Genomic DNA, 56330 nt, shown 5'->3' on the forward strand with positions numbered 1-56330 from the left:
TGCTGATCGTGCAGTCCACGCGTGACGCCGCCACCCCGTACGAAGGCGCCGTCCAGCTGCACAAGCGCTTCAAGGGCTCGCGTCTCATCACCGAGAAGGACGCCGGCTCACACGGTGTGACCGGCCTGGTGAACCCCTGCATCAACGAGCGGGTGGAGACCTACCTGCTCACGGGTGAGACCGACCGGCACGATGTGACGTGCACCCCGCACGCCACGCCCAAGCCGTAACACCCCCGAGGACGTGAGCGGGCGGCCGATGATTCCCGGCGGCCGTCCGCTCACCCCGGGGCCGCACCCGTGAAGCCCCGCCGTCCGCGGGGCGTACGTCATCCGGGTGGAGCCGGACGGCGGGCTCACTGCTTCGGGCCGTACCGCTCCAGCCAGGCGTCCTCCGCCGCGTAGTCGAACAGCGCCTCGCCGTAGGTCCGTGCCATCTTCGGGAAGACCTGCTGCCACTCCCGCCCCCGCAGCCGGGCCGCCAGCCATTCGACCGTCTCCGGCAGCGACCGGACGTAGTCCGTCACGGGGCGGTAGCCCAGCTCCCTCTCGGCCGCTGCCATGTCGTAGACGACGGGATGCGCACCGCTCCACGGGGTCTCACCGATCCCGCCCTCGGGCGGAGGGCCCGGCACCAGCACCGTCTCGGTCGTCAGCCCCAGCACCTCGTCCACGGCCGCGCCGATCTCGGCCACGGTGGGCGCGTCCGGATCGGCGGCGTTGAGCACCCGCGAGCCCGGTCGCGCGGCCGCGAGCCGGACGAGCTCGGCGACGTTGGACACATGGACCGGATGGAAGCGGCTCAGCCCGTCGTGGGCGAGAACCCGCCGTCGGCGGCCGTCCAGCAGACGCTTCACGAAGTAGAGCTCGCGCGGTGCACGGGAGTGCCTGCCGTGGACAGCGCCCGCCCGCAGGAGCGTCACCTGCAACGCATCGCCCAGCGCCAGCAGTTCACGCTCCAGGAGGACCTTCCGCGTCCCATAGGTCGCGTCCCCGGCTGCGACGGTGCGCTGCGTCTCGGGGATCGGCACCGGACAGCGCGGGAAGCCGTCGGGCTCGCCCTGCGTGTCGAAACTGCGGCCGCGGTCGTCCTCGTACACGGCGCCGCTGGACATGACGACGGCGGACCCGGTCCTGTCCGCGAGTGCCGCCACCTGCGCCGCGTGGCGGCGGTCGAAGGCGACCATGTCGACGAGTACGTCGCAGCCGTCGCCCAGCGCGGCCTCCAGCGCTCCCTCCTCGTCACGGTCGACGGCCACGGGGCGGACCCCTTCGGCCCAGTCGCCGTCGCGACCGCCCCCGCGCGAGGCCGCCGTCACGTCCCAGCCCTCCTCGGCGAGGACCCGCACAGCGACCCGCCCGATCTGTCCCGTGGCGCCCAGCACGAACGCTCGTCCTCTGCTCATACGGAAGACGCTATGACGCTGACGACCGCCGGACCAGGCACATCGGCTGTCAGCAGATTTCCCGCTCAGCGTGACCGGCGCGGGAACTTCCTGGGCTGTTCGGTGGCCTGGGCGGCCTTCGCCTTGACCGCGTACTCGTCGACGTACTCCTGCCCGGAGAGACCCAGGATGGCGTACATGATCTCGTCGGTGACCGCACGGATCGCCGCCTTCTGGTCCTCCAGTCCCGCGTAGCGGGAGAAGTCGAGCGGTTCGCCGAAGCGGATCGCGACGCGCCTGACCTTCGGCATCTTCTGTCCGGGCGGCTGGATCTCGAAGGTCCCGACCATCGCGCAGGGGATGACCGGGACCCCGGCCTTGATCGCCATCACCGCGACGCCGACCTTGCCCTTGTAGAGGCGTCCGTCGTGGGACCGGGTGCCCTCCGGATAGATGCCGAGCAACTCGCCCCTGCTCAGCACTCCCAGGCCCTCGCGGATGGCGGCCTGCCCCGCTTCCTTGCCCGAACGGTCCACGGGGATCTGGCCGATGCTGTGGAAGAAGGCCGCCGTCAGCTTCCCCTTGACCCCGGGGCCGGTGAAGTACTCGGCCTTCGCGAGGAACGTGATGCGGCGCTTGAGGATCGCGGGCATCAGGAAGTGGTCGGAGAAGGACAGGTGGTTGCCCGCGACGATGGCCGCACCGTCATCGGGAATGTGTTCCAGTCCCTCGATGCGCGGCCGGAAGGTCAGCCGGAGCAACGGACCCAGCACGACGTACTTCAGGACGTAATAGAACACAGCTTCTCTCCTAGCCTTCTGGTGATCGATCGTAGCCGTGTTCCAGGTGCCTCCAAAGGTCCTGGGAAGCACATCGTGCCCTGTCATGGGCGACCGGCGGGGCGGGGGCGCCCGACCGCACACGCCGCCGCGGCCGTACGCCCGCTATGTCCCACCGCTCGGCCTGATGGAGCGTCATCATGCTGTGCCGTGTGCCCGCCGCGCCCGAGAAGCAGACCTGCCCGGGGCGCGGCGACGGGTCCGCGCGTGGTACGACAGCGGGAGAACGGGGTGCTCCGAGTCCGCAGCGGCGTGGGCCGACAGGCCTAGGCGCGGCGGTGGGGGCGGCCCGCGGTACTCCTGGCGGCCTTGCCGCCCGACCGTCCTGCCGTGCTCTTGGTCTTCTTCGCCGCGGGCTTCGCGGCGGCCCGCTTCCTCGCCGTCGCCTTCTCGGTAGGGGCCGGCCTTCTCGCCGCCGCCGTGGTCCCGGCCTTGGTCCTCGCGCCCGACCGGGACTTCTCGGCCGTGTCGGCGTGTCCGGCACCGCTGGACTTCGCGCGGCGCCCCGGCACCCGGTGGGGACGCCTCTCGGGCGGGCGTCCGTCCTCCTCGTCCTCCTGCTCCGGCTCGTCCGGGGCGCTCCGGACGGCCTCTCCGGAAACCGTGTCCACGGCGGCGTCGCCGACGGATTCCACGCCCCCGCGGCTCACCTCTCCGGCGGCGGCACCCACGCTGCCCACGGCCGCGCCCGTCTCCTCACCGACGGCCTCGGCCGCCGCCCCCGCCCCGCGTCCGACATCGCTCACCGCCGCGCCGGCCCCCTGGCCCAGCTCTCCCACGGCCCGCCCCGTGCCGGACGCGATGTCCTCCAGCGCCGTCCCCATGCCACGCGTCAACTGCTCCAGCACCTGGGGATTGCGGTCCACCGTGGTGAGGAGCCGGGTGACGACCACGGCGATGTTGTGGAGCCGCACCCTGAGCTGTGCCTGCACGTCCACGCCCTCGACGTCCAGCTTCACGTGACCCAGCCGCACGTCGGCGCCGACGTTCAATTTGAGCAGGTCCAGCACCTCCGCCTGCAGGGAGACATGGGCCTCCAGGTCGTCGACCTCCAGATCTATCTCGTCCACGTGGAGAGCGGGAACATCGAGAAAGACGTCCGACGGGCCCCTGTCGGGACCGTGGTCGTGCGAGCGTTCGACCTCGTTGCTGTTCGAGTCGTTGGGGTTCGAGCCGTGGTCCTCGTGACCGGTGCTTTCGGGGCTGGGCATGGTGCGCGCACATCCTCGGTCGGTAAGCCTGGTGATCTCCCCGTTCAAGTGTCGACCGGGCGAATCCGCGACGCAATATCCGAGTGGATATGCCGGGACGGAGCGCCGCAGGGTGGGGGAGTGCGAATCCGGGCGTGCGTCTGTGCGGGTTATCGCTCGACGGGGAATCGCATGCCCTCCGGGAATACAGGAGGTGCTGCTCCGTGCGGCGCGCACCGTCGGTGGCGAAAGGGAGGGGAGTTTCCATCCGACTTCACCGGGTACGAGGCCGAAGAACCTGATCGCGGCGCCATCGGAGGTGCTGCGGCAACGAAAAGAAGGAGACCCTCACATGCTCAAGGCAATCGCGGATGTCCTTCGCTCCATCGGTGGAGCCATCGCCACCGTGGTCACTCTGCCCTTCCGTGCTGTCGCCCGGCTCTTCGGCGGCGCTTCCGACACGGCGCACGGCCACCACTGAGCCTCCGCGCCGAGCGGGAATCACGCGCCCCGAAAATGACTCGGCCTCCCGGTCCCGACCGGTCATGAAAACCGCGGAACCGGATCGGTGAAGAATTCACGTACCAAACAGAGGAAATCGCAGACGCCGCAGGCCGGTGATTCGCAGACGCCGCATGCCGGTCATTCGGAGATCTGTCGTCTCAGCGGCTGCCGATCCGCTTGATCCTGTTTCCGCCCCGCAGCCCCGCAGCCGGTGCCGGGGTCCGGGGCGGGCGCCGCATGGCCGTCCGGTCCACCGGGGTGCGTCAGCCCCGCACCAGCCGGGCCAGTGCCCATCGCGCCGGAGCGGCGTACGCCGCGAGGGCGATCGCCGGACCCTCGACGACGAGGCCGGTGGACGAACCTCCCGGCCGACGGCACACCTGATGGCGCAGGCGGAGGCGGACGGGGCCGATCCGTACCCGCCACGCCCACTCCCACCGCTCCTCGTCGACGGACTCGACGACGAACGCCGCCGTCACGCCGAACAACGAGACGACCTCACCCCGCATGCCCGCCGTCAGGCGTTCCCCGTCCACGCGGACCGCTCTGATCTGCGGCGACCAGCTCGGCCAGCGGGCCGGCGTGACATAGCGCAGCCATACGTCCTCCGCCTCGGCGCGCCCCGTGGCGCGCAGGGTCATGACGGCCATCGGGCCGCCGCCCCGGCTCTCAGACCTCGCCGTCGACGAACTCGTTGAGCGCCTTGCCCGGCCGCAGGCTCGCCCCGCCGTCGGCGTGGTGGAAGCTGCCGAACCCCACCAGGGTGACCACCGCGCCCGTCCTGATCGCCTCGGCGATCGCACCTGCCTCGGCGACCGTGCCGAACAGGGCATCGACGACTCGGCCGATCCGTTCGGGCGAGAGCTCGCCGTCGTCCGCCGTCCTGTGCGCGACCGCTTCGATCAGCCCGGACCTGTCCATCAGGAGCACCCACTTCGCGACGTCGGGACCCGCGACCGGCAGGTGCGTACACCGGCATCGGTCGCGCGTAACTACACAACGTCACCATGATGGCACTGCAGGTGCGCACCCGCACGCGGCGGTGGACCGCGCCCGGTCTCGCCGCTGCCTAGTCTGGCCGCGTGCACACTCTGGAACTCCTGCCCGACGAGCCGACCGAGAACGCCGTCCGGGACGTGTGGGCGGCGCTGTCGCGTGCGGGCCTGCCCAGCCTCGCCGCCCACCGGCATCCGACGAACCGCCCGCACCTCACGCTCGCCACCGCGGACGTTCTTCCGCCGGACGTGCGCGAACGGCTTGCGGAGGCGCTGGCCGTCCTGCCGGTGCCGCTGCGTCTCGACGGACTCGTACGGTTCACGGGCGGGCGGACGCGGGTGCTCGCCTGGGCGGTCAGCCCGGACGAGGCCCTGCTGCGCCTGCACGCGACGGTGTGGCGCATCCTGCGGGAAGCGCCGGGCGACGAGCGGTCCCGTCCGCTCCACGACCCGGCGCGCTGGGTTCCGCACGTCAGCCTCGGCCGCGGCACGGGCTGCCCCGCGGCCTCCGCAGCCGAACCGATCCTGATGGCCGCGGGGACGGCGACCGGTGTCCTGGAGGGCCGGTGGACCGGGGCACGGACCTACGACTCGGAATCCCGCACCACCGCCCCGCTCTGCCGCTGAGACACCGCCTGCGCCCCCACGGTCCCGTCCCCGTCAGGTGTCGCGCGTGGCCGCCATCCCCAGGGTGGCGAGTCCCAGCACCACCCAGCCGAACCAGAGCCAGCCGTTGCTCCCCAGCGCCACCGTGTACGCGGTCACCGCGACCAGCGTGCCGACAGTGAGCACTCCCATGGTCTTCGTGGATCCAGGCATGAGCGCACGCTCCTCACCGGCCGCACGGCCGTTGAAGCCATGGTCACCCCTCGGGCGCCCCCGCCGCTACTGTCCGCGTGCCTGCAATGAGGCGAGATAGGCGTTGTACGCCTTCAGCTCCTGGTCGCCGTCACGGTCGGCGGCGCGGTCCGAGCGCTTGGCGGTCCGTTGTTCGGAGCGGTACCACTGGAAGACCAGCGCGATCAGCACGAGCACCGACGGGATCTCGCTGAACGCCCACGCGATGCCGCCGGCGACCGACTGGTCGCTCAGGCCGTCGATGCCGAGGGAGGCCGGAGGGTTCTCGTAGACCTTCACCATCGGCTGGCTCGCCATCATGAGGGCGATACCGAAGAACGCGTGGAACGGCATGCCCGCGAAGAGCTCCAGCATCCGCATGACGTATCCGGGCCGGTGCGGGCCCGGGTCGACCCCCATGATCGGCCAGAAGAACACCAGGCCGACCGCGAGGAAGTGCACCATCATCGTGAGATGGCCGGCCTTCGATCCCATCAGGAAGTCGAACAGCGGGGTGAAGTAGAGCCCGTACAGACTCGCGATGAAGAGCGGGATCGTGAACGCCGGGTGCGTGATGATCTTCATGTAGCGGCTGTGCAGCAGCTTCAGGAGCAGCTCACGCGGACCCGTCCGCCCCCGCCCGGCGACCGGCAGGGCCCGCAGGGCCAGCGTCACGGGCGCGCCGAGCAGCAGCAGGATCGGCGAGACCATGCTGATGACCATGTGCTGCACCATGTGCACGCTGAACATGACCATGCCGTAGTCGTTGAGCCCGGTGCACATCACCAGCGCGATGGACAGCACGCCGATGACGAAGAAGACGATCCGGTTCACCGGCCACTTGTCGCCCCGCACGCGCAGCCGCACGACCCCGTACCCGTACAGGGCGAGTGCGAGGACGCAGCCGATCAGGAAGACCGGGTCCGCGGAGAACTCGAGCCCCCGCCCCAGCGTGAACGGCGGCAGATCCATGTTCATGCCGTGCCCGCTGTGATCCATCTGTTCACTCCCGCTGGGGACGTCCCCGTTTCGTGCCGGTTGTCCGGACCAGACTAGAACCGCCCCCGGCCGCTGATGCGGCCGGGGGCGGTTCACGGGGCGTCGTGGCGTTAGAGAACGACCTGTGCCTCGGCGTAGCGCTCGGCCGGGACCGTCTTGAGGGTCTCCACGGCCGCCGCCAGCGGGACCATCGTGATGTCGGTGCCGTGCAGGGCCGTCATCATGCCGAACTCACCGCGGTGGGCCGCCTCCACCGCGTGCCACCCGAAGCGGGTGGCGAGGACGCGGTCGTACGCGGTCGGGGTGCCGCCGCGCTGGACGTGGCCCAGTATGACGGGGCGGGCCTCCTTGCCGAGGCGGTGCTCCAGCTCGCCGGAGAGCTGCGTGGCGACTCCCGCGAACCGCTCGTGGCCGTAGATGTCCTTGGTGCCCTGGTTGAAGTCCATGGAGCCCTCGCGCGGCTTGGCGCCCTCGGCCACCACGACGATGGCGAACTTCTTGCCGTCCGAGAAGCGCCGGCCGACGAGCTCGGTCAGCTCCTCGATGTCGAAGGGCCGCTCGGGGACGACGATGGCGTGCGCGCCGGCCGCCATGCCCGAGTGCAGGGCGATCCAGCCTGTGTGGCGGCCCATGACCTCGACGATCAGCACCCGCTGGTGCGACTCAGCCGTCGTCTTCAGGCGGTCCAGGGCGTCGGTCGCGACTCCGACCGCCGTGTCGAACCCGAAGGTGACGTCGGTGGAGGCGATGTCGTTGTCGATGGTCTTCGGCACACCGACGATGGGCAGCCCGGCCTCGGACAACAGGTTGGCGGCCTTCAGCGTGCCCTCGCCGCCGATCGGGATGATCGCGTCCAGGCCGAGGTCGGCCACGTGGCCCCTGGCCCGCTCCACACCGTCACGCAGGTGCGCGGGCTGCACGCGGGAGGAGCCGAGGATCGTGCCGCCGCGGGCGAGGATGCCGCCCACCGCGTCGAGGTCGAGCTTGCGGTAGTCGCACTCGAGGAGGCCCTTCCACCCGTCGTGGAAGCCGATGACCTCGTCGCCGTGGTCGACCACCGCGCGGTGCACGACGGAACGGATGACGGCGTTGAGGCCGGGGCAGTCGCCGCCGGAGGTGAGCACACCAATTCGCATTGCCCGGGAAACCTTTGCAACGTGGGCCGACGCCGGACCACGTCGTCCGGTTGGATCCCCGCCACCCTACCGGCGCCGGGTGGCCGTACCGAACCCACTGTCCGACTGCTGGACGGCCCTCGGATGTACGAGGGCCGCGGACGTGCCGGACCGGCCCGCGGGGGGCCGGTCCGGCACGGTGTGTCAGGCGGGCTGCGTCGCCGCCGAGATGCGTTCGGCGCGCAGCGCCTCGTACCACCGGTCGTCGCTCGGCGGCAGGGCGTTCACGTCCAGGGCCAGCTTCAGCAGGTGGTCCGCGATCAGCGGATTCCGCGCCAGCACCGGACCGTGCATGTAGGTGCCGAACACGGTGTCGTTGTACGCGCCCTCCGTGCCGTCACCCGTGCCGTTGCCCCGGCCGAGCCGGACCCGCGCGAACGGGCGGGCCGACGGCCCGAGGTGGGTGACGCCCTGGTGGTTCTCGAAACCGGTCAGGGGCGGCAGTCCCAGATTCGGGTCGATGTCACCGAGGACGTCGCCGACGCAGCGTGCGCCCTCGCCCCGGGTGGAGACGACGTCGAGCAGCCCGAGGCCGGGCTCGCGCTCGCCGAGGTCGTTGATGAACTCGTGGCCGAGGATCTGGTACCCCGCGCAGACGGAGAAGATGATCGCGCCGTTCGACGCGGCCCTGCTCAGTCCGCCGTCGCGGCGCAGCCGCTCCGCGGCGAGCCGCTGAGGCCGGTCCTCACCGCCCCCGATGAGGTAGATGTCGCCCGATGTCGGGATGGGCTGGTCGCTGCGCACGTCCACGCGCGACACGTCGAGGCCGCGCTGCCGTGCCCGGCGCTCCACGACCAGGGCGTTGCCCTGGTCGCCGTAGGTGCTGAGGAGGTCCGGGTAGACCCACACCAGCCGCAGGCTGTTGTTGCTCATGCTTCGTCCTCTCCGGGGGGAGCCCGCGCGGGGGTCAGTTGCCGACACGACGGCGCAGATCCTGGAAGGCGGTGTAGTTGGCGATGACCTCGATGCGGCCGGGCGGAGCCATCTGGACGGCCTCGTCCAGGTTCTCGCACACGCGGAAGTCGAGTCCGGCCACTTCGAGCCGGACCGCCAGGTCCAGCTTGCGGTCGCCGAGCACGAAGATCGGGTGGCCGTAGAGCTGGGTGTAGTCGACGTCCCACAGCCAGGAGGTGTCCGTGCCGTCGGCGCCGCGCGCGTTCACCGAGAGGATGACCGGGGTGGGCGGCGGGTCGATCAGGGAGAACGTCTCGAGCCAGCCCGCCGGGTTCTTCGCCAGCAGGAGCCGGAGCTCGCGGCCGAGGAAGGACACGACGTCGTAGCGGCCCGCCACCGCCTGCACCTGGTACATGCGCTCCAGCGCGACCTGCGGCGGGACGCCGAAGACGGCGGCCACGGCGGCGGAGCTCGTGGCGTTGGCCTTGTTGGCCCGGCCGGGGAGCTGCAGGTGGATCGGCCATGCGGAACCGTGCGGGTCCAGGACGTAGTCACCGTTGAGCGCCCAGCTCGGCGCGGGGCGCCGGAAGCCGCACTCGCCGCAGAACCAGTCGTCGCCCGGGCGCTGCATCACACCGCCGCAGGACGGGCAGGACCAGGCGTCGTCCTTCCACGCCTGTCCCGCCGCGACCCACACCACGTTGGGGGAGGAGGAAGCGGCCCAGACGATCAGCGGGTCGTCGGCGTTGGCCACGATCACGGCCTTGGAGCCCGACAGGCCCTCCCGCCACTTCTCGGCCAGCATCCGGGTCTCCGCCGCGCGGTCCAGCTGGTCGCGGGAGAGGTTGAGCAGCGCGATCACCTTCGGGGTCGTGTCGCGCGCCACGCCGGCGAGGTACTTCTCGTCGACCTCGATCACGCCGTACCTGGCGTCCGAGCCGCCCGCCAGCGCGGAGGTGATCCCCGCGGGCATGTTCGCCCCGAGCGCGTTCGACACGACGGGTCCCGCGGCCCTCAGCGCCTCCGCGATCAGCCGGGTCGTGGTCGTCTTGCCGTTCGTCGCGGACACGAGGATCACGTCCAGGTGCTGCGCCAGCCGCCCGAGCAGGTCGGGGTCGAGCTTGAGCGCCACCCGGCCGCCGATCACCGATCCGCTGCCGCGCCCCGCAGCGCGCGACACCGCCGCCGCGGCCTTGCCCGCCGTCACGGCGAGCTTGGCCCGCGGCGACAACGGCTCCGTGTTGCCTGCCATCGTCCTAGATCCTCCTTGCGTCAGTCCGCGCCCAGCCTATCGATGTCCGGCGCCGCGACCGCACCTCGGCACCACGCGGAACGTGGAGGTCACGTGGAACGTACGCTTCTCCCCATGCGAAACCGCCCGATCCCCGGCAGTTCCGGACGCGTTCGCGCCATGAGCCTGTTCGGCGCACCCGTGCTCCACAGCCCGTGCGACGACGTGACCGACTTCGGGCCGTCGCTCGCCCGGCTGGTGGAGGACATGTTCGCCACCATGTACGCCGCGAACGGCGTCGGGCTCGCCGCGAACCAGATCGGCGTCCCGCTCAGGGTGTTCGTCTTCGACTGCCCGGACGACGACGAGGTCCGGCACCTGGGCCATGTGGTCAATCCCGTGCTCGTCGAGGCGGACGGGATCACCGTACGCGGACCGGAGGGCTGTCTGTCGCTCCCCGGCCTCGAAGCGGGTACGCCTCGTTTCGACCATGCCGTGGTCGAGGGGCGCGGCGTGACGGGTGAGCCGGTGCGGATCACGGGCACGGGCTGGTTCGCCCGCTGCCTGCAGCACGAGTGCGACCACCTCGACGGCCGCGTCTACACGGACCGGCTGACCGGCTTCCGGCGCACCAGGGCGCTGCGGGCCGTCCGGCGCGCCTCGTGGGGGCGCACGGACACCGCCTGAGCCGCGTCCGGGCGGATCTCAGAACCCCTGGCCGCCCGGACGGTCGCCGGCGTCGGCCAGCCTGCCCCAGAGCAGATCGGCGAGGCTGCGCACCAACTGCTCGCGCGAGCAGGGGCGGTCGCCCAGCCACCAGTCCCCGGCCGCGTGCATCATGCCGACGATGCCGTGGCCCCAGATGCGTGCCATCTGTTCGCCGTCCGGTCCGAGGTCGACCCGTTCCATGATGACTTTGCCCAGCTCCTCGCCGAGGCGGCGCAGCAGCGGGGCCGAGTGCCGGCCGACGTCGAAGCCCTGCTCGGGGGAGGGCGCCGCGTCGTCCGAGGGGTGCATGAGGAAGCGGTAGACCTGCGGGCGCGCCTCGATTGCCGCCAGGTAGGTGTCCAGGGTCGCCTCGACGCGTTCGCGGCGCTCGGAGGGGGCGTCCAGGGCGGCCCTGAGAGCGCTGAGGAGTGCGTCGGTGTGGCGCTTGGCCAGGGCGCGGTACAGGCCGCCCTTGTCGCCGAAGTGCCGGTAGAGGATGGGCTTCGTGATCCCGGCCTCGGCGGCGATCGCGTTCATCGAGGCCTTCGGGCCGTCCCTGAGCACCACTCGGTCCGCCGCTTCCAGCAGCTCCCTGCGGCGCCGTTCCGCCGCTGTTCGCTGCCGTTCGGCCCCTCGTGCGGTCTCCATGTCGTCTCTCCCGCCCCACCCGGCTGTCCTCGATCTCGTCACGCCCGGGCAACGTAACACCCTGCTCAGCCGTGCGTTGATCGGCCGCCGGGCGGTTGACAGAAGCTACTTGCTGGTAACAGACTGTTGTTACCGCTAGTAACGGGTTTTCCGGATGTGCATGGAGGGAACATGGCCGAGTTCGCGCTCGAGCTCAACGACGATCAGAAGCAGGTCCGTGACTGGTTGCACGGATTCGCCGCCGACGTGATCCGGCCGGCCGCTTCGGAGTGGGACGAGCGTGAGGAAACGCCGTGGCCCGTCATCCAGGAGGCGGCCAAGGTCGGCATCTACTCCCTCGACTTCTACGCCCAGCAGTTCTTCGACCCCACCGGCCTCGGCATTCCCATGGCGATGGAGGAGCTGTTCTGGGGCGACGCGGGAATCGCCCTGTCGATCGTCGGTACGGGCCTGGCGGCCGTGGGCGTCCTCGCCAACGGCACCGAGGAGCAGATCGGCACCTGGATACCCCAGATGTACGGTGACGCCGACGACGTCAAGGTCGCCGCCTTCTGCTCCTCCGAGCCCGACGCCGGTTCGGACGTGGCGTCGATGCGCACCCGCGCGGTGTACGACGAGGCCAAGGACGAGTGGGTGCTCAACGGCACCAAGACCTGGGCGACCAACGGCGGTATCGCCAACGTCCACGTCGTCGTCGCGGTGGTCGATCCCGAGCTCGGTTCGAAGGGCCACGCCTCCTTCATCGTCCCGCCGGCCACCCCCGGCCTGTCGCAGGGCCAGAAGTTCAAGAAGCACGGCATCCGCGCCTCGCACACCGCCGAGGTCGTCCTGGAGGACGTGCGGATCCCCGGCCACTGCCTGCTGGGCGGCAAGGAGAAGCTCGACGAGCGTCTGGCCCGTGCCCGCGAGCGCGCGAGGTCCGGTGGCGAGCGCCTCAAGAACGCGGCGATGGCCACCTTCGAGGCGTCGCGCCCGGCCGTCGGTGCCATGGCGGTCGGCACCGCCCGGGCCGCCTACGAGGTCGCCCTCGACTACGCCATGACCCGGACCCAGTTCGGCCGCCCGATCATCGACAACCAGGGCATCGCCTTCCAGCTGGCCGACATGCGTACGCAGATCGACGCCGCGCGCCTCCTCGTCTGGCGCGCCTCCTGGATGGCGAGCGCCGGGAAGCCGTTCACCGCGGCCGAGGGGTCGATGTCGAAGCTCTACGCGAGCGAGACGGCCAAGAAGGTCACCGCGCAGGCCGTGCAGATCCTGGGCGGAAACGGCTTCACCCGCGAGTACCCGGTCGAGCGCATGCACCGTGACGCCGCGATCTACACCATCTTCGAGGGCACGAGCGAGATCCAGCGTCTGGTGATCGCCCGCACCCTGTCCGGGATGCCGATCCGCTAGGGCTCGCGCCCGGGCGCGACGAGGGCCGGACCGCCATGACGGTCCGGCCCTCGTGCGCGTCTCTCCCGCTAGCGCGGCAGGTTCGCCTCGATGACGGCCACGACCTCGGCGGCCTCCGGCTCGGTGCGGGGGCGGATCCGGGCGACCGGCTCACCGGCCGGGGAGATCAGGAACTTCTCGAAGTTCCACTGCACGTCACCGGCCGCGCCCTCGGAATCGGCGAGCTTCGTCAGCTCCGTGTAGAGCGGGTGCCGGTTCTCACCGTTGACGTCGACCTTCTCCAGCAGGGGGAAGCTGACCCCGTACGTCGTCGAGCAGAACGTCTGGATCTCCTCCGCCGTGCCCGGCTCCTGGCCGGCGAACTGGTTGCAGGGCACCCCGAGAACCGTGAACCCGCGGTCCCCGTAGGCCTTCTGGAGGTTCTCCAGGCCGGCGTACTGGGGCGTGAGCCCGCACTTGGAGGCGACGTTCACCAGCAGGACGGCCGAGCCCTTGTGGGCGCCCAGGGTCGTCGGCTCGCCGGTGAGCGTGCGCAGCGGGATGTCGTGCAGCGTCATGGAATGTCTCCTCGATAAGCGTGGCGTCGCTCCATTGTGACGCGCCTCAGCCGGAGACCTCGGGGCGGCCGAGCGCCCGGTAGTAGAAGGTGGTGGCTCTGAGCGCCCCGTAGGGGTCCGCCGCGTAGTCCGGGACCGATCCGCACGGCGTCCAGCCCTCGGACCGGTACAGGCGCTCGGCGTCGCTTCCCGTCTCGGTGTCCAGTACCAGCAGGGTCAGTCCCGCCGCGGCCGCCCACTCCTCGACGGCGGCGAGAAGCGCGCGGCCGATGCCCCGGCCGCGCGCCGAGGGCCGGACCACGAGTTTCGCGACCTCGGCACGGTGGGCGGCATTGGGCAGCGCCGTCCTGGCGAGGCTGATCGTGCCGACGACCTGTGTGTCGTCCCGGGCGATCCAGACCTGCTGGCTGCCCGACTCGACGGCGGCGGCCCGCTCCCGCCACCAGGCGGCCGCGCTCGTCCGCTCCAGTGGCGCGAGGAATCCCACGGAGGCGCCGCCTTCCACGGCCTCGATCAGCAGGGTGGCGAGCTCATCGGCGTACGTGACCAGCTCGGGGCCGGACACGGAGACGATCTCGGTCATGAAGCGGGTCCTCCCCGCGCTCCGGGCGCGACAGCGTGGAGCGGCCCACGCCCGCCCGGCCGCTCAGCGCGTCGCGGGGACCAGCCGCGTTCGCCGCGCAGTGCGGTCGGCCGGGCCGCGAGCCGCGCGTCGACGGAGTCCCGCGACTCCGCGTTTCTCATGTCCGGGAGCGTATCCGGGCCGGGACGAAGGTGTGCACGTCCGTGTGCCGATCGGGTGAGGGCGTGCCAATCTGGGTAAAAGAAACATAAGCCGCATATCGGTGAGTTCACGCCGACGTCGGCGGCGCAATCGAGGAGGCCGAGATGGCTGGAAGCATGAGCGGGACGCGAGCGGGTCACGATTCCGGCAGCGGGCGTGGGGTCGCCGCGACCGGCTGGACCGTCTTCGCGGCAGTCATGATGATCTTCGGTGGGGCGCTCGCCATCTTCGAGGGGATCGCCGCCATCGCCAAGGACGACCTGTTCGTCTCGACCAGCAACTACGTCTTCAAGTTCAGCCTGACCGGCTGGGGCTGGGTCCACCTCATCCTCGGCATCGTCGTCGTGCTCGCCGGTCTCGCCCTGTTCACCGGGGCCTTCTGGGCCCGCGCCGTCGGGGTCCTGCTCGCGGGGCTGCTGGCCGTCGCCAACTTCCTGTGGCTCCCGTACTACCCGCTGTGGTCGATCGTCCTGATCGCGATCAACGTCTTCGTCATCTGGGCGCTCTGCTCGCCCCGGAAGGACGTTCGAGCCTGAGCACGAGGACGTAGGAGACCACCACGGAGACGATGACGAGCGGCATGACGGTGATGCCCTCGCGTCCCAGCAGGAGCGTGGCGAGCAGGACCGATGTCATGGGCAGCCGGAGCATCGCCACGCACATGGCTCCGATGCCCATCGCGAAACCGGAGGTGGCGTTCAGGCCGGGCAGGTGCGAGAGCGCCAGCCCGCCTGCCGCGCCGAGGAACATCGACGGGAAGATGGGGCCGCCCCTGAAGGCGCTCAGCGACGCGGAGTAGGCGAGTGACTTGCAGACGACCAGGACGAGCAGCGTCGTGACCGTGTAGGTGGCGTCCTCGGCGAGCAGGCTGCCGAGGTCGTCCTGGCCCGAGAAGAGCACTTCGGTGGCATCCCTGCCCGTGCTCTCGGCGTAGAGGAGGGCCAGCACTCCCACGGTCAGGCCCATCACCACGGTCGCGACGACCCGCCGCTGCGCGACCCGGTCCCGCAGGGACAGGGACAGCCGCTTGATCCCCGTGCCGGCGAGCGCCGCCGCCACTCCGAGGACGAGCGCCCAGCCGAACTCGGCGAACGTCGGCTGCGGGGTGTGGGGCACGTGCGGCAGGGTCAGGGAGTACGTCCCCAGGCCGGTCCACGAGCCCAGGCCGATGAAGATGAGCGAACCGATGCCGGAGGCCAGCAGTCCGGGCACGAGGACGAGGCCCAGCATCATCCCGGCGAGCCCGGACGCCTCCATCAGCAGGAACGCACCGAGAAGCGGTGAGCCGAGCAGTGCGCTGATGGCGGCGAAGCTGCCGGCCGCCGCCACCATCGCGCCCGCGCGCGGCTCGATGCCAGGCTTCAGCAGGTGAGCCGCGTACGCGGCGAGTCCGCCGCCGAGGGCGATGAGAGGTGCCTCGGGGCCGAGGACCACGCCGAGCCCGAGCGACGCCAGCGCGGCGAGCGCCACCCCGGGAAGCTGCGCGGCGGTCGGCGCCCCCGAATTGACGAACCCCTCGGCCGGCTCGTGTCCACCCGTCCCGGGCAGGTAACGGACGGCCAGCCCGGTGAGCAGACCCGACACGGCGAGCAGAGGCACCGGCCACCACGACGGTGCGCCGTCGAAGCCCAGCCCGCGGGGGAGGTCCTCGAAGGTCAGGGTCTCCAGTTCATGGACGAGGGCGAGGAACCCGAACGCCGCAGCGGAGAGGGGGACTCCGAGGAGTGCCACCATGATCAGCAGCACCGCGTATCCCCGGGTGCGGACCACCGTGAGCGGATCGGGGGCCTCCGCGCCGGGTGCTCCGACCGGTTCGGCCGACATGGTCATGGTCTCCTCGGTGTCGGGTCCCGGCCGGGGCGTTCCGCCCGGCGGGGGTCCACACGGTGATACCACGATGTCCGCTTATGTCTGTGATGTACCCGCTGTCGAGTGGCAGCGAATGCGGGTCCGCTACGCAGCGCCCTCGTGGGCGGCCGGAAGTCTGCCGGCGGACACCGCGTCGACCAGCGCCCGGTGGTCCCTCTCGTTCTGGTCGGCGTAGAGCTCGGCGAACGTCACCAGGGCCCGGTCGAACACGTCGCCGCGGCCGAGGTAGGCCGCGATGGCGATGCGGTCGCCGGACCGCGCGTGGGCACGGGCCAGCGTCGAGCCGCACAGCTCTCCGAAGGCGGACATGCCGCGCGGCAGCATCAGTTCCGGCTCGGCGATGCCCTTCCAGTCACGCAGCTGGCGCAGGTAGAAGTCCCGGCGCTTCCCGTCGAACCCCTCCACCCGCTCCCAGCCCAGGAAGATGTCACCCGCGGCCTGCATCAGACGCTGGCCGGCGACCACCCGCTCGCCCTGGTTCCGGTAGGCGCTCGCCCCCGCGTGCGGCGCGAGCACGGAGGTGTCCGCCTCCTTCGCCTGGAGGAAGAGCGGGTCCCCGCCGTCCCTGCCGAGCAGCAGGATGATCCAGCAGCGCGTCCCGACGCTGCCCACGCCCACGACCTTGCGGGCCAGGTCCACCGGCTCGAAGTCGCCGAGCAGGGCACGCCGGTCCGAGGGCAGGCTGCGGCCGTAGCGCCGCAGGAGCCTGCGGAACTGGCCCTCCGTCGCCCGGCGTTCCGCGTCGGGCAGCAGATCGGCGACCGGCACGATCAGGGGCGGGTCCGCCGCGATCCTGAGCCTTCCGCCGCTCACCTCGGTGAGCTTGCCGAACGCCTGCAGACTGTCCCGGGTGCGGGCCTTCGCGGTCGCCCTCGCCACCTGCTTGCGGCCCCTCGCCGCGAGTTTCTCCGTGGCCACCGTCCGCAGGTGGTCCACATCGGTCTTCGTGTACCAGACATCGAGATTCCGCATGGCGGCGAACCTGATCATCGACTCCCTGTACGAGCGCACGGTGGCCCGCACGATGCGGGCCCGCTCCTTGTCCGGGAACCCATTGGCCCGGCCGGCGATGACGAGACTGGTCGCCAGGCGCTTGACGTCCCATTCCCAGGGCCCGGGCAGGGTCTCGTCGAAGTCGTTGATGTCGAAGAGGAGATTGCGCTCGGGGGAGGCGAGCAGCCGGAAGTTCAGCAGGTGCGCGTCACCGCAGAGCTGGGCCCTGATCCCGGAGGCCGGAGTGCCGGCGAGGTCGGAGGCCATGATCGCGGCCGCTCCCCGGTAGAAGCGGAACGGCGACTCCGTCATGCGGGCGTACCGGATCGGGACCAGCTCCCGAACCCGGGCCGCCGACTGGGCCTCCAGAAGGCCCAGCGGATCCGGCCGGCCCGCCGGAGGGTCGTACGTGCGATGGCTGGACCGGGGGGCCGCTTTGCGGGCGGCCCTGCCGAGCTCGGCCCGTTCCCGCGGTGTCGCACCCGGAGCGGCGCGGAGCGGTGAAATGGGTTCCTGGGGCATGACGGCCCTCCTGGCGGCTTGCGAGGCCGTGGGGGGCGGCCCGCACCCCTCCATCATCACGGGTCCGCCCGCTTCCGGCCGCTCGGCGCGGTCCCGGCCGCCCTCAGACGCGGGGCTCGCGACGGATTCCGCCCAGGCCCGCACGCCGCCAGATCGCCCGCTGGAACCTGAGCGCGCCCGCGCCCACCACGATGAGGACCGAGATGTTGACCAGCAGCTGGACGAGCGACCCCCACGCCTCCGACCAACTGGCGAAGGCCGTGGAGACACTGATGGCAGCGGCCGCCGGGATCGTCGTCACGGAGATGAACACTCCGAGCAGGGCGCTCGTACGGGCTTCGGTGAGCGAGACGATGCCGACGACGCCGGCGAGCGCCGCGACGGCGAACGAGAAGAAGTTGGGGGTGTTGATCAGGTCGGAGACGGGCCGCAGTCCCCGGTCGAACGCGGCCGACTGAAGCCCGAAGCCGCGGATCAGCAGACTGAAGAGAAAGGTGATCACGACCGTCAGCAGCAGGCCCGCGCCCAGGGCGGACATTCCTCTGCGGACCATGGCCCGGTCCCTGCGGTCGATCCCCAGCGCCACCGCGACGATGGCCCCGTACTCGGGTCCGACGACCATCGCGCCGACGATCAGGATCTGGGAGTTGGTCACGATGCCGACGGAGCCGATCAGGCCCGCGACGACCAGGTAGAAGTAGAAACTCGGAGGGTATCTGCCACCGGACCGGATGCGGGCTTCCACCTGCTCCCAGACAGGCGCGTCGACCAGCTTCCCGAGGCCGCGCACCGCGTCGTCCACGGCCCTGCCGGGGAACGACAGGTCGACGGACTCGACGACGACGGAGCCGCGCCGGTCGACCTGGAGCTCCCGCAGGCCGTGCAGGACCCCGTTCGCCGCCCCGGTCAGCACGTCGCAGGCGACGGAGTCACCGTCGGGGCCGCGCGCGGCACCCCGCAGGACGACCAGGTTCAGGACGTACGGATCACCGGCGAGGAACTCCTCCACCCTCCCTGTGAGGTCAGGAGGGCTGACGGCCCGGACGTGGATCATGTCCACGCCGCACCTCCGTGCGGCCGGGGGAGCGGCTTCGGTCCCGGCGCCGGTCGGGTGTTCTCGCGGTGATATGCCACAGATCGGACGGTCATGGACCGATACCCTCCCACAGCGGTACGGGGTCCCACGGGCTATCCGCAGCCGCGTGAGCGGGTGTCGGTGCGGCTCGACGCCGACCGGTCCGCCGCAGCGCGCCGCGGGGGTGCACCCGCCTCCGCCGCACCACGGCGGCCGGGCTCCCGACCGGGCACCGCGGACCGAGCGGCACCGCTCGCCGTCCCCCGCGTCCCCGCGGCTTGAGAGGATCATCCCGTGGAGTCCCCCGAGCCCTTCCCCGAATTCCCGGAGCCGCAGGCCGGGCCCGCGCCCGCACCGGGCCGCCGCGCCGTGCGCTGCGCCCTGTGCGGACGCCCCCTCACCGGAGCGGAGTCCCGCCGAGCCGGTCTCGGGCCCGCCTGCGACGCCAAACTGCACCCGGCGGGCCCGGACATCCGGACCCGTCGGCACGAGGTGGACCAGGACCCGCTGCCCGGGATCTGACCCGCCGCCCGCCTACGAGGCGTCGAGACGGCGGAAGAGCCCCTCCTGCACCACGGACACCAGCAACTGACCCTGGCGGTCGTAGATCCGGCCCCTGGCCAGCCCCCGGCCCCCCGTGGCGATCGGCGACTCCTGGTCGTACAGGAACCACTCGTCGGCCCGGAACGGCCGGTGGAACCACATGGCGTGGTCGAGGGACGCCATGTCGAAGCCGCGCGGCCCCCACAGCGGCTCGACCGGGATGCGCACCGCGTCCAGCAGCGTCATGTCGCTCGCGTACGTCAGCGCGCACGTGTGCACCAGCGGATCGTCGCCCAGCGGGCCGACCGCGCGCATCCACACCGCGCTGCGCGGGTCCGCGCCCTTGATCTCCTCCTGCGACCAGCGCAGCCGGTCCACGTAGCGGATGTCGAAGGGCTGGCGCCGCGCCATCCGCTCCAGCGCCTCCGGCAGACCGCCCAGGTGCTCGCGCACCTCGTCGGCCACCGTCGGCAGGTCCTCGGGGTCCGGCACCGTGCGGGCGGGCGGCAGCTGGTGCTCGAAGCCGGCCTCCTCCGGACGGTGGAAGGACGCCGTCAGGTTGAAGATCGTCCGGCCCTGCTGCACGGCCGTGACCCGGCGCGTGGTGAAGGAACGGCCGTCCCGCACCCGCTCCACGTCGTACACGATCGGCACGCCGGGGCGCCCCGGCCGCAGGAAGTACGCGTGCAGCGAGTGCACCGGACGGTCCCCGTCCGTGGTGCGGCCTGCCGCGACCAGCGCCTGGCCCGCGACCTGTCCTCCGAAGACCCTTTGCAGGGACTCCTCGGGGCTCCGGCCGCGGAAGATGTTGACCTCGATCCGCTCCAGGTCGAGCAGCTCGACCAGGCTGTCGGCGGGGTTCGTCATGCGGTTGCTCTCCACTCTTCCGGCCGGTGCGCCGTCACAGCTGACCCACGGCCGTGACCCGGACGACTGCCCGGCCCTCCTCGTCGGAGGCCGCGAGATCGACCTCCGCACTGATACCCCAGTCGTGGTCCCCGGCCGGGTCGGCGAACGCCTGCCACACCCGCCACAGCCCGTGACCGGGGTCCTCGTCGATCTTCAGCAGCTTCGGCCCGCGGGCGTCCGGACCGGTGCCCAGCTCCTCGTGGGCGTCCCAGTAGGCGTCCATCGCCTCGCCCCACGCGTCCTCGTCCCAGCCCGCGTCGGCGTCCAGCTCACCCAGGTCCCGGACCCGGTCCAGGGCCGCCAGCTCGACCCGGCGGAACATCGCGTTGCGCACCAGGACCCGGAAGGCGCGGGCGTTGGCCGTGACCGGCTTGACCTCGTCGGCGCGTTCCTGCGCCTGCTCCGCGGTCTCCACCTCCGGATTGGCCAGCTGCTCCCACTCGTCCAGGAGACTGGAGTCCACCTGGCGCACCATCTCGCCCAGCCAGGCGATCAGGTCCTCCAGGTCCTCGGACTTCAGGTCGTCGGGGATGGTGTGCTCAAGCGCCTTGTAGGCGCTCGCCAGATAACGCAGCACGATGCCCTCGGTGCGGGCCAGCTCGTAGTTCGAGGTGAACTCCGTGAAGGTCATGGCCCGTTCGTACATGTCCCGGATCACCGACTTCGGCGACACCGGGTGGTCGCCGACCCACGGGTGGCTCGTGCGGTACACGTCGTAGGCGTGCCACAGCAGCTCGCTCAGCGGTTTGGGGTAGGTGACCTCCTGGAGCCGCTCCATGCGCTCCTCGTACTCGACGCCGTCCGCCTTCATCTGCCCGACGGCCTCGCCCCGCGCCTTGTTCTGCTGGGCGGCCAGGATCTGCCGCGGGTCGTCGAGCGTCGACTCGACCACCGAGACCATGTCCAGGGCGTACGAGGGGGATTCGGCGTCCAGCAGGTCGAACGAGGCCAGAGCGAACGTCGACAGGGGCTGGTTGAGCGCGAAGTCCTGCTGCAGGTCGACGGTGAGCCGCACGATCCGGCCCTCGGCGTCGGGCGTGTCGAGCCGTTCCACCACACCGCCGTCGAGCAGCGAGCGGTAGATCGCGATGGCCCGGCGGATGTGCCGCAACTGGGCGCGGCGCGGCTCGTGGTTGTCCTCCAGCAGCCGGCGCATCGCCGTGAAGGCGTTGCCCGGCCGGGCGATGACCGACAGGAGCATCGTGTGCGTGACCCGGAAGCGCGAGGTCAGCGGCTCCGGATCCGAGGTGATCAGCTTGTCGAAGGTGGTCTCCGACCAGGCGACGAAGCCCTCGGGGGCCTTCTTGCGGACCACCTTGCGCTTCTTCTTGGGGTCGTCCCCGGCCTTCTTGACGGCCTTCTCGTTCTCGATGACGTGCTCGGGCGCCTGCGCCACGACGAAGCCCGCCGTGTCGAACCCGGCCCGGCCGGCGCGGCCCGCGATCTGGTGGAACTCCCGCGCGCGCAGCGTACGCACCCGGGTTCCGTCGTATTTGGTGAGTGCCGTGAACAGCACCGTGCGGATGGGGACGTTGACGCCGACACCGAGCGTGTCCGTCCCGCAGATCACCTTCAGCAGGCCCGCCTGCGCCAGCTTCTCGACGAGGCGGCGGTACTTGGGGAGCATGCCCGCGTGGTGCACCCCGATCCCGTGGCGCACGTACCGCGAGAGGTTCTGGCCGAACTTGGTGGTGAAGCGGAAGTTGCCGATCAGGTCGGCGATCTTCTCCTTCTCCTCCTTGCTGCACATGTTGATGCTCATCAGCGACTGGGCTCGCTCGACCGCCGCGGCCTGCGTGAAGTGCACGATGTAGACCGGCGACTGCCTGGTGTCGAGCAGCTCGGTCAGCGTCTCGGTGATGGGCGTCAGCCGGTACTCGTAGCTCAGCGGCACCGGCCGTGTCGCGGAACGCACCACCGACGTCGGGCGTCCGGTGCGGCGGGTGAGGTCCTTCTCGAACATCGAGACGTCGCCGAGGGTCGCCGACATCAGTACGAACTGTGCCTGCGGCAGTTCCAGCAGCGGGATCTGCCAGGCCCAGCCCCGGTCGGGCTCGGCGTAGAAGTGGAACTCGTCCATCACGACCTGGCCGATGTCGGCGTACTTGCCGTCACGCAGCGCGATCGAGGCGAGGACCTCGGCCGTGCAGCAGATCACCGGCGCGTCCGCGTTGACCGAGGCGTCGCCCGTCAGCATGCCGACGTTCTCCGTGCCGAAGAGCTTGCACAGGTCGAAGAACTTCTCCGAGACCAGCGCCTTGATCGGCGCGGTGTAGAACGTGACCTTGTCCTGGGCCAGAGCGGTGAAGTGCGCGCCCGCGGCGACCAGGCTCTTCCCCGAGCCCGTGGGCGTGGAGAGGATCACGTTCGCCCCGGAGACCACCTCGATCAGCGCCTCCTCCTGAGCCGGGTAGAGGGTGATGCCCTGCGATTCGGTCCATGACGAGAAGGACTCGAAGAGGGCGTCCGGGTCGGCGGTCGGGGGGAGCTGATCGATAAGGGTCACGTGCCCATCTTGCCTGCCTCCGGCCCGGATGAGGGAACCGGAGGACCGCGCGAAGATCACGGACGATACGCTTCCCACTCAACTCGGCCGCCTCGCACAGACAATGGCGGCCCGGCCGTGACACACGGCCGAACCACGATGGGGGCGGGAAAAAGCCATGATGGGACCGGCACACTCTCTGTCAGGGGCGGCGGCCTGGCTGGGGGTGGGTGCCGCGGCCGCAGCCGCGGGTCACGCGATGCCCTGGCCCGTGCTGGTCGTCGGGGCCCTGATCACCGCCGGTGCCGCACTCGCCCCGGACCTCGACCACAAGTCGGCCACGATCTCGCGCGCCTTCGGTCCCGTCTCCAAGGCGCTCTGCGAGATCGTCGACAAGCTCTCGTACGCCGTCTACAAAGCGACGAAGGGACCCGGCGACCCGCGCAGGACCGGCGGCCACCGCACCCTCACCCACACCTGGCTGTGGGCGGTGCTGACCGGTGCCACCGCCTCGGCCGCCGCGGTGTTCGGCGGCCGGTGGGCCGTCCTGGCGATCCTCTTCGTCCACCTCGTCCTCGCCGTCGAAGGGCTCCTCTGGCGGGCTGCCAGGGTCTCCAGCGACGTCCTCGTGTGGCTGCTCGGGGCGACCAGCGCCTGGATCCTGGCCGGAGTCCTCGACAAGCAGGGCAACGGTGCGAGCTGGCTCTTCGACGCCCCCGGTCAGGAGTACCTCTGGCTGGGACTCCCGATCGTGCTCGGCGCCCTCGTCCACGACATCGGCGACGCGCTCACCGTGTCGGGCTGCCCGATCCTCTGGCCCATCCCGCTCGGCCGTAAGCGCTGGTACGCGCTCGGCCCGCCCAAGTTCATGCGCTTCCGCGCCGGCAGCTGGGTGGAGATCAAGGTACTGATGCCGGCGTTCATGATCCTCGGGGGTGTGGGCGCGGCGGCCGCCCTCAACGTCATCTGACGCCACGGCCGCCCCGGGGTCCGGTACGGGGCACGCCGCGAATCCCCGGGTGCGGAGCGCGGCGGCGGTTCCGGGGGCGGCGGACGCGGCGGCGTAGCACCATGGCCGCATGCTGCTCGCCCGGCTCGCCCACGTGTCCCTGGAGGTGGCCGCGACGTCGGCCCGCACCCGGAAGACCGCCCTCCTCGCCGCCCTCTTCCGGGAGACGGGGCCCGACGACGTCCCGGTCGTCATCCCGTACCTCGCCGGCCGCCTCCCGCAGGGGCGGCTCGGGATCGGCTGGAGCACGCTGCGCGGCGACGTGACGCCCGCCGTGACCCCCACGCTGACCGTGACCGGGACGGACGCGGAGCTCACCGCGATCGGCGCGCTGAAGGGCACCGGCTCGCAGACCGCCCGCAAGGAACGTCTGACGGCGCTGTTCGGCGCCGCCACCGCGGAGGAGCAGCGTTTCCTGCGGGCCCTGCTCACCGGTGAGGTGCGCCAGGGAGCACTGGACGCCGTGGCGGTCGAGGCCCTCGCCGACGCGGCGGGCGCGCCGGCCGCCGAGGTCAGGCGCGCCGTGATGCTCGCGGGCTCGCTGGGAGACGTCGCCCGAGCGCTCCTCTCGCGGGGCCCGGGCGCCCTGGCGTCCTTCCGGCTCACCGTCGGCCGCCCGGTCCAGCCGATGCTCGCGCACACCGCGCGCTCGGTCCTCGAAGCCGTCGACAAGCTCGGCCCCTGCGCGGTGGAGGAGAAGCTGGACGGGATCCGCGTGCAGGTCCACAGGGACGGCACGAGCGTGCGGGCGTACACCCGAACGCTCGACGACATCACGGACCGGCTGCCCGAGCTCGCGACGGCCGTGGCCGGATTCCCCGCCGGCCGGTTCATCCTCGACGGCGAGGTGATCGCCCTCGGCGCCGACGGCAGACCCCGGCCCTTCCAGGAGACCGCCGGACGCGTGGGCTCCCGCCGCGACGTCGCGGACGCCGCCGAGACCGTCCCCGTCGTCCCCGTCTTCTTCGACGTCCTGTCCGTGGACGGGCGCGACCTGCTGGACCTGCCCTTCGCCGACCGTCACAGGGAACTGGCCGCTCTCGTGCCGGAACCGATGCGGGTACGGCGTGCCGTCGTGGAGGACACCGGGGACGAGGGCCTGAGGGCCGCCGCGGTGGCGTTCTCCGAGGACACCCTGGCCCGCGGGCACGAGGGCGTCGTGGTCAAGGGCCTGGGGGCGTCCTACAGCGCGGGCCGGCGCGGCGCGTCCTGGCTGAAGGTGAAACCCGTGCACACGCTGGACCTGGTCGTCCTGGCCGCCGAATGGGGGCACGGCAGGCGCACCGGGAAGCTCTCCAACCTGCATCTGGGGGCACGCCGCGAGGACGGCACCTTCGCGATGCTCGGCAAGACCTTCAAGGGACTCACCGACACCATGCTCGGCTGGCAGACCGAACGTCTCCGGGAACTCTCCACCGGCGACGACGGACATGTCGTCACCGTGCGCCCGGAACTCGTCGTGGAGATCGCCTACGACGGGCTCCAGCGCTCCACCCGCTATCCGGCCGGCGTCACACTGCGGTTCGCCCGTGTCCTGCGCTACCGCGAGGACAAGCGCGCCGAGGAGGCCGACACGGTCGAGACGGTGCTCTCGCGCCGTGCCTGACGGTCCTCCCGGACACGACCGGGGCTCCCGCCCCGGCGGCTCGGTCCGGGGGCCGCGCTGCGGCGTATCAGCCCCGGGCGTCCACCCCGGCCGTGCGGGCGTGCAGCTCCTCCGGGGAGAGGTAGGCGTCGGTGTACTCGAAGTCGCGCAGGGTCGCCTGCTTGCGGGCCTGGAAGCCGGTGCGCACGAAGTCGTCACCCGCGATCGCGTTCAGCAGCCAGTTCGTCATGACGCGCGTCTTGGCGACATTGGTCCGCAGCGCCGCCCAGTGGTAGCCGCGGGCCGCCACCTGGGCGGGCAGACCCTTCAGCTCGATGCCCAGCGGCTTCGAGACCGCGTCCCGGCCGCCGAGGTCCACGACCAGACCGAGGTCCTTGTGGACGTACGGCTGCAGCGTGCCGCCCCGCAGCGACGCGATGATGTTGTCCGCGAGCTTCCGGCCCTGCCGCATGGCGTGCTGGGCGGTGGGCGGGCAGATCGCGTCGCCGCCCTTCGCCAGGTCGGGGACCGCCGCCGAGTCGCCGAGCGCGAACACCCCGTCGGCCCCCGGCAGGGTCATCTCCGGTGTCACCGCGAGCCTGCCGCGCACCGTCTCCGCGCCGAGGGTGGCGATCAGCGGACTGGCCGCGACCCCGGCGGTCCAGATCAGCGTGCGGCAGGGCAGCACCCGGCCGTCCGTGAACGTCACCTTGTCCGGGCCCGCCTCCGCGACGGACACACCGAGCGAGACCTCGATGCCGCGCCTGCGCAGGATCTCCAGGGCACTGGTTCCGAGCTTGTCACCGAGTTCCGGCATCAGCTTCGGCGCGATGTCGATCAGGTGCCACTTGATCAGCTTCGGGTCCAGCCTGGGGTAGTGCTTGACGGCGTTGGTGGTGAGCAGCTGCAGACACGCGGCCGTCTCCGTACCGGCGTAACCGCCCCCGACCACGACGAACTGGAGCCTGGACGCCCGCTCCTCCTCGTCCTGGCTGGCGTCGGCCAGATCCAGCTGGGAGATGACGTGGTCGCGGATGTAGGCGGCCTCCGCCAGGGTCTTCATGCCCCTGGCGTTCTCGACGAGCCCCGGGATGTCGAACGTCCTGGTGACGCTGCCGGCGGCGAGCACGATGTAGTCGTACGGCTCGTTCACGATCTCGTCGGTGATCTTGCGGACCACGCAGACCTTGGCCTTCGTGTCCACTCCGATGGCCCCGCCGGGCACGATCCGGGTGCGGTGCCGCCTGCTGCGGCGCAGGGACACCGCAACCGACTGCGGGGTGAGCACTCCGGAGGCGACCTGTGGCAGCAGCGGCAGGTAGAGCTGGTACGAGAACGGGGTGACGAGCGCGATCTCCGCCTCGCCCGGGGCGAGGGTGCGTTCCAGCCTGCGCACGCACTCGACCCCGGCGAAGCCGGCGCCGACAACGAGAATCCTGGGTCGTGCCACGGTGTGCGTCCCTTCTCGGGCTTACGCGGTCATCGCTCGCCTGCCCCGTATCCGGAGCCAGTCACCCCTCATCCTCACCGGACGGGACCGAGTTCGCCTCCCGTGCGGCCCGGCGGTACCGGCGGGTGGAACCCGCCGGTACCGCCGGGCCCCCGACCGCGTCCGCTCAGCCGTGCCAGGAGCGCCACAGCGCCGCGTACGCACCGTCCGCCGCCACGAGCGCGTCATGGCTGCCCAGCTCACTGATCCGGCCGTCCTCGACCACCGCGATCACGTCGGCGTCGTGCGCGGTGTGCAGCCGGTGCGCGATCGCCACGACCGTACGGCCGTCGAGCACCTTGGCCAGCGAACGCTCCAGGTGGCGCGCCGCCCGGGGATCGAGCAGGGACGTCGCCTCGTCCAGCACCAGCGTGTGCGGGTCCGCCAGCACGAGCCGCGCCAGCGCGATCTGCTGTGCCTGCGCCGGGGTGAGGACCAGACCGCCGGAGCCGACCTCGGAGTCCAGCCCCTTCTCCAGGGCACGGGCCCAGCCGTCCGCGTCCACCGCGGCCAGCGACGCCCACAGCTCCGCGTCCTGCGCGTCCGTACGGGCCAGCAGGAGGTTGTCCCGGAGCGAACCCACGAACACGTGGTGCTCCTGGTTGACGAGGGCGACGTGGGACCGCACCCGCTCCGCCGTCATGCGGGACAGCTCGGCGCCGCCCAGGGTGACCTCGCCGGTCCGGGGGGCGTAGATCCCCGCCAGCAGACGGCCCAGGGTGGACTTGCCCGCACCGGAGGGCCCGACCAGCGCCAGCCGGGTGCCCGGAGCGACCTCCAGGGACACCTGGTGCAGGACGTCCACGCCGGCGCGGTACCCGAACCGCACCCCGTCCGCCCTGACCTCACGGCCGTCCGGCCCGACCAGCTCGTCACCGGCGTCCGGCTCGATCTCCCGGACGCCGACCAGACGTGCCAACGACACCTGGGCGACCTGGAGTTCGTCGTACCAACGCAGGATCAGGCCCAGCGGGTCCACCATCATCTGCGCCAGCAGCGCACCCGTCGTCAGCTGTCCGACGGTGATCCAGTCCTCCATCACGAACCAGCCGCCCAGCAGCAGCACCGAGCCGAGGATCGTGACGTAGGTGGCGTTGATGACCGGGAAGAGCACCGAGCGCAGGAACAGCGTGTACCGCTCCCAGGCCGTCCACTCCGCCACCCGCCGGTCCGACAGCGCGATCCTGCGGGCGCCCAGCCGGTGGGACTCCACGGTCCGGCCGGCGTCCACGGTCTCGGCGAGCGCCGCCGCGACCGCCGCGTATCCGGCGGCCTCCGAGCGGTACGCCGACGGCGCGCGGCGGAAGTACCAGCGGCAGCCGATCACGAGCACCGGGAGTGCGATCAGCACGGCGAGCGCGAGAGGCGGGGCCGTGACCGCGAGCGCGCCGAGCAGCAGTCCGGCCCAGACCACCCCGATCGCCAGTTGCGGCACGGCCTCACGCATCGCGTTGGCGAGCCGGTCGATGTCCGTCGTGATCCTGGACAGAAGATCCCCGGTACCGGCCCGCTCCAGGACACCGGGCGGCAGCCCCACGGAGCGCACGAGGAAGTCCTCGCGCAGATCGGCGAGCATCTCCTCGCCGAGCATGGCACCGCGCAGCCGCATGGTCCGGGTGAACACGGTCTGTACGATCAGCGCCACGGCGAACACCGCCACGGTGCGCTCCAGATGCAGGTCCGTCACCCCGTCGGACAGGTCCTCGACCAGCCCGCCCAGCAGGTAGGGCCCGGTGATCGAGGCGATCACCGCGACGGCGTTGACCGCGATCAGCACCGCGAACGCCCTGCGGTGGCGCCTCAGCAGCGCGCGCACGTACGCCCGTACCGTCGCCGGCGTTCCCACGGGCAGGGTCGTCGCCGACTCGGGGGCGGCCGGGTCGTACGCCGGTGGAGCCACGCCGATCATGCTCTCTCCTCGATCTCATCGGCCGTCCGGACCTGCCGGAGGCCGTCGACGACGGCGAGACCGTCCCGCACCCCCGACGCGGCTGTCTCGTCCTCGGTCTCGCGGGTGACGACCGCGCGGTAACGCGGTTCGTCCCGCAGCAGTTCGCGATGGGTGCCGGCGGCCACGACGGTGCCCTCGTGCACCAGCACGACACGGTCCGCCAGGTCCAGCAGCAGCGGGGACGACGCGAAGGCCACCGTGGTGCGGCCCCGGCGCAGCCGTTCGACACCGGCCGCGACCCTGGCCTCCGTGTGCGAGTCGACGGCCGACGTCGGCTCGTCCAGTACGAGCGCCTCCGGATCGGTGACCAGCGAGCGCGCCAGCGCGAGCCGTTGCCTCTGACCGCCCGACAGCGACCTGCCGCGCTCGGTGATACGGGTGTCCATGGGGTCGCCCGCGGTGTCGGCCGACGCCTGTGCCAGCGCGTCCAGCACATCTCCGCACTGGGCGGCGTCGAGCGCGTCGCCCGGCCGGACGTCACCGGACGACGGTACGTCCAGCAGCTCGCGCAGCGTTCCCGAGAGCAGCACCGGGTCCTTGTCCTGAACCAGCACCGCGGCCCGCGCCGCCGCGAGCGGCAGGTCGTCCAGCGGAACACCGCCGAGCAGCACGGAGGGAGCCGGAGCGGACCCGTCGCCCTCTCCGGCGTGTCCGCCGAGCCGTTCGGCGAGCCTGCCCGCCTCGTCGGGATCGCCGCAGACCACCGCTGTGAACAGGCCCTGCGGCGCCATGAGCCCGGTCACCGGGTCGTACAGGTCGCCCCGGGGCGCGGCGTCGAACGTGGAGGTCCGGGTGGTGCGGTGCAGCGAGAGGACCCGCACCGCCCGCTGCGCGGAAGGCCGCGAGAAGGAGTACGCCATCGCGATCTCCTCCACGTTGCGCAGCGGGAACAGCATCAGCGTCGCCGCACTGTAGACCGTGACCAGCTGGCCGATGTCGATGCGGCCGTCCCTGGCCAGCGTCGCCCCGTACCAGACCAGCGAGATCAGCAGCACACCCGGCAGGAACACCTGGACCGCGGAGATGGCGGCCCACATGCGCGCGCTGCGCACGGCGGCTTCCCGGACCTCCTGGGAAGCCCGCCGGTAGCGTCCGAGGAACAGGTCCTCGCCGCCGATCCCGCGCAGCACCCGCAGCCCGGCCACCGTGTCGGAGGCCAGCTCGGTGGCCCGGCCCGCCTTCTCGCGCTGGAGATCCGCCCTGCGCGTGGCCCGGGGGAGCAGCGGAAGAACGGCCAGGGCGAGGACGGGAGTGGCGATCGCGACCAGTACGCCGAGCGACGGCAGGTAGAGGACCAGCCCGACGCAGATCAGCACCAGTGCCGTGGCCGCGGCGGCGAAACGGGACAGCGCCTCGACGAACCAGCCGATCTTCTCGACGTCACCGGTCGAGACGGCGACCACTTCACCCGCCGCCACCCGCCGGGTGAGGGCCGAACCCAGTTCGGCGGTCTTGCGGGCCAGCAGCTGCTGCACGCGTGCGGCGGCCGTGATCCAGTTGGTGACCGCGGTGCGGTGGAGCATGGTGTCGCCCACGGCGATGAGGACACCGAGAGCGAGCAGGAGCCCGCCGGCCAGCGCCAGGTCGCGGCCGGAACGGTCGATGACTGCCTGGACCGCGAACCCCACGGTGAGCGGGAGGCCAGCGATCGCGCAGTGGTGGAGCAGCCCCCAGGACAGTGACTTGAGCTGCCCGGTGAGCTGACTCCTTCCCAGCCAGAACAGGAAACGGGGTCCGGACCGGACATCAGGATCGCCGGGATCGGAGTACGGAAGATCGCGAATCTGCATGTCGTCCCAGGAATCGGATGGCGGAGGCCACGTGCGGACCACGTGGACCAGCGGGGGACCAAACCGTGCAAGCTTCGCGTCGTGCCCCCGCCCGGGGCAACCGATTTTCTCGCGGTGCGGCGGTCAGACGACGGGCCGGGTCGCCCTCTCCAGCTCGATGAGCGCCGAGTGGTAGTGCCGCCCGGTCGCCCGGTCCATTCCGATCTCGCACATCCGGTTCGCCGACAGATACGCGTCGTACTCCCTGCTCCCGACCTCGGCCGCCTCCTTGGCGGTCGCCGAGTCGGTGAGCTCCTTGTGCAACAGACCCCGGTCACCGGCGAAGGCGCAGCAGCCCGCGTCGTCCGGGACGACGACCTCCTCGGCGCACGCCTCGGCAACCGCGCGCAGATGTGCGGTGTCCCCGAGATGTTCCATCGAGCAGGTCGGGTGCAGGACGGCGGATCGCCTGCGGCGGAACACCGTCAGCGAGGGAAGCAGTTCCTCGGCCGCCCAGACGAGGGAGTCGACCACCGTCAGCTCCCGGTGCAGGGCCCGGTTGTCCTCGGTGAGATACGGCACCACCTCGTGCGCGAGTCCCAGGGTGCAGGACGAGGCGTCGACCACCAGCGGCAGCGCGCCCCCGGAGGTCCAGCCCCAGGCCGCCTCCACGACGCGGTTGGCCATGAGCGTGTTCGCCGCGTCGTAGCCCTTGGAGTGCCAGATCGTCGCGCAGCAGGTCCCCCTGACGTCATCCGGGATCCAGACGGGCCTGGCCGCCCGCGCGGAGAGGAAGACGACGGCCTCCGCGAGCGACAGCGCCCCCGCGTCCTCGGGACCGGCGAAGATGCGGTTCACGCAGGCCGGGTAGTAGACGGCACGGGCGCCCGCCCGGGAGGTGGGCGGCAGCGTGCGGGACGCGGCGCCGGGGATCCCGGGCAGCCACTCCGGCACCAGATCGGGGCGTACGGCTCTGCGGGCGGTCCTCGTCGCGGACCCGAGGAGCGCGTCGCCGGCCCTGCGGGACACGGCGGCCGCCACGCCGACCGCCAGTCGGGCCGATGCCTCGACGGCCTTGAAGTGCCGTGCCGTCAGGACCGCCATCCGCTCCTCCCGCGTGCTGTGCCGGCGATGACGGAAGTCCTTCATCATCGCCCCGGTGTCGATGCCCACCGGACAGGCGAGTTTGCAGGTGGAGTCCCCCGCGCAGGTGTCCACCGCGTCGTAGCCGTAGGCGTCCAGCAGCTCCGTACCGACGGGTGAGCCGTCCGGCTGACGCAGCATCTCCCGGCGCAGCACGATGCGTTGGCGGGGCGTCGTGGTGAGGTCCTCGCTGGGGCAGGTGGGTTCGCAGAACCCGCACTCGATGCACGGGTCGGCGACGGGCTCCACCCCGGGGATCGTCTTGAGCCCGCGCAGATGGGCCTTCGGATCGCGGTCGAGAACGATGCGCGGCGCCAGCACCCCGCCCGGATCGATGGCCCGCTTCGTACGCCACATGAGCTCCGTGGCGACGGGGCCCCACTCCCTCTCCAGGAACGGGGCGATGTTGCGGCCGGTCGCGTGCTCCGCCTTGAGCGACCCGTCGAAACGGTCGACGACGAGGGTGCAGAACTCGTCCATGAACGCGGCGTACCTGGCGACGTCGTCGGGCTTCGCCGCGTCGAAGGCGAGCAGGAAGTGCAGATTCCCGTGGGCCGCGTGACCTGCCACGGCGGCGTCGAAACCGTGGACGGACTGGAGGGCGAGCAACGCCTCGCAGGCCTCCGACAGCCGGGACGGCGGTACGGCGAAGTCCTCCGTGATCAGGGTCGTGCCCGCCGGGCGCGAGCCTCCGACCGCGGTGACGAACGCCTTGCGTGCGCTCCAGTAGCCGGAGACGGTGCCGGGGTCCCGGGTGAAGCGGTTGGTGACGGAGACCGCCGGGACCACGAGGTCGAGATCCGCGACGACGGAGGCGGCCGCCCGCTCGCAGGCCGTCAGGGCGCTCTCGTCCGGGGCGCGGAACTCCACCAGCAGGGCCGTCGTGCCCTCCGGGAGCCCCGCCCAGTCGGAGGGCACGCCGGCGACCCTGACCGAGGCACGCAGCGTGTTGCCGTCCATCAGCTCCACGGCGACGGCACCGGCCCCGTTGAACTTCGGCACGGCGGCCGCCGCGGAGACGAGGGAGGGGAAGAACAGCAGCGCGGACGCCACATGCCGGTCGAGCGGAAGGGTGTCGAAGACGACCTCGGAGATGAAGCCGAAGGTGCCCTCGGAGCCGACCATGAGACCACGGAGGATCTCCACGGGCGTCGATCCGTCGAGGAACGCGTCGAGACGATAGCCGTTGGTGTTCTTGATCTCGTACTTGGCGCGGATCCGCGCCGTGAGCCGCTCGTCGGACTCGATCTCCGCCTTCAGCGCCAGGAGGTCGGCGCACAGGCGCGGCTCGGCGTGCCGCAGCAGCTCGTCCGCGTCCGCCTCACCGGTGTCGACCACCGTGCCGCTCGGCAGGACGAAGGTCAGGGAGGACACGGTGCGATACGAATTCCTGGTGGTTCCCGCGGTCATCCCGGAGGCGTTGTTCGCCACGACACCGCCCACGGTGCAGGCGATGGCACTGGCAGGGTCCGGGCCCAGGATCCGGCCGTGCCGGGCGAGGGCAGCATTCGCCCGCAGGACGGTGGTCCCGGGCCGGATCCTGGCCCGGGATCCGCCGTCCAGGACCTCGACCCCCGTCCAGTGGCGGCGCACGTCCACGAGGATGTCCTCTCCCTGTGCCTGGCCGTTGAGGCTGGTGCCGGCGGCCCGGAAGACGACACTGCGACCGTGCCCGTGGGCGTAGGAGAGGATCGCCGAGACGTCGTCGAGGTTCTCGGGGACGAGCACGACCTGGGGAAGGAAGCGGTACGGGCTGGCGTCGGAGGCGTACCGCACGAGGTCGGAGACCTTCCACAGCACCTTCTCGGGACCGAGCAGCGCGGTCAGGCCGGCCCGGAGGTCCGCCGGTGTCCCGGACGCTTTCCAGCCGGGCACCCGATCGGGCGACGGGGTCCGCCCACCACCGGGGCGGAGGGCTTCCGGCTTCGGCTCCAGCAGTGGCATGGCGGGTCCCCTCGACGGCGCGGGCGCGGGTGTCGCACCGCGTGTCTCAGCAGCGGCGGCGCTCCGGCATTCCGTCGACCAGAGCGGTCAGGAGTCCGCCGAGCACCTCGCGCTGATCGGCGGTCAACGGAGCCAGGATCTCCTCCGCGGCGGCCTTGCGCGCGGCGCGCATCGAGCGGAGGACGGCCCGGCCCTCCTCCGTGATCTCGATGCGGACCACCCTGCGGTTGGTCGGGTCCGGCGCACGCCGCACCCGGCCGCTCGCCTCCAGGCCGTCCACGAGGGTGGTCACGGCCCGGGGGACGACGTCCAGCTTCTCGGCCAGGTCGGCCATGCGGGGTGGCCCGTCGTAGTGAGCGGTCGTGCGCAGCAGGCGGAACTGGGCCGGAGTGATGCCGATCGGCTCCAGCTGCCGGCTCTGGATGCGCTGAAGGCGGCGCGTGAGCCTCAGCAGCTGTTCGGCCAGCATGCCGTCGGAGTCGGGGGATTCCATGGGGGAACAATATCAGGACGTGGTTCATTGTGTACAGAGGTAACAATGAGCTAGGCTCTCCATCCGGCCCCCACCGCGGCTTCCGGGACATGCGCGCCGTGTCCGCCCCGCCACGCGGGCCCGAAGCCCGACCCCTCCCCACGCACGCTCTCGAAGGAGCCCATGAAACCCGACGAACCCACCTGGACACCCTCCGCCGCCGAAGCAGGGCAGCCGCCCGCCGAGCTGCGCCGCATCTTCCGGCTGTTCCGCCCCTACCGCGGCAGACTCGCCGTGGTCGCACTCCTGGTCGGCGCGTCCTCCCTGGTGTCGGTCGCCTCGCCCTTCCTCCTCCGCGAGATCCTGGACACCGCGATCCCTCAGGGGCGCACGGGCCTGCTGACGCTGCTCGCCCTCGGCATGATCCTCACCGCGGTGATGAACAGCGTCTTCGGCGTCCTGCAGACCCTCATCTCCACGACCGTCGGCCAGCGCGTCATGCACGACCTGCGCACCGCCGTCTACACACAGCTGCAGCGGATGCCGCTCGCCTTCTTCACCAAGACCCGCACGGGCGAGGTGCAGTCGCGCATCGCCAACGACATCGGCGGGATGCAGGCGACGGTCACCTCCACCGCGACCTCTCTCGTCTCCAACCTCACCGCGGTCATCGCCACCGTGGTCGCCATGCTCGCCCTGGACTGGCGGCTCACCGTCGTCTCGCTGCTGCTCCTGCCCGTCTTCGTCTGGATCAGCCGCCGCGTGGGCCGGGAGCGCAAGAAGATCACCACCCAGCGCCAGCGGCAGATGGCCGCCATGGCCGCCACCGTCACCGAATCGCTCTCGGTGAGCGGCATCCTGCTCGGCCGCACCATGGGCCGGTCGGACTCCCTCACCAAGACCTTCACCGAGGAGTCGGAGCGCCTGGTCGACCTCGAAGTCCGCTCCAACATGGCCGGGCGCTGGCGGATGTCGACGATCGGGATCGTGATGGCGGCCATGCCCGCCGTCATCTACTGGGCGGCGGGGCTCACCCTCCAGTCGGGCACCCCCGGCGTCTCCATCGGGACGCTCGTCGCCTTCGTCTCGCTCCAGCAAGGGCTGTTCCGCCCCGCCGTGAGCCTGCTCTCCACCGGCGTGCAGATGCAGACGTCCCTCGCCCTGTTCGCCCGCATCTTCGAGTACCTCGACCTGAAGGTGGACATCACCGAACCCGACAAGCCGGTCCGCCTGGAACACATCCGTGGCGAGGTCGCCTTCGAGGACGTCACCTTCAGCTACGACGAGAAGAGCGGCCCCACCCTGAGCGGCATCGACGTGACCGTCCCGGCCGGAAGCAGCCTGGCCGTCGTCGGTCCCACCGGATCGGGCAAGTCCACCCTCAGCTACCTGGTGCCGCGCCTGTACGACGTCACGGGCGGCCGCGTCACGATCGACGGCGTCGACGTGCGCGACCTCGACTTCGAGACCCTCGCCCGCGCCGTGGGAGTGGTCTCCCAGGAGACCTACCTCTTCCACGCGTCGGTCGCCGAGAACCTCCGCTTCGCCAAGCCGGACGCCACCGACGAGGAGATCGAGGCCGCTGCCCGGGCCGCGCAGATCCACGAGCACATCGCCGGCCTGCCCGACGGCTACGACACCCTCGTGGGGGAGCGCGGCTACCGCTTCTCGGGTGGCGAGAAGCAGCGCCTGGCGATCGCCAGGACGATTCTCCGGAACCCGCCCGTACTGATCCTCGACGAGGCGACCAGCGCCCTCGACACCCGCACCGAACACGCCGTACAGCAGGCCATCGACGCCCTGTCCGAAGGCCGCACCACACTCACCATCGCGCACCGGCTGTCCACGGTCCGGGACGCGGACCAGATCATGGTGCTGGACGACGGCCGCGCGGCGGAGCGGGGCACGCATGAGGAACTGCTCGCCGAGGACGGCCGCTACGCCGCCCTGATCCGCCGCGACAGCAACGCGACCGCACCCGCTGCCGCCGTCTGAGCACCCGAGCCGGCCGCAGGCCCGGGCGTCGGGGTGGTCAGTTCAGGGCCGGAGCGCCGTCCAGCAGCCGGGTGACCGAGCGGGCGGCGGCCCGACCGGCCCGATTGGCGCCGACGGTGCTGGCGGACGGGCCGTAGCCGACGAGATGAACGCGTGTGTCCCGTGCGGCCCGTGTCTCCTCTACGCGGATGCCGCCACCGGGCTCGCGGAGCTTCAGCGGCGCCAGGTGGTCGACGGCGGCGCGGAAGCCGGTCGCCCAGAGGATCACGTCGGCGCGGACCGACCGGCCGTCCGACCAGGCCACTCCGTCCGGAGTGATCCGCTCGAACATCGGGAGCCGGTCCAGGATCCCCCGCTCGCGGGCACGCCTTACGGCGTCGTTGAGCGGCAGGCCGGTCACGCTGACCACGCTCTGCGGCGGAAGTCCCCGGCGTACGCGCTCGTCCACCATGGCCACGGCGGCCCGGCCCGCGTCCTCGCCGAAGGGTCCCTCCCGGAACACCGGGGGCCGACGAGTCACCCAGAACGTCTCCTCGGCCACGTCCGCGATCTCCATCAGGTGCTGCGTCCCCGACGCGCCACCGCCGACCACCACCACCCGCAGGCCGGCGAACTCGGCGGGCCCCGGATAGTCGGCGGTGTGCAGCTGCCTGCCGAGAAAGGAATCCTGGCCGGGATAGCGGGGCCAGAAGGGGCGGTCCCATGTGCCGGTGGCGTTGATCAGTGCACGCGTCGAGTATGTGCCTTCGGAGGTCTCGACCCGCAGACGTCCGCCGTCGCCCTCGCGTACGGCGCTCACGTCGACGGGCCGGTGCACCCGCAGGCCGAACCGTCGCTCGTAGGCGTCGAAGTACTCCCCGATGACCTCGGACGAGGGCCTGCTCCCGTCGGCGCCGGTGAGTTCGAGGCCCGGCAGCGAGTGCATGCCGTGCACCTTGCCGTAGGTGAGCGAGGGCCAGCGGAACTGCCAGGCGCCGCCGGGGTGCGGCGCGTGATCGAGCACCTCGAAGTCCCGGCCGGGCTCCAGTCCGCTGCGGCGCAGGTGATACGCGGCGGACAGCCCGGCCTGACCGGCGCCGATGACGATCACGTCCAGCTCGCGCATCCCGATATCGTTCACGCTTCTACCAACCGAGGGGGAGGCCCGCGTCTTCCCGGAGCTCCAGCCGTCCTGCCGGGAGCCTTCCGGGGGGCCTTCGGGGATCCCTCCGGGCCTTTCTGATCTTTCCGGTGGGCGGCCCGCCCGCCGCGGGCAGACGTGCGCCCCGTCCCGGGAGAATGGGGCCATGCCCGACACTTTTGCCACACACGTACTCAGCGTCACCACGGGACGGACCGAGACGGTCACGGATCTGACCGAGGACTGTGCCCAGTTCCTCGCCCGCTCGGCCCCCGGCCGGGACGGCCTGCTCAACATCTTCGTACCCCACGCCACTGCCGGGATCGCGATCCTGGAGACGGGCGCCGGCAGCGACGACGACCTCCTCACCGCCCTGCAGGACCTGCTCCCGGCCGACGAGCGCTGGCGCCACCGCCACGGCACCCCGGGCCACGGTCGCGACCACGTGCTCCCGGCCCTGGTGCCACCACACGCGACTCTGCCGGTGATCGGGGGACGGCTGGAGCTCGGGACGTGGCAGTCCGTGTGTCTGGTGGACACCAACATCTCGAATCACAACCGTCAGGTGCGGTTGAGCTTTTTCGGCTGACCCAGATCGTTCAGCTGGGGGTGCCGCCGATTCTCCGTACTGTGCGTGCGCGAACGGAAAGAATCTTGCACGGTACGACCCCACATGTGATCGAACGACCCTACGACGGATGCGGTAAATGCCTGCTCGGTGTGCGGCGCCTGTCGCGCGTGAAGCTGGCGACGTCGTCCCCTGAGCGCCAGCGGGAGAACGTCCTCACAGCCGCAGCGTCCGTGGGCGCGCACATCATCGGCTGGGCCGACGACTGGGAGGTCGCGGGCGCCGCCGACCCTGTGTCCCGTCTGGGTGCGTGTGGGCGGGGGTGGGCGGCGTCGGGCGCTCGGCGCTTTGGTCCGCCTGTTCCGCGCTCTGGGCGGGCCAGTCGCCCACGGGTGGTGCGGGTGGGGCTACAAGGGGAGGTGCGGGGGTCGGCTGCCCGGCTCGTACAGGGCCGGTGCAGGGGTCGGGCCGGGCAGCCGGAGGGGACGTGCGTCAGCTCGTCGAGGGGTTGACGGTGAGGGTGGCCGTGTTGTTCGTCAGGTCGGGGTCGAAGGTGCGGACGGCGGGTTCGTAGGCGTCGTTGTAGATGGCGGCGCGGGCGGTGGCGTTCGGGATGACCTCGTCGATGTGGAGAGTGAAGGGGAAGGTGTGGGTGGCGGGCTTGCCGGATTCGGTGAGGTAGATGGGGGTGTTGCAGCGGTAGCGGGTCTCGGACTGGGACCAGCAGGCGTCGGGGGCGGAGGTCACCGAGGTGCCGGCGGGGATGTTGATGTCGACGGTCGCGGCGGGTTCGCCCGCGCCGAGGGAGGCGACCCAGGCGGGGCCCGCGTTGTGGACGGTGACGGTGGCGGGGACGGTGTCGCCGGCCGCGCCGGAGACGGTGGAGGCGGTCAGCCGGTAGTCAGCCTGGTTGACGGTCTTCACCGTGAAGCTGCGGTACGGCTGGAGCTCGTCGGAGGGGGCGGCGGCCGGGGTGAGGTTCAGCTCCGGGCCGGCGCCCGGGGTGAAGGCGCGGCCGGCGCGGGCCTCGGCGAGCGCCTGCTCGGAATAGGGCTGCGCCGAATAGTCGACGCGGTCGAAGAGGGCCATGTCCTTGGTGCGGAACTTCAGCGGGAGGGAGTGGTACGAGCCCGGAGTCGTCCGCTCGTCCAGGATGCAGAGGAACGTGCGGCCGGTGACGGCGTTCGTGGACTCGCAGTTGGAGGGGACGGACATGCCGAGGCGGATGCCGCGGGAGGTGAAGACGGTGAGCAGGGTGCGGTCGGCGGTGCGGTTGCCCTGGTTGCCGAGGACGACGGAGGAGTCGAAGGGCTGGTCGGGTGCCATGCCGCTGCGGTACTCGGCCTGGGTGAGGCCGAGCGCGGGGCCGTCGTTGACGGCGACGTAGGTCTCGCCCGGGTAGGCGTTCATGCCGCCGGCCTGGGCGGTGTAGCGGACGTAGCCGTCGTTGCCGTCGGTGGCGCCCGGCTTCGTGGTCAGGCCGATCCTCGCGGCGGGGGCGTTGGCGCCGCCGGGGAGTTCGGGGGTGGTGCAGACGGCGGTGGTCTCGTCCTCCGGGCGGCAGTTTGCAGGCCAGGTGACCTCGGCGAACGAGGCGACTCCGGAGGCGTCGACGGTGAGCGTGCCGGCCGGGACGGTGGTCGTCGTGTTGTCGTGGCTGATCTGCACGGTCAGCGACTGCGACAGTGCGGGGGAGCCGTCCTCGGACGGGCCCGCGAGGGTGATCTCGTACGGGTCGGACCAGAGCCACAGGGCGTCGGAGGCGGTTGCGGCCGCGGCGGGGGCCGCGGCCGGGCCGGTGACGGCGGCGAGCGCGCCGAGTGCGGCGGCGGAGGCGATGAGCGTCTTCTTCACTGGGATCAAGACAGCGGAGATTGGCGGATGGTTGTACGGGGGAGGAGGGCCGGTTTCAGTCCGCCGGGTCGGCTGTGCGGTGGTCGAGGATGCCCGAGCGGGCGATGAGGTAGCCGAGTTGGGCGCGGCTGCCGCTGCCGAGGGCGGCGGAGAGTTTGGCTATGTGACCGCGGCAGGTGCGGACCTTTATGCCGAGGCGGCGGGCGATCGCTTCGTCGACGCGGCCCTCGACGAGGAGGTGGGCGATGGCCGGCTGGGTGCCGGTGATCCCGTTGGGGCGGGTCCCGTGGGGGGATTCCTCGGACCAGGGGGTGGCCAGGCGAGAGCGCGGCGATGGCCGACAGGATTTGCGCGACCGAACGCCGCAGGCAGCACCTCACCGCCGCCTGGGCCCCACCCCGTTGACCATGATTCCGGCCTCCGCGGTTGGATACCTAACGATGATCTACCTGCGAACGTCTCGAATCACCCCCGTCAGGTGCGGTTGAGCTTCTTCGGGTAGGGCTGTCGCGCTGGAGATTGTGGCGAGGGCTGTCCTCGCAGATGAAGCCACTCAGCGGGAGGACTGCGGAACCTGGGTGTCGGAGGGCCCTGCCACGCTTATGGACTCCGCCGAAGCGGGCGCCGAGTTGGACGTCGAGTATCCAGGCGGCGGACGACCTGCCCGGGCATCGGTCCCGCGCCCCGCCGGCCGTTGGGAGGTCCGTGCCGTCAACACCGAAGCGGATGAGGAGTACTGGGTCCGCCTGGTCCAGCTCTTGCCCATGGGGCTTTCGCCGCAGCCCGGCGCACCTGGGTAGATGGCCCGCAGCAGGGAAGGCCGAGGACCGCTTCCTCGTCTCGAGGGCGGGCGAGCGGGGACAGGGCGACAGGGTACCCGGTGTTCACGAGGGGGTCGGCGGCGGGCGGCATCGACGAGGCGGTTCCAGCGGGCTACTTGGCGTCGCGCCGCCGGCGGGCGCGCTCGAACTCGGCAGTGTCCGACATCCACGGGCCGAGCGGCCCGAGTGAGGCGCACCCGCCGCGGACGAAGGCGCTCACCAGGGTGCGGTACCCGTCGATCCCGTCGACCAGGCTGTACTCGACCCGGTACTCCGGCTCCGACTCGCCTCCGCCCTCGTGCACCGTCGTGATCCGGGCGATGGAGTCCGCGTAGAAGTGGAGCTGGATCCCTTCGCCCATCTTCTGGTCCTCGATGGTGAACACCTCGTTGTCCGCGGCGGACCGGTCGCCCACGAACTCCCAGAACTCGGCCGCGGCGGAGCGCGGGCCGTCCTGGATCCACTTCTTCTCGACGCCCTTGTCGTCGGTGAAGGACAGGACGGTCTTCCTCGCGGTCCCGCCGGAGCCGACGTGGTCGCCCGCGGACTCCTCGTCGTCGTCCATGGGCGCGCTCCTTGAGCGGTCCGTGGCTTCCGAGCACATCAGAAAGCTCACGGTACGCACCGCGTCATCGACGAGTTCAGGATGTGCACGGTGCACGGCCGCGTCGACCGCCGTCGCCATCCGCTCCCAGTCACGCTTGCTCGTCGCGCGCTTCCCCCGGCGCGGATCGCGGCCGATGCGCATTCCCGCGCACGCCTGCTGGGCGGTGGCGATCACACGCATGACTTCCGGCAGCAGCGCGGGGTCGACGGCATCGGGCATTCGCTTCGGAAGCGTCGCGCCGTGCAGGTACTGGCCCGTGTACCGCAGTACGGCGGCGTCGAGTGGGCCGAGCACGGTTCCGCGCTCGGCGCGACGCCGGTTCGCGTGGTGCTCCTGAGCCCGCTTCTCGTCGGACGTCTCCGTAGCCGCGCCCATCGCCGCGCTGACCTGACCGCGCGTGAGCAGGTCAATGTCGGCCCCGTGCGCGATGAGCCGCCCCCTGTCCCACGGGATGCGCCGGAAGAGCGCGTCGACGTCCGCGGGCGCCGAGAGGAGGATCGGGTCCAGGAGCGCCACAGCAGCGTTCTCGTCGAGCCGGCCCCGGGTTCCGGCGGCGTCGCACAGCGGAAGGACCGCACTCCACAGCAGCAGGTGTCTGGCCAGGTCCTCCCGGATCACCGCGAGATGGGCCTGCTCGATCGGGAACGTGAACGTGCGAGGCTCGTGGTTGGCGTCGGCCCCGGCACCGAGCGTCAGCTTCAGTTCACCGGCCTCGCGGATCACGGTCGGGGTCCAGCCGCTGCCGCGAGTGAAAACCATGTCTCCCATGGACTCAGTCTTTCCCCTCAGAAGACGCGGGCGAGCCCTGCCCGCACCGATGTGACCTGCCGCTTTCGTGCTGCACCCAAGCCGCCCGGAGCGAGCAGCCCGTCATGACCAGGTCAGATGTGGAAACCGCCCTTCAAGAAGGCCCCGTACAGGAGGACTTCCAGGAGGACTTCGATCCGGTTCCGATCCGCAGCACCTGTTCACGACCACCGTTCCAACTCGGCGTCGAGACGCGTGTCGGTGCGCACCCAGACTTCGCCGTCGGCGGCCTCGGCCGGGGGATCGACCCGTTTCATACCGAGGAATTCGATCAACTTGAGCAGTTCGGCTCGTTCAGCTCTGTCATCGTCGACGTCGTGCGAGTCGAAGAAGACGTAGTACTGGTCGCTCGCATCCACGACGCCTGAATCAGCCCAGATCCGGGCGACTGCTTCGATTGCCGCGGCTTCGGTCGTGATCGTGGCGGCGCGGGTGGCACCGCGAGTCTCCGGTGGCGCGTCGAGGTCCGCGAGGTCCGAGAACCACTGGCCGAAGTGGTCGAGGCCGGCATATCCGTTCTCGAAGAACAGCATCGCGCTCGGCAGGTAGCGATTGGCCCTGTCGATCCGGAGGTACTCCGACCGCGGCCGCCCCGTCGCCTCGATCCGGGCGATCGCACCTCGACCGGGCATGAGCACCAAGCTCTGGCCCGCCGGTTCATCCTCGATCGTGTAGGTGTCAGCGGCTCGATTCCGGAAGAACGTGGAGAACGCTGTGTACGCTTCCTGCGGATCGCCTACGGAGACCTGCTGGTCGTTGCCGTCTCCGACGGTGAAGACGAACCGCCTCGGTCCGGGGACGTAAGGGCGAGACACACGTGTCCTTCCTTCGGGTGCGATATCCCCACCAGCGTAGTCGCGTCAGAACAGGCGGACGGATCCGCCGTTCATCGCCGACTCATCGCCGGGAGAGGCGGCGGCCACCCGGAGACGCGGGCCCGTGCGCCGCTGGAATGATCGGCGCGCTCACGCCCAACTACGTCCAGGACACGGCGAAACCGCCGGCTTGCGCGTCCCTCCCGTAACCCCCGAGAGCCCCGAGAACCCCCGAGAACCCCGAGACGGCACAGGATGACCCGGCCCGCACGCGGCGGCCGTCGTTCGCCGTCCGGGGCGGTGCCTCCCGATGCCGGAAACCCGGGACGCCGGCTCTCCCGGTGCCGATGCCCCACCCCCACCGGCGCGTGCAACCCGGTATCCGCAACAGCAATCCCGGGAGCACCACCCGGTGCTCCGTGCGCAGAACCCTAAAAGGCCACAGGAGTCACACGAGTAACATCCATATAATTAAGCCCCCTACGCATCATCCGGAATGACGGCGACCGCGTTTGGATCCGGTGGTGCCGGGTAACCGGGCGGCCCCGCGGGCAATGGATCGAAAAATCGTTCAGGGAACCCTTGCAACTTCCTCACATCCCGACCTAATGTCATGCCTGCACAGGCCGACCGACCATGTGTCGGGCTTCGTTTTCGCAAGGCGCCGGACGGAAAACCCCGTCCGGCGTAAGTGATTTCGGAACGAACGGGACGGTTCACTTGAGCATATCGGGGACGCGGCGGGCCTCCGTTCGTTTCGCCCACATGAATTCTGGGCAACTCGTCGACCGGTCTCAATTCATCGGTTCAGCGGCCATAGACCGGACATGGGCGTGGGGTGGTTCCCGCGGTGCCGGGGTCCGGGTGTGTGTCATCGACAGCGGTGTGACACCGGACCATCCGGAGGTGGGCCCCCTGCTGGGGGGTGCGTACACCGTTCAGCGCGTCGCACCCGACGGCGCCGGTCCGGGTGCCGGTTCTCCGGGGGAGTACCGGCTGGTCCCCGACCTCGAAGGCGATGCCGCCGGCCATGGCACGGCCTGCGCGGCGATCATCCACCGGGTTGCCCCCGAGGCCGCGCTGACCAGCGTCCGGATCCTGGGGCCGGGCCTCGGCGGGGACGGGAACGCCCTGTTGGAGGCGCTGCGCTGGGCGGTCGCCGAACGCTTCCACGTGATCAACCTCAGCCTGTCCTCCCGCAAGGAGGACTTCAGGGCCATGCTCCACGAAATCGCCGACGAGGCGTACTTCAGCCGGGTGGCGATCGTGGCCGCGGCCCACAACAGTCCGGTGCGCAGCTTTCCCTGGACGTTCCCTTCGGTGATCTCCGTCGGCTCGCACGAGAGCGAGGACACCGAGCGCCTCGAAGTCAGTTCCGATCCGCCGGTCGAATTCTTCGCCGCGGGTGTGAAGATTGAGGTTCCGTGGACGAACGGGTCGAGTTCGCGGCTTTCCGGGAACAGTTTCGCCACACCTCATGTGAGTGGCTTCGTCGCTCGTATCCTCGGTAAACATCCGAATCTTCCGGTGAGCGAGATAAAACACGTGCTTGCTTCATTGTCCGACAACCTTTTCGACACCGACGACTCAGCGGAAGGAGCCGGGAATGACGCCATCGGGGAATGACGCCCTTTCTTCCCGGACGCCGGGCGGCACCCCGTTGTCCCGGCGCGACGAGATCCTGCGTTCGACGGTGCGGTTGGCGCGGCTGGTGTTCGCCGCTCCCGCGTCCTCGATCTTCCTTCACGATCCGGTCGCGGGCTCCCTGGTGCTGGAGGCGACCTCGGATCCGCAGGAGGATCACCTGCTGGGCTGGGCGATCCCCGACTACAGCGGGATCGCCGGCTGGGTGTTCCAGAGCGGGGAGGCGGTGATCGCCGACGATCTGGACAACCACCCGCAGTTCAACCGGGAGTTCGCCGCCTCCACCGGACTGGTACCGAAGACGATCATCGCCGCGCCGCTGGAGACCGCGGGGTCGGTCTTCGGGATCATGGAGGTCCTCGACCCCGATCTGGGCCCCCGCGGCGAGGCGGCGGTCATCGAGCTGGTGTCGGAGCTCGCCCGTCAGTGTTCTGCCGCCCTCGCCGTCATGGGGGATTCGTCCGGCCCGCCGGCGCCGCACGCGGCGGCCGCCGAGCGGCTGACGACGCTGGTCGGCGAGCTGGCCCGCTCCGACGATCCCGACGCCGAACGAGTCCTGACCTCCCTCGAGGAGATCGCCGCCGTCCTCGCCCGTGCGAAGGGGTGACCGCGGATGCATCTGCTGGAGATCGGCGCGCGCCGCAGTGTTCCGGCCGCCGGCGTCTACCTGGCCCTGACCCGTCGGTGCCCGCTGTCGTGCGCGCACTGTTCCACGGACTCCTCGCTCAGCAGCGAGCAGCACCCCGAGACCCCGTTCCGCAGGCTGGTGGAGTCCTTCGATCCGGAGACCCGGCCCGATCTGCTGCTGATGTCCGGCGGTGAGGCGCTCCTGCGCGCGGGGCTGGTGGCTGACCTGGCACGGACCGCGCGGGCGGTGGGCACCCGGTCGTACGTGCTGTCGGGCATGTGGTTCGCGCGGGAGGGACGCCGACTGCCGTCGGCGGTCCGTGCGGCCGTCCGGGAGGTCGATCACTTCGCCGCGAGCCTGGACGAGTTCCACGAACGCGAGGTGAGCCGCGCCGAGGTCTTCCGTGCGATGCACCTGATCCGGGAGATCGTGCCGGGCGTCAGCTTCCAGATCACCGGCCGCAACGACGACGACCCCTATCTCACGGGCCTGATCGCCGATGTGCGGCGGGAGTTCGACGATCAGGTGCCGATCCTGGTCGGCACGCTCAGCGCGATCGGCCGCGGCCGGAACCTGGCGGGGCTGGCACCCTCCGCACCGACGTCCGGCCTGCCGGTGGCGGCGGTGGACCCGTGCGACCGGGTGACCTGGCCGCTGGTGACGTACGACGGCACGGTGTACGCGTGCTGCAACCAGGATCTTGTGGAGCGGCGGCAGCCCGAGCATCTGATCCTCGGTCACGCGGGACGCCAGTCATGGCCGGAGCTGCGCGAACTCTTCCTGGAACGGGAGATGTTCCGGGCCTTGCGGGCGCTGGGCCCGAGCTACGTCGCCGGCCGGTTCTCCGAGGGCGCCTGCGACAAGGGAATGTGCGGCAACTGCGTCGGGCTGGCCGGTGACCGGAAGGCCGCGGTGCGCCTGGAGGCGTATCTGCGGACGGACAGCGGCCGGCTGCTGGAGCGGACCGCCCGGGAGGTCGTCGAGCGGCAGGACGCGACCGCGTTCTCCACCCGTCGCTCGCGGCACGGGGATCTGGTGGCTCTGGGATCGGAGGAGGGGCATGGAACGCCGGCTCACACTCGCTGAAACCGAGACCGCCCGCCGCACCACCGGCGAATCGATTCTGCTCTACATCACCGACCAGTGTCCTGTCGGTTGCGCGCACTGCTCGGTGGACGCGCGCGCCGACGGCGGACGGGTCGTGGACTGGGACGTCTTCCGGGATGTCGTCGCCGGCATCCGGGAGCTGCCCGGACTGCGGTCGGTCGCCGTCTCCGGGGGCGAACCGTTCGCGGAGCAGCGGGCGTTGCCGTACGCGATCGGGGAGTTCGCCGCCGCCGGGCTGGAGACCGTCGTCTTCACCAGCGGCTACTGGGCGCGCGAGAACGGCGGTGCCCCTGCCTGGGTGCGCCGGGTGCTGCCCCTGATCTCGACCGTCTTCCTCAGCACCGACGGCTTCCACCAGGGCGGTGTCTCCGGTGCCCGGTTCGTCTCCGCGCTGCGGGCGGTCCGCGACGCGGGGAGCCACATCGTGGTCCAGGCCCTGGACGAGGGCGACGGCGCCCGTGACGCCGAGGCACTGCTGGACACCGCGTTCGGACCGGACTGGGGCCGGTGGGCGGAGACCAAGCTCATCACCCCGCTTCGATACGGCCGCGGCTCCGGGGTGTTCGCCATCAGGCGCCTGCACGCGGCCGATGCGCTGGCGGCGTGCTCGCTGCTGGGCTCGCCGACCGTGCGTTACGACGGGGTGGCGATCCCCTGCTGCAACGAGGCGCTGATCACCGGCCACGGTCCGGCCGAGCTGCGGACCGCCGTGCGCGGTCCCGCGGATGTCGCCGCGGCACTGTCCGGGTTCCGGCAGGACGCGCTGTTGACGGTCATGGGAAGCGTCGGCCCCGGCGGGGCGGCTCGGCTGCCCGGTTTCGAGGCACTGGGCGAGGGCCGCTTCGAGAACGTGTGCGGCGGCTGCTGGAAGGCGTACGACATCGCCCGCACCTCGCCGACGGCCGCACGGGCCGTGCGGGCGCTGGGCGGAATGCTGGCGACAACCGACGAGACGTCCGGGAGGGGATGACCGGTGGAGGATCAGTCGCGGTCCCGCAGGCTCCAGCAGAAGATCGGCCTGCTGATGCCCGCTGTCGATGCCGCGTCCCGGCGTATGTGGACGCACCCGCACAGCGACCGCATGTACGTGGAGTGGCTCAAGACCCTGCACGGCACGATCCGTGCGACGGTGCCGCTCATGCTGGCCGCCACCGAGCAGTGCGTGGCCCGGCAGGGCGACCCGGTCGCGGACATGCTCGGCCGTTACCTGTCCAAGCACATCCGCGAGGAGTACGGGCACGACCAGTGGGTCGCCGACGACCTCGTGGTGGCCGGCGGGACCCCGGCCGAGCTGTGGTCGGCGGTTCCCGGCCCGGCCGTCGCCTCGCTGGTGGGGTCGCAGTACTACTGGCTGCGGCACGTCCATCCGATCGCCCTGGTGGGCCACATCGCGGTGCTGGAGGGGAATCCTCCCGGTCCCGGGCTGGCCGCGGACCTGGCGTCGCGCACCGGGCTGCCGGAGGACGCCTTCCGCACCATCGCGCGTCACTCGCACCTGGACGTGCAGCACCGCGACGACGTCCTGAGGCTGGTGGACAGGCTTCCGCTCGACGCGGCACAGGAGGACCTGCTGGGACTCAGCGCGCTGCACACCCTGCGAGGGCTGATCGAGGTGATGGAGGCCGTCGCGGACCGCGTGGAGGCGGACGTCCCCGTGGCCGTGGCCGGATGAGACGGCCGGGAACACCGGGACTGTTACGCGGCAGGGACTTCCGGCTGCTCTTCGGCGGATCGGTCGTGTCGGGCCTGGGGGACTGGCTGGACCAGGTCGCGCTGCTGGTGCTGGTCACCACGGTCTGGCACGGAGGTGCGGGCGGTCTCGCGCTGATAGTCAGCGCGGCCATGCTGCCTCTGCTCGCCGGCCCGTTCCTGGCGGTTCTGACGGACCGCAGACCGTCCCGGCAGACGCTGCTGCTGACGGACGGCGCCCAGGCCGTGCTGACCCTCGGGCTGGTGGTGGCGCCCGGGACCTACTGGGCCGCCGCACTGATCCTGGCGCGTTCGACGCTGGGCTCGGTCAGCAACATCGCCGGCCAGATCCAGCTACGGGCGACGGTCGAGCCGCGCGACATCCCCTCGGCCACGGTGCTGCTGCAGACGGCGATGCAGTCGGTGAAGATTCTCGGTCCGGCGCTGGGCGGACTGCTCGTCGTCTTCCTCTCGCCACGCGCGATTTTCGCGATGAACGCCTTCACCTTTCTTTTCGCGGTGATGTGCGCATGGGCTCTGCGCAGCACATCACGGCCTTCCGTGAAGAATGGAACGAATTACTTCACGGAACTCAGGGAAGGTTTCTCCCACGTCTTCGGATCGCGTGTCCTGAGATCCCTGCTGTTCGTCATGTGCTGCCTCATGTTCGTCGTGTTCCTCTACGACTCCATGGCCGCCCTGATCGTGCCGGCGCTGGGGATGGGGCCGTCGTACATCGGCTACATGGTGTCCGCCGTCGGCGTCGGTGGTGTGGTGGGATCCCTGCTCATGGGGAAGCTGGTCGCGCGGGTGAAGCCCTTCGTGACCATGGCGTGGTCGATTCTGATCATCGGCTGCATCATCGCTTCGATCGGAATATCAATTGTTCGCGAAATGCGTATTGACGCGGCCGTCTGGCTCTGTGCTATTTTCCTTCTGGGGGTAGCGAGCGCCGGAATCCTGGTCACCTTTCCGAGTGTGGTGCACGCGGAAACCCCGGTGGAACTCACCGGCCGGGTATGGGCACTCATGAGTTCCGTGCCCGCTCTGCTCAACGTACTGGCGCCGCCCCTCGCGGCATTCTTCGTCACCTGGTTCGGAATCGGCCCGCTGCTGCTGGCCGCGGGCGCGGCGCTGCTGCTGACCGCCACGGCGGTGAGGGCGCGGCTCGGCGACGTACCCCGTGTCGCCGGGCACGACGAGACCGGCACGCAGGACGCCACACCCGAACCGGCCACCGCGCCGGGCGCCCCGACCACTCCGAGCAGCGCGCAGGACGCCCCGGCCGACCCGGTCGCGGAGTCCGGACACGAGCACGCAGGCACCACGTCCCCTCTGCCCGCACCCGACCGCGGTGAGCACCCGCCCGCGGTCGTGCGGGACACCGGCCGGCCCACGGGCGCGGCCCCTCACACTCCCGGCGCTCCGCGCCGGGGTCCGGTAGTCCCGCGCGGCAGGCGCGCGGAATTCCCCAAGGAGGACAGCATGAGCGAGAAGATCGACAAGCTGGCAGCGGCGGGTTTCGTCGTCACCGAGGCCAACGCGGCCCAGCAGGAAGTCCTGAAGTCCCTCAGCGACGAGGAGATCGGCGTTCTTCTGAGCGTCAAGTCCCGCGTCGAGGCAGCCGGTTCGGATGTCGAGGGCCACGTCGTCTCCGACCCCAGCGGCGGCTACCTCTGGTAGTGCACCGTGCCTCGCCGGGCATGCCCCGGCGACGACGGTAACCGGCCCCCCGGCGGCCTCACGCCGCCGGCGGGCCTCGCACCACTCCGGTGCGGGACCGGGTGGTGCGCGGCGGAGCAGCGTCGCGCACCATCCGGTCGTCCCCTTGAGCGAACAGGCAGGAGAGCATGAGCGGTCCCGACCGCCCGGCCGAGTCCACGCGTGCGTGCTCGGACTGCGGCCTGCGCCATCCCCCAGCGGCCCGCTTCTGCATGGCCTGCGGCACCGAACTGACCCGGCCCGGCCCACCGCCGGGCGGCCTGCGCTTCGTCTCCGTCGTGTTCTGCGACGTCGTGGGCTCCACGAACCTGGCGACCACGCTGGAACCCGACCGCTGGGCCGCGGTGCTGGACGGCTACTTCACCCGGGTCGGCGCCCTGGTGGAGGAACACGGCGGCAAGGTGGAGAAGTTCATCGGCGACGCCGTGGTCGCCGCCTTCGGCATGGACGGGCACGGCGAGGCCGCCGCTGCCGCCGCGGTGGCAGCCGCGGCCGCCATCGTCCGAGGCACCCGCACGTACGCGGCGGAGCTGGGCGAACTCCTCACGGGAGACTTCCCCGTACGTGCCGCCGTCGCCTCCGGGCACGTCGCCGTCAGCGCCCGCACCTCGAGTTTCGTCATCGGGTCGGTGCTCAACCGGGCGGCGAGACTGCAGCAGTACGCACCCGACGACGGTGTGATCGTCGATCTCGCCACCCGTCTCCAACTCCCCGACGACGTGCCGCTCCACGCACTGGAGCCCGTCGCGGCCAAGGGGTTCGAGCAGGCGGTGCCCGCCTGGGTGCTCGGAACCGCCGTCGCCGCGCCCCGCCCGGGGGACAGTCCGCTGCTCGGCCGGGACACGCTCGTCGGCGAACTCGCCGACGCCGTCTCGGAGGCCCTGGCGTCGCCGGCACCCCGGCTGATCGCCGTGGACGGTGCGTCCGGCGTGGGAAAGAGCCGGCTGGTCGCCGAGGCGCTCGACCGCTGCCCCGGCCATGCCACGGCTCTGCTGTCCTGCCCGTCCCCGGGATCCGGGCTCGGCCTGCTGGCCTGCTACCTCCTCCAGGAAGGGCTGGAGCAGGCCGCCGAGGCGCAGAGGGCCCGCGTCGAGATCACCGCTCACGTCACCGGGCTGTCCAGCCGGGCCGAGCGCGCCGTGATGCAGGACCGCGGCGAGCTCGCCCGCGCTCTCGGCCGCGCGCTGGCACTCTTCCGGGGCCCGCGCCCGCTGGTGCTGATCATCGAGCGCGCGGAGTGGATACCGGATGTCCTCACCGACGTACTCGACGAGCTGTGCGCGGCCGGTGCCCCTCGGACCGCCGTCGTCGTGGTCGGTGTCACCACTCCGCCCGCGCCGGACGGGCACACCGCGCACCGGCTGACCGTGCCGCCGCTGTCCGCGCAGGACGCCCAGCGGCTCGCGGAGCGGCTGATGGCGGAGCGTCAGCAACGGACGGCCGTATCCGCCGCCGAGTTGTCCGCCGCCGGTGCGCGTGCGGCGGGGGCCGCCGCGCAGATCGCCGAGCGGGCCGGCGGCAATCCGCTCTACATCGAGCAGATGGTGGCCCTCCGCAGTTTCGGGCAGGAGGACGACGACTGGGTCCCGCCCAGCGCGCACGCCGCTCTCGGTGCCCGGCTGGACCGGCTCACCCCGCAATCACGCGAGTTGCTGACGCTGTTGTCCGCCGCCGGGCGCGACCTCACCCTGGAGGACCTGGGCACGCTGATGCCCCACGCCCAGGTCGCCACGGCGGCGGCGGCTCTTGACGAGGCGGGCCTGCTGGCCAGGGCGGAAGCGCGCCGGGGCCGGCTGGCGCCGGCCTATCCGGTGGTCGCCGAAGTCGCGGTGCGGCGCATGACGCTCGCCGAGACCGCCGCCGTCCACACCCGTCTCGCGCAGGCCGTGGAGCCCGTCGCGCTGAGACGCCCCGCCGTCGCCGAACTCCTCGCAGGGCACTGGGAATCCGTGCACACCGCGCTGCGAGGGGTGGAGCCGGGCTCGGAGCGGACCACCGCAGCGGCAGCCGCCACCGTACGCGCGCTCGCCGCGGCCGCCCGGTTCGCGCTCTCCAGGGGCCGCCCCGAACTCGTGCTCGGCCTCACCGGGCGGGCCCGGCGTCTGACCCCTCCGGACAGCCCCGACGTCTGGGACGCGGACGTCCTGGAGGCCTACGCGCTCGGCAGCCGGGGCATGCCCTCGGACGCGCTGGAACGCGTCCGACGCGTCCTGGAGGCCGACCCCGGCAGCGTCCCCCCGGCAGCGGGCATCCACGCCCGGCTGAACGCCCTGTACGCCGGCACCTACGTCAACGGCGCCGCCCCCGACGCGTCGGACGACCCGCGTCACCTCGCCGCGGCCGCTGCCGACGACCCCGAGGCGAGAGCCGGGGCGCACCTGTACGCCGGTCTGCAGGCGCTGCGTTCGGGCGACCACCCCGCCGCCGAGCACCAACTGCGCGCGGCGCTGGGGGCGGCCGAGGCCGCACCTCAGTGCCTGGGCCGTACGGAGATCTACGCGAACCTCGCGATGGCCCTGGTCAACGGGGACACACCGGTCCCGGCGGCGCTGGCGGACTGCGAGCGTCTGCACCGCGAAGTCGCCGGTTCGCGTCTGCTGTCCGCCGCCGTCGCCGTACCGCTGGCCCTGGTACGGCACATGGCCGGTGACGCCGCAGGCGCGGACGCCGCCATCGACCAGGCCGAGGAGGCGCTGCGCGAGCTCGGACAGAGCACCGGGGTCGCCACGATCACCGGCTCGCGCGCGGTCCTGGCCGCCCGGTCCGGCGACTGGGCGGCGGCGGCCCGGTGGTCCGCACTCCAGGGCGAGCGGTGCGACGCGCTGGGCATGGCCCAGCAGGCTCATCTGGCGCGGCTGCAGGCCGAGTCGGCGCTGATCATCGGCGGAGGGCCCCCGGCGGTCGGCCATGGATCCGCGGCGGTCGGCGGGGAGCCCCTCAGGGACGATCCCGGGCCGGATCTCACCGAGCCGACGGCGGGGCCGGCCCGGGCATGGGCCGAACACGCCGTCGTCCTCCAGGCCCGCGCCGCCCGGTCCCTGTCGGCGGACGACCCGCTCACCGCGGCCCGGTACCTGGACGCCGTCCTCGACCACCTCGCACGGGTACGCGGCAGCGGTGCGTTGATCAGCCCGCTGCTGTGCGCCGCCCACCTCGCCCGTCGCATCGCGCCGGGGCCCGTCGCCCGGCGGGCCCTGGACGCCCTGCGGCACTCGGTCGACCACAAGCAGGACCGCGGCATACGGCTTCCCGGGCCGAAGCGTTGACCGGCCCTCGGAGCCGACGGCCACACCGGGGCCCGAGGGACCCGAGGCCGAGGAGCACCTGAGCCCCGAGGAACACGAGGCCGAGAGCACCAGGGCCCCGCCTGCCCGTACCGCCGAACCCGCCCCTGACCACGTACCTCCAGAAAGCAGCCGCCGTGCGCGTTCTCCTGCTGTACGCAAACCCCCACCAGGTGCTGCCCGTCAGTCCTTACGGGCTGGAGGTCATCCGCGCCGCCGTGGCGGACGCCGCGCTGCCCGTCGAGACCACCGTGTGCAACCCGTTCCTCGAGTCCCTCGACCCCCACGCGCGCCTCCTGGACGTCCTGGACCGCACCCGGCCCGACCTGGTCGCGATGTCCGTGCGCAACATCGACAACGCGGTGGTCGCCTGCGACCCGCTGCCCGGCCCCGACGGGCGCTGGATCGACGTCGTCGACTACCTGGAGCCCATCGCCGGTCTCACCGCCGTGCTCCGCGCCTGGAACCCCCACCTGCCCGTCGTGGCCGGCGGCGCCGCCTTCACCTCGTGCCCCGTCGAGGTGATGGACCGGCTCGGCCTCGACTTCGGCCTCACCGGACCCGCGGAGGCCGGATTCACCTCTCTGCTGCGGACGCTGGTGCACGGCGACCCCCGCCACCTGCGGCGCCTCACCGCCGAAGCCGTCGCCGCGCTTCCGGGCGGCCTGGTCCGTACCGCCGACGGCACCGTCCACACCGGACCGCGGTCCCGGAACGACGTACTGTCCCGGCCGTCGACGGCACTGCCGGAGATCGCCCCGGAGTACGTGCTCTTCTCCAAGGCGCGGGGCATCCCCACCGCACTGCGCTCCCACGCGGGCTGCCCGTTGCGCTGCTCGTACTGCATCGACCCCGTCAACATGGGGCGGGTGGACGCACGCCCCGCGGCGGCCGTCGCCGCCGAGGCCACCCACTACGTGGAACGGTACGGACTCACTCACTTCCACCTGGCCGCCCCGGAAGTGAACCTGCCCTACGAGCGCGCGCTGAGCGACGTGTGCCGGGCGCTGGCGGAGAGCCGGTACGGCGAGACGATCAGCTGGCACGGCTACTTCAACGTCAAACCGTTCTCCGCCGACCTGATGGACGCCCTGACCCGGTCCCACTGCGTCCGCCCCAGCTTCTCCGTCGACGCCTTCGACGACCGCATGCTGCGCGGCCACCACAAGAACTACCGGCTGCGCGACATCGAGGACACCTTCGGACTCCTGCTGCGCCGCCGGCCGCCGTGGATGCAGGTACAGGTGGGCGTGCTGTTCGGGCAGCCGGGCGAGTCGGCCGCGACCCTGGAGAACGCGATCGGCCACATCCGCCGGCTGGCCGACCGGGGGGTGTCCGTGGCCTACTCCTGCGGGCTCCGCGTGTATCCGCACACCCCTCTCGCCCGCTCACCGCTCCCACTCCGGCATCTGTACCGGGCGTACGGCCCGGTCGCCGCGACCGAAGCCGCCGGACGGGCGGGCGCTCCCGCACCGGTGGACGCCACGCGTGTGGTCCCGCCCGCCGAACTGCTCACCCCGCTCGTGTACTGCGAACCCATGCCACCGCGCGAACTGGCCGCCTACCTCGCGGACCGCTTCGCCGACTGCCCGAACGTCGGCTTCATCGACGAGGGTCCGGTGAAGGAAGCACGCATGCCCTCGTGGCTGCGCCCGCTGAACGTGGCCACCTGGCATCTGGCCAACGGCCGTCCCACAGAGGCTGCGGGGATGGCGCGACGGGTGCTCGCCGACGGCGACGAGCTCGGGATCCGGATGGCACAACGCCTGTTCCAGGAGGCCGCGGCGGCACCCGCCACCGTCGGCGCCGGGCCGCTGGCGCCCTCGGTGGCCGAGTGACGGGCCGCCTGCCCCCGGGCACGAACCCACATGACACCGCGCCACCTCTACCGAACCCGCGTCCACCGGAGGCATCGTGCAACTGACGCACCACACAACCGATTTCGCCGTCTTCGACGACTTCCTCGCCCCCGACGCGGCGGCCTTTCTGTGGCACCGGCTTCGCGACGAGGAGTTCCACTTCGTCCACGCCCGCCGCGACGGCGCGTGGAACAAGGTGTACGGACTGCTGGACGGCAGCCCGCTCAGCGGCCCGGGCACCATCAACGACCCGGACGGTCACTTCACCGGACGCTTCCCCGACCACGCGAACCACCCGACGGGGGGCGCGACCGACTCCGTGGTGAAGCAGATCGAGGAGGCGCGGCCGGAACTCCTGCCCTGGACAGGCCGATTCGGCGAGGACTGGCACGCCTTCACCAGCCGGCCCTTCCTCTACCCCCAGGGCAGCGGACTGGCCTGGCACGACGACTCCGGGAACCGGGCCGCTTCGTACGTCTACTACGCACACCCCGAGTGGCAGCCCTCCTGGGGAGCGGAACTCCTGGTCAGCCCCGCCCCGTCGGAGGACCTGGACCCCGAGCGCCGCCACGCCCACCTGACCCGCAGCCCCGGCCAGTACGTCGCCCCGCTGCCCAACCGCCTGGTGGTCATCCGGTCCGGTGTCCCTCACATGATCAAGAAGGTCGAGCCGCACGCGGGGGACCGGCTGCGGGCGTCCGTCGCGGGCTTCTTCCTCCGCCGGCCGGCGGTGCGTTGACCGATCCGCCGCCTGCCACGCGCACTCCCGGGCGGCCAGAACGGATGCGGCCGGTCCCACCGCTCTCATCGGATTCCCTCGGCTCAAACGGCCCGGCCTGAACCCAACACGCCATCCACACGTGGATAACGTGAGAAGCAATGCGAGCCCCCTCCTTCGTCGTGCTGCCCACCGCGCTCGCCGATTCCGGCGCATGCCCTGCTGCGCGCGCCGAATGGCTGGTTCCTCGCAGTTCGAAGGGCGGCTGACGCGGTAAAGGGACTTCCTTTATGCGTAGTTGACAGCCAGTCAGGCAAGCTGATTAGCTTGACGAGTCAATGATATGCGTCGTGTGCATTGCGTGATTCGCAGTTTGCGCTCCGGCGTCGAATGAAGGAAGTACGTTGCTCGGTACTCGCGCGAAGCGTTTTGGTATCTCTGTCCTGCTGTTCGGCACCTCGCTGACCGGCGTTGCGGCGGGGTCCGTCTCTGCGTCGGCCTCTCCCGCCGGAATTCAGAACCTCTACCAGTATCAGGATTTCTCGACCAAGTCGGCCTGCGACTCCGAGGCGAAGAAGAAGAATCTGGAGCACTACGGAAACTACTACGGAAACGGGGACGAGTACTTCTACTGCGCGTACGAGCCGAAGGGTATCTATGCACTGTGGTGGAGGCGCTACGTGTGAGCACGATGTGCCCCCGGGGTGGGGAAGGCTGAATGGCGCGTCGCCCGGAGCCGGGTCATCTCACGGGCCTCTTCAGCAGGCCGGTTCTGTGCGGGATCGGAGGTCTCGAACAGTGGCCGTGTCCGGCAGTGATGGAAAGCCGACCTTCCTCACCCGGGGCCGGCACCGGGCTCGCACGGCGCACTGCCGCAGCGAGTCCGGAGTTCACTCCGGAGCGTCCTCCGAACAGATGCCGAGACCGCTTCGGGGCGATTCCGGCACGCGATGCTGCTCGCAGTGCGCCGCGCCGAGATCAGCGAGCAGGGGCGTGGGCGACGCCGGTGGGCCGATGCCTTCGCCCGGTCCTCGGCCCCCGGTCAGCGGCGGCCTGCGGCGAGGATGACAAGGAACTGGCCGCCGCCCGGCTCGACGCCGGCGGTCAGCCGCAACTCCGGTACCAGCCGGGAGAACCGGTCCACCAGCCAGTCCGCGGTCTCCTCGGCGTCCCGCCGGGTCGGACAACGGC

At 71.3% G+C, this 56330-nt stretch carries 50 protein-coding genes and 1 pseudogene (2 of these 51 running past the window's edge); 22 read left to right on the forward strand and 29 right to left on the reverse strand.

Annotation, left to right across the window (positions count from 1 at the left end; translation table 11 throughout):
• Positions 1 to 230: the final stretch of an alpha/beta hydrolase gene (locus tag ACFYY2_RS29965; protein WP_388748785.1), read on the forward strand. It extends 1348 nt beyond the left edge of the window; the window shows 230 of its 1578 coding nt (coding positions 1349-1578); its start codon lies off the left edge, out of view; its stop codon occupies positions 228 to 230.
• A gap of 125 nt (positions 231 to 355) precedes the next feature.
• Here ACFYY2_RS29965 and ACFYY2_RS29970 read toward each other — a convergent pair whose 3' ends face one another.
• From ACFYY2_RS29970 to ACFYY2_RS29980, 3 genes are all read right to left on the reverse strand, one after another.
• A complete protein-coding gene (locus ACFYY2_RS29970) occupies positions 356 to 1384 on the reverse strand; it encodes an NAD-dependent epimerase/dehydratase family protein (RefSeq protein ID WP_388748953.1) in 1029 nt (342 codons plus the stop codon).
• An 86-nt stretch (positions 1385 to 1470) separates the two neighbouring features.
• Positions 1471 to 2184 carry a lysophospholipid acyltransferase family protein gene (locus tag ACFYY2_RS29975; protein WP_388748787.1) on the reverse strand — a complete coding sequence of 238 codons (714 nt, stop codon included), beginning with the start codon at positions 2182 to 2184 and terminating at the stop codon, positions 1471 to 1473.
• Between the two features lie 305 nt (positions 2185 to 2489).
• Complete coding sequence (locus tag ACFYY2_RS29980; protein ID WP_388748789.1) at positions 2490 to 3434, reverse strand: hypothetical protein; 945 nt, start codon at positions 3432 to 3434, stop codon at positions 2490 to 2492.
• 331 nt (positions 3435 to 3765) lie between these two features.
• On the opposite strand from ACFYY2_RS29980, the gene ACFYY2_RS29985 reads away from it, so the two are divergent.
• Positions 3766 to 3894, forward strand: a complete 129-nt coding sequence (locus tag ACFYY2_RS29985) for an LPFR motif small protein (protein WP_267883626.1) — start codon at positions 3766 to 3768, stop codon at positions 3892 to 3894.
• A 286-nt stretch (positions 3895 to 4180) separates the two neighbouring features.
• Here ACFYY2_RS29985 and ACFYY2_RS29990 read toward each other — a convergent pair whose 3' ends face one another.
• Together ACFYY2_RS29990 and ACFYY2_RS29995 are read right to left on the reverse strand one after the other, a co-directional pair.
• A complete protein-coding gene (locus ACFYY2_RS29990; RefSeq protein WP_388748791.1) occupies positions 4181 to 4567 on the reverse strand; it encodes a polyketide cyclase/dehydrase in 387 nt (128 codons plus the stop codon).
• Between the two features lie 19 nt (positions 4568 to 4586).
• Positions 4587 to 4838: an HU family DNA-binding protein gene (locus ACFYY2_RS29995; RefSeq protein WP_388748793.1), complete on the reverse strand. Its 252-nt coding sequence runs from the start codon at positions 4836 to 4838 to the stop codon at positions 4587 to 4589.
• 161 nt (positions 4839 to 4999) lie between these two features.
• Between ACFYY2_RS29995 and ACFYY2_RS30000 the strand changes: the two genes are divergently transcribed.
• Positions 5000 to 5539: a 2'-5' RNA ligase family protein gene (locus tag ACFYY2_RS30000; protein ID WP_388748795.1), complete on the forward strand. Its 540-nt coding sequence runs from the start codon at positions 5000 to 5002 to the stop codon at positions 5537 to 5539.
• A gap of 33 nt (positions 5540 to 5572) precedes the next feature.
• On the opposite strand, the gene ACFYY2_RS30005 is transcribed toward ACFYY2_RS30000, so the two are convergent.
• The 5 genes from ACFYY2_RS30005 to ACFYY2_RS30025 all read right to left on the reverse strand — a co-directional run bounded on the left by ACFYY2_RS30005 (position 5573) and on the right by ACFYY2_RS30025 (position 10069).
• The gene (locus ACFYY2_RS30005) at positions 5573 to 5731 is read right to left on the reverse strand and encodes a hypothetical protein (protein ID WP_327121010.1); all 159 of its coding nucleotides are present in this window, start codon (positions 5729 to 5731) and stop codon (positions 5573 to 5575) included.
• A gap of 66 nt (positions 5732 to 5797) precedes the next feature.
• Positions 5798 to 6748: a cytochrome c oxidase assembly protein gene (locus ACFYY2_RS30010; protein WP_388748797.1), complete on the reverse strand. Its 951-nt coding sequence runs from the start codon at positions 6746 to 6748 to the stop codon at positions 5798 to 5800.
• A gap of 110 nt (positions 6749 to 6858) precedes the next feature.
• The gene (locus tag ACFYY2_RS30015; protein ID WP_327121014.1) at positions 6859 to 7884 is read right to left on the reverse strand and encodes a 6-phosphofructokinase; all 1026 of its coding nucleotides are present in this window, start codon (positions 7882 to 7884) and stop codon (positions 6859 to 6861) included.
• Between the two features lie 183 nt (positions 7885 to 8067).
• The gene (locus ACFYY2_RS30020; protein ID WP_329035151.1) at positions 8068 to 8796 is read right to left on the reverse strand and encodes a glutamine amidotransferase; all 729 of its coding nucleotides are present in this window, start codon (positions 8794 to 8796) and stop codon (positions 8068 to 8070) included.
• A gap of 34 nt (positions 8797 to 8830) precedes the next feature.
• Positions 8831 to 10069, reverse strand: coding sequence for a MurT ligase domain-containing protein (locus ACFYY2_RS30025; RefSeq protein WP_329035149.1), 1239 nt, complete (start codon positions 10067 to 10069; stop codon positions 8831 to 8833).
• A 114-nt stretch (positions 10070 to 10183) separates the two neighbouring features.
• Between ACFYY2_RS30025 and def the strand changes: the two genes are divergently transcribed.
• Positions 10184 to 10735, forward strand: coding sequence for a peptide deformylase (gene def, locus ACFYY2_RS30030; protein WP_388748800.1), 552 nt, complete (start codon positions 10184 to 10186; stop codon positions 10733 to 10735).
• 18 nt (positions 10736 to 10753) lie between these two features.
• Here def and ACFYY2_RS30035 read toward each other — a convergent pair whose 3' ends face one another.
• Positions 10754 to 11404 carry a TetR family transcriptional regulator gene (locus ACFYY2_RS30035; protein WP_388748802.1) on the reverse strand — a complete coding sequence of 217 codons (651 nt, stop codon included), beginning with the start codon at positions 11402 to 11404 and terminating at the stop codon, positions 10754 to 10756.
• 171 nt (positions 11405 to 11575) lie between these two features.
• Here ACFYY2_RS30035 and ACFYY2_RS30040 point away from each other — a divergent pair, with 171 nt between their 5' ends.
• Complete coding sequence (locus tag ACFYY2_RS30040) at positions 11576 to 12802, forward strand: acyl-CoA dehydrogenase family protein (protein ID WP_388748804.1); 1227 nt, start codon at positions 11576 to 11578, stop codon at positions 12800 to 12802.
• Between the two features lie 68 nt (positions 12803 to 12870).
• Here the strand turns inward: ACFYY2_RS30040 and ACFYY2_RS30045 are convergent, their stop codons facing one another.
• Together ACFYY2_RS30045 and ACFYY2_RS30050 are read right to left on the reverse strand one after the other, a co-directional pair.
• Positions 12871 to 13359, reverse strand: coding sequence for a glutathione peroxidase (locus ACFYY2_RS30045; protein ID WP_388748806.1), 489 nt, complete (start codon positions 13357 to 13359; stop codon positions 12871 to 12873).
• Between the two features lie 46 nt (positions 13360 to 13405).
• A complete protein-coding gene (locus ACFYY2_RS30050; protein WP_388748808.1) occupies positions 13406 to 13942 on the reverse strand; it encodes a GNAT family N-acetyltransferase in 537 nt (178 codons plus the stop codon).
• Between the two features lie 305 nt (positions 13943 to 14247).
• Between ACFYY2_RS30050 and ACFYY2_RS30055 the strand changes: the two genes are divergently transcribed.
• Entirely contained in the window at positions 14248 to 14679 is a 432-nt protein-coding gene (locus ACFYY2_RS30055) for a hypothetical protein (protein ID WP_388748809.1), read from the forward strand.
• On the opposite strand, the gene ACFYY2_RS30060 is transcribed toward ACFYY2_RS30055, so the two are convergent.
• The 3 genes from ACFYY2_RS30060 to ACFYY2_RS30070 all read right to left on the reverse strand — a co-directional run bounded on the left by ACFYY2_RS30060 (position 14636) and on the right by ACFYY2_RS30070 (position 18587).
• Complete coding sequence (locus tag ACFYY2_RS30060; protein ID WP_388748810.1) at positions 14636 to 15967, reverse strand: chloride channel protein; 1332 nt, start codon at positions 15965 to 15967, stop codon at positions 14636 to 14638. The two genes, ACFYY2_RS30055 and ACFYY2_RS30060, sit on opposite strands and share 44 nt — an antisense overlap.
• 129 nt (positions 15968 to 16096) lie before the next feature.
• The gene (locus ACFYY2_RS30065) at positions 16097 to 17527 is read right to left on the reverse strand and encodes a DUF2252 domain-containing protein (protein WP_388748811.1); all 1431 of its coding nucleotides are present in this window, start codon (positions 17525 to 17527) and stop codon (positions 16097 to 16099) included.
• Positions 17528 to 17630: 103 nt separating this feature from the next.
• Complete coding sequence (locus ACFYY2_RS30070; protein WP_388748812.1) at positions 17631 to 18587, reverse strand: DUF389 domain-containing protein; 957 nt, start codon at positions 18585 to 18587, stop codon at positions 17631 to 17633.
• 309 nt (positions 18588 to 18896) lie between these two features.
• Here ACFYY2_RS30070 and ACFYY2_RS30075 point away from each other — a divergent pair, with 309 nt between their 5' ends.
• Positions 18897 to 19124, forward strand: a complete 228-nt coding sequence (locus ACFYY2_RS30075) for a DUF6011 domain-containing protein (protein ID WP_388748813.1) — start codon at positions 18897 to 18899, stop codon at positions 19122 to 19124.
• A 12-nt stretch (positions 19125 to 19136) separates the two neighbouring features.
• Here the strand turns inward: ACFYY2_RS30075 and ACFYY2_RS30080 are convergent, their stop codons facing one another.
• Positions 19137 to 20012 carry an acyl-CoA thioesterase II gene (locus ACFYY2_RS30080; protein ID WP_329035131.1) on the reverse strand — a complete coding sequence of 292 codons (876 nt, stop codon included), beginning with the start codon at positions 20010 to 20012 and terminating at the stop codon, positions 19137 to 19139.
• 34 nt (positions 20013 to 20046) lie between these two features.
• Positions 20047 to 22560, reverse strand: a complete 2514-nt coding sequence (locus ACFYY2_RS30085) for a DEAD/DEAH box helicase (protein ID WP_388748814.1) — start codon at positions 22558 to 22560, stop codon at positions 20047 to 20049.
• Between the two features lie 157 nt (positions 22561 to 22717).
• On the opposite strand from ACFYY2_RS30085, the gene ACFYY2_RS30090 reads away from it, so the two are divergent.
• Together ACFYY2_RS30090 and ACFYY2_RS30095 are read left to right on the forward strand one after the other, a co-directional pair.
• Complete coding sequence (locus ACFYY2_RS30090; protein ID WP_388748816.1) at positions 22718 to 23509, forward strand: metal-dependent hydrolase; 792 nt, start codon at positions 22718 to 22720, stop codon at positions 23507 to 23509.
• Positions 23510 to 23618: 109 nt separating this feature from the next.
• Entirely contained in the window at positions 23619 to 25154 is a 1536-nt protein-coding gene (locus tag ACFYY2_RS30095) for an ATP-dependent DNA ligase (RefSeq protein WP_388748818.1), read from the forward strand.
• A gap of 67 nt (positions 25155 to 25221) precedes the next feature.
• Here the strand turns inward: ACFYY2_RS30095 and ACFYY2_RS30100 are convergent, their stop codons facing one another.
• The 5 genes from ACFYY2_RS30100 to ACFYY2_RS30120 all read right to left on the reverse strand — a co-directional run bounded on the left by ACFYY2_RS30100 (position 25222) and on the right by ACFYY2_RS30120 (position 33922).
• Complete coding sequence (locus tag ACFYY2_RS30100; protein ID WP_388748820.1) at positions 25222 to 26583, reverse strand: NAD(P)/FAD-dependent oxidoreductase; 1362 nt, start codon at positions 26581 to 26583, stop codon at positions 25222 to 25224.
• A gap of 166 nt (positions 26584 to 26749) precedes the next feature.
• Complete coding sequence (locus ACFYY2_RS30105) at positions 26750 to 28531, reverse strand: ABC transporter ATP-binding protein (RefSeq protein WP_388748822.1); 1782 nt, start codon at positions 28529 to 28531, stop codon at positions 26750 to 26752.
• Positions 28528 to 30363, reverse strand: coding sequence for an ABC transporter transmembrane domain-containing protein (locus tag ACFYY2_RS30110; protein ID WP_388748824.1), 1836 nt, complete (start codon positions 30361 to 30363; stop codon positions 28528 to 28530). The genes ACFYY2_RS30105 and ACFYY2_RS30110 overlap by 4 nt, the downstream gene beginning before the upstream one ends.
• Before the next feature lie 123 nt (positions 30364 to 30486).
• Positions 30487 to 33429: an FAD-binding and (Fe-S)-binding domain-containing protein gene (locus ACFYY2_RS30115; protein ID WP_388748826.1), complete on the reverse strand. Its 2943-nt coding sequence runs from the start codon at positions 33427 to 33429 to the stop codon at positions 30487 to 30489.
• A 46-nt stretch (positions 33430 to 33475) separates the two neighbouring features.
• Positions 33476 to 33922, reverse strand: a complete 447-nt coding sequence (locus ACFYY2_RS30120; RefSeq protein WP_388748828.1) for a MarR family winged helix-turn-helix transcriptional regulator — start codon at positions 33920 to 33922, stop codon at positions 33476 to 33478.
• Positions 33923 to 34084: 162 nt separating this feature from the next.
• Here ACFYY2_RS30120 and ACFYY2_RS30125 point away from each other — a divergent pair, with 162 nt between their 5' ends.
• The gene (locus tag ACFYY2_RS30125; protein ID WP_388748830.1) at positions 34085 to 35896 is read left to right on the forward strand and encodes an ABC transporter ATP-binding protein; all 1812 of its coding nucleotides are present in this window, start codon (positions 34085 to 34087) and stop codon (positions 35894 to 35896) included.
• 37 nt (positions 35897 to 35933) lie between these two features.
• On the opposite strand, the gene ACFYY2_RS30130 is transcribed toward ACFYY2_RS30125, so the two are convergent.
• On the reverse strand, positions 35934 to 37001 hold the full coding sequence (locus ACFYY2_RS30130) for an NAD(P)-binding domain-containing protein (protein WP_388748833.1): 1068 nt from the start codon (positions 36999 to 37001) through the stop codon (positions 35934 to 35936).
• A 181-nt stretch (positions 37002 to 37182) separates the two neighbouring features.
• Here ACFYY2_RS30130 and ACFYY2_RS30135 point away from each other — a divergent pair, with 181 nt between their 5' ends.
• Positions 37183 to 37605, forward strand: a complete 423-nt coding sequence (locus ACFYY2_RS30135; protein WP_388748836.1) for a secondary thiamine-phosphate synthase enzyme YjbQ — start codon at positions 37183 to 37185, stop codon at positions 37603 to 37605.
• Between the two features lie 471 nt (positions 37606 to 38076).
• Here the strand turns inward: ACFYY2_RS30135 and ACFYY2_RS30140 are convergent, their stop codons facing one another.
• Positions 38077 to 39438: a hypothetical protein gene (locus ACFYY2_RS30140; protein WP_388748838.1), complete on the reverse strand. Its 1362-nt coding sequence runs from the start codon at positions 39436 to 39438 to the stop codon at positions 38077 to 38079.
• A gap of 55 nt (positions 39439 to 39493) precedes the next feature.
• Positions 39494 to 39757 (reverse strand): annotated as a pseudogene (locus tag ACFYY2_RS30145) (helix-turn-helix transcriptional regulator); the annotation flags it as partial.
• Between the two features lie 202 nt (positions 39758 to 39959).
• Here ACFYY2_RS30145 and ACFYY2_RS30150 point away from each other — a divergent pair.
• Positions 39960 to 40238 carry an Imm21 family immunity protein gene (locus ACFYY2_RS30150; RefSeq protein ID WP_388748840.1) on the forward strand — a complete coding sequence of 93 codons (279 nt, stop codon included), beginning with the start codon at positions 39960 to 39962 and terminating at the stop codon, positions 40236 to 40238.
• 133 nt (positions 40239 to 40371) lie between these two features.
• On the opposite strand, the gene ACFYY2_RS30155 is transcribed toward ACFYY2_RS30150, so the two are convergent.
• Positions 40372 to 41634 (reverse strand): DUF6357 family protein, encoded by a 1263-nt coding sequence (locus ACFYY2_RS30155; protein ID WP_388748842.1) that lies wholly within the window; start codon positions 41632 to 41634, stop codon positions 40372 to 40374.
• Between the two features lie 200 nt (positions 41635 to 41834).
• A complete protein-coding gene (locus tag ACFYY2_RS30160; protein ID WP_388748844.1) occupies positions 41835 to 42488 on the reverse strand; it encodes a DUF6357 family protein in 654 nt (217 codons plus the stop codon).
• A 765-nt stretch (positions 42489 to 43253) separates the two neighbouring features.
• Between ACFYY2_RS30160 and ACFYY2_RS30165 the strand changes: the two genes are divergently transcribed.
• The 10 genes from ACFYY2_RS30165 (at position 43254) to ACFYY2_RS30210 (ending at position 55825) form a co-directional block, all read left to right on the forward strand.
• Complete coding sequence (locus ACFYY2_RS30165) at positions 43254 to 44114, forward strand: S8 family serine peptidase (protein ID WP_388748955.1); 861 nt, start codon at positions 43254 to 43256, stop codon at positions 44112 to 44114.
• Positions 44095 to 44739 (forward strand): GAF domain-containing protein, encoded by a 645-nt coding sequence (locus ACFYY2_RS30170; protein WP_388748846.1) that lies wholly within the window; start codon positions 44095 to 44097, stop codon positions 44737 to 44739. The genes ACFYY2_RS30165 and ACFYY2_RS30170 overlap by 20 nt, the downstream gene beginning before the upstream one ends.
• Positions 44740 to 44745: 6 nt before the next feature.
• On the forward strand, positions 44746 to 45846 hold the full coding sequence (locus tag ACFYY2_RS30175) for a radical SAM protein (RefSeq protein WP_388748848.1): 1101 nt from the start codon (positions 44746 to 44748) through the stop codon (positions 45844 to 45846).
• Complete coding sequence (locus ACFYY2_RS30180) at positions 45821 to 46837, forward strand: radical SAM protein (RefSeq protein WP_388748850.1); 1017 nt, start codon at positions 45821 to 45823, stop codon at positions 46835 to 46837. The genes ACFYY2_RS30175 and ACFYY2_RS30180 overlap by 26 nt, the downstream gene beginning before the upstream one ends.
• Positions 46838 to 46840: 3 nt before the next feature.
• Complete coding sequence (locus ACFYY2_RS30185; RefSeq protein ID WP_388748852.1) at positions 46841 to 47539, forward strand: iron-containing redox enzyme family protein; 699 nt, start codon at positions 46841 to 46843, stop codon at positions 47537 to 47539.
• Entirely contained in the window at positions 47536 to 49239 is a 1704-nt protein-coding gene (locus ACFYY2_RS30190; RefSeq protein ID WP_388748854.1) for an MFS transporter, read from the forward strand. Before ACFYY2_RS30185 ends, ACFYY2_RS30190 begins: the two co-directional genes overlap by 4 nt.
• A gap of 167 nt (positions 49240 to 49406) precedes the next feature.
• On the forward strand, positions 49407 to 52544 hold the full coding sequence (locus ACFYY2_RS30195) for an AAA family ATPase (RefSeq protein ID WP_388748856.1): 3138 nt from the start codon (positions 49407 to 49409) through the stop codon (positions 52542 to 52544).
• Positions 52545 to 52699: 155 nt separating this feature from the next.
• Positions 52700 to 54400, forward strand: coding sequence for a B12-binding domain-containing radical SAM protein (locus ACFYY2_RS30200; RefSeq protein ID WP_388748858.1), 1701 nt, complete (start codon positions 52700 to 52702; stop codon positions 54398 to 54400).
• A 76-nt stretch (positions 54401 to 54476) separates the two neighbouring features.
• Positions 54477 to 55160: a 2OG-Fe(II) oxygenase gene (locus ACFYY2_RS30205; protein WP_388748860.1), complete on the forward strand. Its 684-nt coding sequence runs from the start codon at positions 54477 to 54479 to the stop codon at positions 55158 to 55160.
• 383 nt (positions 55161 to 55543) lie between these two features.
• Entirely contained in the window at positions 55544 to 55825 is a 282-nt protein-coding gene (locus ACFYY2_RS30210) for a hypothetical protein (RefSeq protein ID WP_388748862.1), read from the forward strand.
• Positions 55826 to 56181: 356 nt separating this feature from the next.
• Here ACFYY2_RS30210 and ACFYY2_RS30215 read toward each other — a convergent pair whose 3' ends face one another.
• Positions 56182 to 56330, reverse strand: the 3' end of a protein-coding gene (locus ACFYY2_RS30215; RefSeq protein ID WP_388748864.1) for a hypothetical protein. 292 nt of this gene lie beyond the right edge of the window; only the last 149 of its 441 coding nucleotides appear in the window; its start codon lies off the right edge, out of view; it ends in the stop codon at positions 56182 to 56184.

The organism is Streptomyces sp. NPDC001822 (genome assembly GCF_042892135.1).
In the GTDB taxonomy this organism is placed as follows: Bacteria; Actinomycetota; Actinomycetes; order Streptomycetales; family Streptomycetaceae; genus Streptomyces.

What these genes read in the sequence shown, in the direction of transcription:
- ACFYY2_RS29980 (WP_388748789.1), bottom strand. Translation starts at nt 3,434, where the DNA reads ATGCCCAGCCCCGAAAGCACCGGTCACGAGGACCACGGCTCGAACCCC.
- ACFYY2_RS29985 (WP_267883626.1), top strand. Translation starts at nt 3,766, where the DNA reads ATGCTCAAGGCAATCGCGGATGTCCTTCGCTCCATCGGTGGAGCCATC.
- ACFYY2_RS29990 (WP_388748791.1), bottom strand. Translation starts at nt 4,567, where the DNA reads ATGGCCGTCATGACCCTGCGCGCCACGGGGCGCGCCGAGGCGGAGGAC.
- ACFYY2_RS29995 (WP_388748793.1), bottom strand. Translation starts at nt 4,838, where the DNA reads ATGGACAGGTCCGGGCTGATCGAAGCGGTCGCGCACAGGACGGCGGAC.
- ACFYY2_RS30005 (WP_327121010.1), bottom strand. Translation starts at nt 5,731, where the DNA reads ATGCCTGGATCCACGAAGACCATGGGAGTGCTCACTGTCGGCACGCTG.
- ACFYY2_RS30010 (WP_388748797.1), bottom strand. Translation starts at nt 6,748, where the DNA reads ATGGATCACAGCGGGCACGGCATGAACATGGATCTGCCGCCGTTCACG.
- ACFYY2_RS30015 (WP_327121014.1), bottom strand. Translation starts at nt 7,884, where the DNA reads ATGCGAATTGGTGTGCTCACCTCCGGCGGCGACTGCCCCGGCCTCAAC.
- ACFYY2_RS30020 (WP_329035151.1), bottom strand. Translation starts at nt 8,796, where the DNA reads ATGAGCAACAACAGCCTGCGGCTGGTGTGGGTCTACCCGGACCTCCTC.
- ACFYY2_RS30025 (WP_329035149.1), bottom strand. Translation starts at nt 10,069, where the DNA reads ATGGCAGGCAACACGGAGCCGTTGTCGCCGCGGGCCAAGCTCGCCGTG.
- def (WP_388748800.1), top strand. Translation starts at nt 10,184, where the DNA reads ATGCGAAACCGCCCGATCCCCGGCAGTTCCGGACGCGTTCGCGCCATG.
- ACFYY2_RS30035 (WP_388748802.1), bottom strand. Translation starts at nt 11,404, where the DNA reads ATGGAGACCGCACGAGGGGCCGAACGGCAGCGAACAGCGGCGGAACGG.
- ACFYY2_RS30040 (WP_388748804.1), top strand. Translation starts at nt 11,576, where the DNA reads ATGGCCGAGTTCGCGCTCGAGCTCAACGACGATCAGAAGCAGGTCCGT.
- ACFYY2_RS30045 (WP_388748806.1), bottom strand. Translation starts at nt 13,359, where the DNA reads ATGACGCTGCACGACATCCCGCTGCGCACGCTCACCGGCGAGCCGACG.
- ACFYY2_RS30050 (WP_388748808.1), bottom strand. Translation starts at nt 13,942, where the DNA reads ATGACCGAGATCGTCTCCGTGTCCGGCCCCGAGCTGGTCACGTACGCC.
- ACFYY2_RS30055 (WP_388748809.1), top strand. Translation starts at nt 14,248, where the DNA reads ATGGCTGGAAGCATGAGCGGGACGCGAGCGGGTCACGATTCCGGCAGC.
- ACFYY2_RS30060 (WP_388748810.1), bottom strand. Translation starts at nt 15,967, where the DNA reads ATGTCGGCCGAACCGGTCGGAGCACCCGGCGCGGAGGCCCCCGATCCG.
- ACFYY2_RS30065 (WP_388748811.1), bottom strand. Translation starts at nt 17,527, where the DNA reads ATGCCCCAGGAACCCATTTCACCGCTCCGCGCCGCTCCGGGTGCGACA.
- ACFYY2_RS30080 (WP_329035131.1), bottom strand. Translation starts at nt 20,012, where the DNA reads ATGACGAACCCCGCCGACAGCCTGGTCGAGCTGCTCGACCTGGAGCGG.
- ACFYY2_RS30090 (WP_388748816.1), top strand. Translation starts at nt 22,718, where the DNA reads ATGATGGGACCGGCACACTCTCTGTCAGGGGCGGCGGCCTGGCTGGGG.
- ACFYY2_RS30095 (WP_388748818.1), top strand. Translation starts at nt 23,619, where the DNA reads ATGCTGCTCGCCCGGCTCGCCCACGTGTCCCTGGAGGTGGCCGCGACG.
- ACFYY2_RS30105 (WP_388748822.1), bottom strand. Translation starts at nt 28,531, where the DNA reads ATGATCGGCGTGGCTCCACCGGCGTACGACCCGGCCGCCCCCGAGTCG.
- ACFYY2_RS30110 (WP_388748824.1), bottom strand. Translation starts at nt 30,363, where the DNA reads ATGCAGATTCGCGATCTTCCGTACTCCGATCCCGGCGATCCTGATGTC.
- ACFYY2_RS30115 (WP_388748826.1), bottom strand. Translation starts at nt 33,429, where the DNA reads ATGCCACTGCTGGAGCCGAAGCCGGAAGCCCTCCGCCCCGGTGGTGGG.
- ACFYY2_RS30120 (WP_388748828.1), bottom strand. Translation starts at nt 33,922, where the DNA reads ATGGAATCCCCCGACTCCGACGGCATGCTGGCCGAACAGCTGCTGAGG.
- ACFYY2_RS30125 (WP_388748830.1), top strand. Translation starts at nt 34,085, where the DNA reads ATGAAACCCGACGAACCCACCTGGACACCCTCCGCCGCCGAAGCAGGG.
- ACFYY2_RS30130 (WP_388748833.1), bottom strand. Translation starts at nt 37,001, where the DNA reads ATGCGCGAGCTGGACGTGATCGTCATCGGCGCCGGTCAGGCCGGGCTG.
- ACFYY2_RS30135 (WP_388748836.1), top strand. Translation starts at nt 37,183, where the DNA reads ATGCCCGACACTTTTGCCACACACGTACTCAGCGTCACCACGGGACGG.
- ACFYY2_RS30155 (WP_388748842.1), bottom strand. Translation starts at nt 41,634, where the DNA reads ATGGGAGACATGGTTTTCACTCGCGGCAGCGGCTGGACCCCGACCGTG.
- ACFYY2_RS30165 (WP_388748955.1), top strand. Translation starts at nt 43,254, where the DNA reads ATGAATTCTGGGCAACTCGTCGACCGGTCTCAATTCATCGGTTCAGCG.
- ACFYY2_RS30170 (WP_388748846.1), top strand. Translation starts at nt 44,095, where the DNA reads ATGACGCCATCGGGGAATGACGCCCTTTCTTCCCGGACGCCGGGCGGC.
- ACFYY2_RS30175 (WP_388748848.1), top strand. Translation starts at nt 44,746, where the DNA reads ATGCATCTGCTGGAGATCGGCGCGCGCCGCAGTGTTCCGGCCGCCGGC.
- ACFYY2_RS30180 (WP_388748850.1), top strand. Translation starts at nt 45,821, where the DNA reads ATGGAACGCCGGCTCACACTCGCTGAAACCGAGACCGCCCGCCGCACC.
- ACFYY2_RS30190 (WP_388748854.1), top strand. Translation starts at nt 47,536, where the DNA reads ATGAGACGGCCGGGAACACCGGGACTGTTACGCGGCAGGGACTTCCGG.
- ACFYY2_RS30195 (WP_388748856.1), top strand. Translation starts at nt 49,407, where the DNA reads ATGAGCGGTCCCGACCGCCCGGCCGAGTCCACGCGTGCGTGCTCGGAC.